At 53.1% G+C, this 57,671-nt stretch carries 53 protein-coding genes, 1 tRNA gene and 1 pseudogene (2 of these 55 only partly in view); 50 read left to right on the top strand and 5 right to left on the bottom strand.

Going from position 1 to position 57,671, the window contains the following annotated elements:
- Nucleotides 1–824: the 3' portion of a diaminopimelate dehydrogenase gene (locus tag C7E10_RS02170; protein ID WP_105325740.1), read on the top strand. 163 nt of this gene lie to the left of the window's left edge; only the last 824 of its 987 coding nucleotides appear in the window; its start codon lies beyond the left edge, outside the window; its stop codon occupies nucleotides 822–824.
- Nucleotides 825–944: 120 nt separating this feature from the next.
- Here the strand turns inward: C7E10_RS02170 and C7E10_RS02165 are convergent.
- Both C7E10_RS02165 and C7E10_RS02160 read right to left on the bottom strand, forming a co-directional pair.
- Nucleotides 945–1,021, bottom strand: a tRNA-Pro gene (locus tag C7E10_RS02165).
- Nucleotides 1,022–1,053: 32 nt separating this feature from the next.
- On the bottom strand, nucleotides 1,054–2,703 hold the full coding sequence (locus tag C7E10_RS02160) for a DUF4127 family protein (protein WP_105325739.1): 1,650 nt from the start codon (nucleotides 2,701–2,703) through the stop codon (nucleotides 1,054–1,056).
- Nucleotides 2,704–2,887: 184 nt separating this feature from the next.
- Between C7E10_RS02160 and rsmD the strand changes: the two genes are divergently transcribed.
- From rsmD to C7E10_RS02145, 3 genes are read left to right on the top strand one after another with little or no spacing between them, the layout of a single operon-like run.
- Complete coding sequence (rsmD, locus tag C7E10_RS02155) at nucleotides 2,888–3,451, top strand: 16S rRNA (guanine(966)-N(2))-methyltransferase RsmD (RefSeq protein WP_255419929.1); 564 nt, start codon at nucleotides 2,888–2,890, stop codon at nucleotides 3,449–3,451.
- Nucleotides 3,452–3,505: 54 nt separating this feature from the next.
- The gene (gene coaD, locus C7E10_RS02150; protein WP_105325737.1) at nucleotides 3,506–3,991 is read left to right on the top strand and encodes a pantetheine-phosphate adenylyltransferase; all 486 of its coding nucleotides are present in this window, start codon (nucleotides 3,506–3,508) and stop codon (nucleotides 3,989–3,991) included.
- Between the two features lie 39 nt (nucleotides 3,992–4,030).
- On the top strand, nucleotides 4,031–4,582 hold the full coding sequence (locus C7E10_RS02145) for a F0F1 ATP synthase subunit B family protein (RefSeq protein WP_105325763.1): 552 nt from the start codon (nucleotides 4,031–4,033) through the stop codon (nucleotides 4,580–4,582).
- A gap of 61 nt (nucleotides 4,583–4,643) precedes the next feature.
- Here the strand turns inward: C7E10_RS02145 and C7E10_RS02140 are convergent, their stop codons facing one another.
- On the bottom strand, nucleotides 4,644–5,858 hold the full coding sequence (locus tag C7E10_RS02140; protein ID WP_105325736.1) for a tRNA(Met) cytidine acetate ligase: 1,215 nt from the start codon (nucleotides 5,856–5,858) through the stop codon (nucleotides 4,644–4,646).
- A 248-nt stretch (nucleotides 5,859–6,106) separates the two neighbouring features.
- Between C7E10_RS02140 and C7E10_RS02135 the strand changes: the two genes are divergently transcribed.
- The 38 genes from C7E10_RS02135 to C7E10_RS01945 all read left to right on the top strand — a co-directional run bounded on the left by C7E10_RS02135 (nucleotide 6,107) and on the right by C7E10_RS01945 (nucleotide 42,493).
- Complete coding sequence (locus C7E10_RS02135) at nucleotides 6,107–7,300, top strand: acetate/propionate family kinase (protein WP_105325735.1); 1,194 nt, start codon at nucleotides 6,107–6,109, stop codon at nucleotides 7,298–7,300.
- Between the two features lie 66 nt (nucleotides 7,301–7,366).
- Nucleotides 7,367–7,870: a YceD family protein gene (locus C7E10_RS02130; protein WP_105325734.1), complete on the top strand. Its 504-nt coding sequence runs from the start codon at nucleotides 7,367–7,369 to the stop codon at nucleotides 7,868–7,870.
- A 24-nt stretch (nucleotides 7,871–7,894) separates the two neighbouring features.
- A complete protein-coding gene (rpmF, locus tag C7E10_RS02125) occupies nucleotides 7,895–8,074 on the top strand; it encodes a 50S ribosomal protein L32 (protein ID WP_105325733.1) in 180 nt (59 codons plus the stop codon).
- Nucleotides 8,075–8,421: 347 nt separating this feature from the next.
- Nucleotides 8,422–9,012 (top strand): transcription factor FapR, encoded by a 591-nt coding sequence (gene fapR, locus C7E10_RS02120; RefSeq protein WP_105325732.1) that lies wholly within the window; start codon nucleotides 8,422–8,424, stop codon nucleotides 9,010–9,012.
- Nucleotides 8,996–10,012 carry a phosphate acyltransferase PlsX gene (plsX, locus tag C7E10_RS02115; RefSeq protein WP_105325731.1) on the top strand — a complete coding sequence of 339 codons (1,017 nt, stop codon included), beginning with the start codon at nucleotides 8,996–8,998 and terminating at the stop codon, nucleotides 10,010–10,012. Before fapR ends, plsX begins: the two co-directional genes overlap by 17 nt.
- Nucleotides 10,013–10,014: 2 nt before the next feature.
- Complete coding sequence (locus C7E10_RS02110) at nucleotides 10,015–11,028, top strand: beta-ketoacyl-ACP synthase III (protein WP_105325730.1); 1,014 nt, start codon at nucleotides 10,015–10,017, stop codon at nucleotides 11,026–11,028.
- The gene (gene fabD / locus C7E10_RS02105) at nucleotides 11,025–11,972 is read left to right on the top strand and encodes an ACP S-malonyltransferase (protein WP_105325729.1); all 948 of its coding nucleotides are present in this window, start codon (nucleotides 11,025–11,027) and stop codon (nucleotides 11,970–11,972) included. The genes C7E10_RS02110 and fabD overlap by 4 nt, the downstream gene beginning before the upstream one ends.
- Before the next feature lies 1 nt (nucleotide 11,973).
- Nucleotides 11,974–12,717 (top strand): 3-oxoacyl-[acyl-carrier-protein] reductase, encoded by a 744-nt coding sequence (gene fabG / locus C7E10_RS02100; RefSeq protein ID WP_105325728.1) that lies wholly within the window; start codon nucleotides 11,974–11,976, stop codon nucleotides 12,715–12,717.
- Nucleotides 12,718–12,757: 40 nt separating this feature from the next.
- A complete protein-coding gene (gene acpP, locus C7E10_RS02095; protein WP_105325727.1) occupies nucleotides 12,758–13,003 on the top strand; it encodes an acyl carrier protein in 246 nt (81 codons plus the stop codon).
- An 83-nt stretch (nucleotides 13,004–13,086) separates the two neighbouring features.
- Complete coding sequence (locus C7E10_RS02090) at nucleotides 13,087–14,040, top strand: NAD(P)H-dependent flavin oxidoreductase (RefSeq protein WP_105325726.1); 954 nt, start codon at nucleotides 13,087–13,089, stop codon at nucleotides 14,038–14,040.
- A 12-nt stretch (nucleotides 14,041–14,052) separates the two neighbouring features.
- Nucleotides 14,053–15,300, top strand: a complete 1,248-nt coding sequence (gene fabF, locus C7E10_RS02085) for a beta-ketoacyl-ACP synthase II (protein ID WP_105325725.1) — start codon at nucleotides 14,053–14,055, stop codon at nucleotides 15,298–15,300.
- 11 nt (nucleotides 15,301–15,311) lie between these two features.
- Nucleotides 15,312–16,010, top strand: coding sequence for a ribonuclease III (rnc, locus tag C7E10_RS02080; RefSeq protein ID WP_105325724.1), 699 nt, complete (start codon nucleotides 15,312–15,314; stop codon nucleotides 16,008–16,010).
- Nucleotides 16,011–16,068: 58 nt separating this feature from the next.
- The gene (locus C7E10_RS02075; RefSeq protein WP_105325723.1) at nucleotides 16,069–17,067 is read left to right on the top strand and encodes an elongator complex protein 3; all 999 of its coding nucleotides are present in this window, start codon (nucleotides 16,069–16,071) and stop codon (nucleotides 17,065–17,067) included.
- Nucleotides 17,048–18,253, top strand: coding sequence for an alanyl-tRNA editing protein (locus C7E10_RS02070; protein ID WP_105325722.1), 1,206 nt, complete (start codon nucleotides 17,048–17,050; stop codon nucleotides 18,251–18,253). The genes C7E10_RS02075 and C7E10_RS02070 overlap by 20 nt, the downstream gene beginning before the upstream one ends.
- Nucleotides 18,254–18,419: 166 nt before the next feature.
- Nucleotides 18,420–19,169 (top strand): 30S ribosomal protein S2, encoded by a 750-nt coding sequence (gene rpsB / locus C7E10_RS02065; RefSeq protein ID WP_105325721.1) that lies wholly within the window; start codon nucleotides 18,420–18,422, stop codon nucleotides 19,167–19,169.
- Between the two features lie 33 nt (nucleotides 19,170–19,202).
- Nucleotides 19,203–20,084: a translation elongation factor Ts gene (gene tsf, locus C7E10_RS02060; RefSeq protein WP_105325720.1), complete on the top strand. Its 882-nt coding sequence runs from the start codon at nucleotides 19,203–19,205 to the stop codon at nucleotides 20,082–20,084.
- Nucleotides 20,085–20,197: 113 nt separating this feature from the next.
- Complete coding sequence (gene pyrH, locus C7E10_RS02055; protein WP_105325719.1) at nucleotides 20,198–20,923, top strand: UMP kinase; 726 nt, start codon at nucleotides 20,198–20,200, stop codon at nucleotides 20,921–20,923.
- Entirely contained in the window at nucleotides 20,923–21,486 is a 564-nt protein-coding gene (gene frr, locus C7E10_RS02050; protein WP_105325718.1) for a ribosome recycling factor, read from the top strand. Before pyrH ends, frr begins: the two co-directional genes overlap by 1 nt.
- Before the next feature lie 231 nt (nucleotides 21,487–21,717).
- Nucleotides 21,718–21,891, top strand: coding sequence for a 4Fe-4S ferredoxin (locus C7E10_RS02040; protein WP_105325716.1), 174 nt, complete (start codon nucleotides 21,718–21,720; stop codon nucleotides 21,889–21,891).
- Between the two features lie 66 nt (nucleotides 21,892–21,957).
- Nucleotides 21,958–22,749 carry an undecaprenyl pyrophosphate synthase gene (locus C7E10_RS02035; RefSeq protein WP_105325715.1) on the top strand — a complete coding sequence of 264 codons (792 nt, stop codon included), beginning with the start codon at nucleotides 21,958–21,960 and terminating at the stop codon, nucleotides 22,747–22,749.
- Between the two features lie 9 nt (nucleotides 22,750–22,758).
- Complete coding sequence (locus C7E10_RS02030; RefSeq protein WP_105325714.1) at nucleotides 22,759–23,589, top strand: phosphatidate cytidylyltransferase; 831 nt, start codon at nucleotides 22,759–22,761, stop codon at nucleotides 23,587–23,589.
- Nucleotides 23,590–23,601: 12 nt separating this feature from the next.
- Entirely contained in the window at nucleotides 23,602–24,774 is a 1,173-nt protein-coding gene (locus C7E10_RS02025; protein ID WP_105325713.1) for a 1-deoxy-D-xylulose-5-phosphate reductoisomerase, read from the top strand.
- Nucleotides 24,768–25,784: an RIP metalloprotease RseP gene (gene rseP, locus C7E10_RS02020; protein WP_105325712.1), complete on the top strand. Its 1,017-nt coding sequence runs from the start codon at nucleotides 24,768–24,770 to the stop codon at nucleotides 25,782–25,784. The genes C7E10_RS02025 and rseP overlap by 7 nt, the downstream gene beginning before the upstream one ends.
- Before the next feature lie 13 nt (nucleotides 25,785–25,797).
- Nucleotides 25,798–26,865 carry a flavodoxin-dependent (E)-4-hydroxy-3-methylbut-2-enyl-diphosphate synthase gene (gene ispG, locus C7E10_RS02015; protein WP_105325711.1) on the top strand — a complete coding sequence of 356 codons (1,068 nt, stop codon included), beginning with the start codon at nucleotides 25,798–25,800 and terminating at the stop codon, nucleotides 26,863–26,865.
- 5 nt (nucleotides 26,866–26,870) lie between these two features.
- Complete coding sequence (locus C7E10_RS02010) at nucleotides 26,871–28,586, top strand: proline--tRNA ligase (protein ID WP_105325710.1); 1,716 nt, start codon at nucleotides 26,871–26,873, stop codon at nucleotides 28,584–28,586.
- A gap of 40 nt (nucleotides 28,587–28,626) precedes the next feature.
- Nucleotides 28,627–29,307: an MgtC/SapB family protein gene (locus C7E10_RS02005; RefSeq protein ID WP_231086261.1), complete on the top strand. Its 681-nt coding sequence runs from the start codon at nucleotides 28,627–28,629 to the stop codon at nucleotides 29,305–29,307.
- A 9-nt stretch (nucleotides 29,308–29,316) separates the two neighbouring features.
- Nucleotides 29,317–32,937, top strand: a complete 3,621-nt coding sequence (locus C7E10_RS02000; protein WP_105325709.1) for a PolC-type DNA polymerase III — start codon at nucleotides 29,317–29,319, stop codon at nucleotides 32,935–32,937.
- 174 nt (nucleotides 32,938–33,111) lie between these two features.
- Nucleotides 33,112–33,573 carry a ribosome maturation factor RimP gene (locus tag C7E10_RS01995; protein ID WP_105325708.1) on the top strand — a complete coding sequence of 154 codons (462 nt, stop codon included), beginning with the start codon at nucleotides 33,112–33,114 and terminating at the stop codon, nucleotides 33,571–33,573.
- Nucleotides 33,574–33,596: 23 nt separating this feature from the next.
- Nucleotides 33,597–34,673 (top strand): transcription termination factor NusA, encoded by a 1,077-nt coding sequence (gene nusA, locus C7E10_RS01990; RefSeq protein ID WP_105325707.1) that lies wholly within the window; start codon nucleotides 33,597–33,599, stop codon nucleotides 34,671–34,673.
- Nucleotides 34,674–34,675: 2 nt separating this feature from the next.
- Nucleotides 34,676–34,948: an RNase P modulator RnpM gene (gene rnpM / locus C7E10_RS01985; RefSeq protein ID WP_105325706.1), complete on the top strand. Its 273-nt coding sequence runs from the start codon at nucleotides 34,676–34,678 to the stop codon at nucleotides 34,946–34,948.
- Entirely contained in the window at nucleotides 34,935–35,228 is a 294-nt protein-coding gene (locus C7E10_RS01980; protein WP_105325705.1) for a L7Ae/L30e/S12e/Gadd45 family ribosomal protein, read from the top strand. Before rnpM ends, C7E10_RS01980 begins: the two co-directional genes overlap by 14 nt.
- A gap of 18 nt (nucleotides 35,229–35,246) precedes the next feature.
- Nucleotides 35,247–37,856, top strand: coding sequence for a translation initiation factor IF-2 (gene infB, locus C7E10_RS01975; protein WP_105325704.1), 2,610 nt, complete (start codon nucleotides 35,247–35,249; stop codon nucleotides 37,854–37,856).
- A 9-nt stretch (nucleotides 37,857–37,865) separates the two neighbouring features.
- Nucleotides 37,866–38,225 carry a 30S ribosome-binding factor RbfA gene (rbfA, locus tag C7E10_RS01970; RefSeq protein ID WP_105325703.1) on the top strand — a complete coding sequence of 120 codons (360 nt, stop codon included), beginning with the start codon at nucleotides 37,866–37,868 and terminating at the stop codon, nucleotides 38,223–38,225.
- A complete protein-coding gene (locus tag C7E10_RS01965) occupies nucleotides 38,218–39,174 on the top strand; it encodes a DHH family phosphoesterase (protein ID WP_105325702.1) in 957 nt (318 codons plus the stop codon). The genes rbfA and C7E10_RS01965 overlap by 8 nt, the downstream gene beginning before the upstream one ends.
- Nucleotides 39,174–40,061, top strand: a complete 888-nt coding sequence (truB, locus tag C7E10_RS01960) for a tRNA pseudouridine(55) synthase TruB (RefSeq protein WP_105325701.1) — start codon at nucleotides 39,174–39,176, stop codon at nucleotides 40,059–40,061. Before C7E10_RS01965 ends, truB begins: the two co-directional genes overlap by 1 nt.
- A gap of 2 nt (nucleotides 40,062–40,063) precedes the next feature.
- Nucleotides 40,064–40,984: a bifunctional riboflavin kinase/FAD synthetase gene (locus C7E10_RS01955; RefSeq protein ID WP_105325700.1), complete on the top strand. Its 921-nt coding sequence runs from the start codon at nucleotides 40,064–40,066 to the stop codon at nucleotides 40,982–40,984.
- 189 nt (nucleotides 40,985–41,173) lie between these two features.
- Nucleotides 41,174–41,440, top strand: coding sequence for a 30S ribosomal protein S15 (gene rpsO / locus C7E10_RS01950; RefSeq protein ID WP_105325699.1), 267 nt, complete (start codon nucleotides 41,174–41,176; stop codon nucleotides 41,438–41,440).
- A 243-nt stretch (nucleotides 41,441–41,683) separates the two neighbouring features.
- A complete protein-coding gene (locus C7E10_RS01945; protein ID WP_105325698.1) occupies nucleotides 41,684–42,493 on the top strand; it encodes a hypothetical protein in 810 nt (269 codons plus the stop codon).
- A gap of 700 nt (nucleotides 42,494–43,193) precedes the next feature.
- On the opposite strand, the gene C7E10_RS01940 is transcribed toward C7E10_RS01945, so the two are convergent.
- Nucleotides 43,194–43,940, bottom strand: a complete 747-nt coding sequence (locus C7E10_RS01940) for a LytR/AlgR family response regulator transcription factor (RefSeq protein ID WP_160101778.1) — start codon at nucleotides 43,938–43,940, stop codon at nucleotides 43,194–43,196.
- Between the two features lie 453 nt (nucleotides 43,941–44,393).
- Nucleotides 44,394–45,455, bottom strand: a pseudogene (locus C7E10_RS01935) (IS30 family transposase); the annotation flags it as partial.
- Nucleotides 45,456–45,856: 401 nt separating this feature from the next.
- Between C7E10_RS01935 and C7E10_RS01930 the strand changes: the two are divergent.
- The 8 genes from C7E10_RS01930 to rnr all read left to right on the top strand — a co-directional run.
- The gene (locus C7E10_RS01930; RefSeq protein ID WP_146109033.1) at nucleotides 45,857–50,896 is read left to right on the top strand and encodes an autotransporter outer membrane beta-barrel domain-containing protein; all 5,040 of its coding nucleotides are present in this window, start codon (nucleotides 45,857–45,859) and stop codon (nucleotides 50,894–50,896) included.
- A gap of 238 nt (nucleotides 50,897–51,134) precedes the next feature.
- Nucleotides 51,135–51,779 carry a GTP pyrophosphokinase gene (locus tag C7E10_RS01925; RefSeq protein WP_199614484.1) on the top strand — a complete coding sequence of 215 codons (645 nt, stop codon included), beginning with the start codon at nucleotides 51,135–51,137 and terminating at the stop codon, nucleotides 51,777–51,779.
- Nucleotides 51,776–52,459, top strand: coding sequence for a response regulator transcription factor (locus tag C7E10_RS01920; RefSeq protein ID WP_105325695.1), 684 nt, complete (start codon nucleotides 51,776–51,778; stop codon nucleotides 52,457–52,459). The genes C7E10_RS01925 and C7E10_RS01920 overlap by 4 nt, the downstream gene beginning before the upstream one ends.
- Nucleotides 52,460–52,471: 12 nt before the next feature.
- Entirely contained in the window at nucleotides 52,472–53,746 is a 1,275-nt protein-coding gene (locus C7E10_RS01915; protein ID WP_105325694.1) for a sensor histidine kinase, read from the top strand.
- A 105-nt stretch (nucleotides 53,747–53,851) separates the two neighbouring features.
- On the top strand, nucleotides 53,852–54,076 hold the full coding sequence (gene secG / locus C7E10_RS01910) for a preprotein translocase subunit SecG (RefSeq protein WP_231086256.1): 225 nt from the start codon (nucleotides 53,852–53,854) through the stop codon (nucleotides 54,074–54,076).
- 102 nt (nucleotides 54,077–54,178) lie between these two features.
- Nucleotides 54,179–54,940 carry an alpha/beta hydrolase gene (locus C7E10_RS01905; RefSeq protein WP_231086255.1) on the top strand — a complete coding sequence of 254 codons (762 nt, stop codon included), beginning with the start codon at nucleotides 54,179–54,181 and terminating at the stop codon, nucleotides 54,938–54,940.
- The gene (locus C7E10_RS01900; protein ID WP_105325693.1) at nucleotides 54,912–55,328 is read left to right on the top strand and encodes a PaaI family thioesterase; all 417 of its coding nucleotides are present in this window, start codon (nucleotides 54,912–54,914) and stop codon (nucleotides 55,326–55,328) included. The genes C7E10_RS01905 and C7E10_RS01900 overlap by 29 nt, the downstream gene beginning before the upstream one ends.
- A protein-coding gene (rnr, locus tag C7E10_RS01895; RefSeq protein ID WP_105325692.1) for a ribonuclease R crosses the window boundary here: on the top strand, nucleotides 55,321–57,671 show its 5' portion. It continues 100 nt past the right edge of the window; only the first 2,351 of its 2,451 coding nucleotides appear in the window; it begins with the start codon at nucleotides 55,321–55,323; the stop codon falls past the right edge of the window. The genes C7E10_RS01900 and rnr overlap by 8 nt, the downstream gene beginning before the upstream one ends.

The raw sequence follows: 57,671 nt of genomic DNA, 5'->3' as shown, positions 1-57,671 counted from the left end.
ACATTGCCCAATGGACGGACAAAATCGACGTGCTGGTCCTGGCCGGTGGTTCTGCTACCGATCTGCCTGTACAAACTCCTAAATACGCTTCCTTGTTTAATGTCATCGATACCTTTGACACCCATGCCCATATTCCTCAGCATTTTGCTGCAGTAGATGCAGCTGCCAAGGCTGCCGGCAAGGTGGCTATGATTTCTGTAGGCTGGGATCCGGGCCTGTTTTCCCTGGCACGGTTGTATGGCAACGTACTGCTGCCGGACGGCAAGGATTATACCTTCTGGGGCAAGGGCGTATCCCAAGGCCACTCTGATGCCATTCGCCGGATTAAAGGGGTAAAGAACGGCAAACAATACACCATTCCTGTGGAGGCAGCCCTGGAAGCGGTAAGAGCCGGCAAGAATCCGGAACTGACCACCCGGCAGAAACATACCCGGGAATGCTTCGTGGTGCTGGAAGAAGGCGCTGATGCTGCCAAGGTGGAAGAGGAAATCAAAACCATGCCCAACTACTTCTCCGATTACGATACTACGGTACACTTCATCTCGGAAGAAGAATTCAACAAAAATCACCAGGGCTTTGCCCATGGCGGTTTCGTATTCCGTTCCGGCAAAACTGGCGTGAACAAGGAAAACAACCACGTGATCGAATACCGGCTGACCTTGGATTCCAACCCGGAATTCACCGCTCATGCAGTGATTGCCTATGTAAGAGCCCTGGCACGGCTGGCCAAGGAAGGGGCAACGGGCTGCAAGACTGTATTCGATATTGCTCCTGCTTATTTGAGCCCTCTCAGCGGCGAAGAACTGCGGGCCAAGATGCTGTAAAGCAACGAAAAAGAAAATCCGGCTTTCCTTTGGGAGAGCCGGATTTTTTTCGTTGCTTTATAGGAGATTCAGGGCAAACAAAAAAGACAGCAACCGAAGTTACTGTCTTATTTTTTAAGATGGTCGGGGCGACAGGATTCGAACCTGCGGCCTCCTAGTCCCGAACCAGGCGCGCTACCAAACTGCGCTACGCCCCGACAACACATTAATAGATTATAAAGGCTATTCCTTAATTTGTCAATTGGTATTTGCCAAAATCTTGATAAATTTTTAAGCGGATTTCAAAGGGCCTCTCCCAGGGGAGGCCTACGGTAAAGTCCGCGTTTTGCAGGTAGTAGGCGTCGGTTCCGTCCTGGTAGTAGGGATATTTCCGGCAGTACCACAGCAGCAGCTTGTTGTAGATGCCCAGTTCCCGGGCAATGTAGAACAGGGTCTGCCGGGCGTAGGGGTCGGCGTCCTGGGGATTTACTCCGTTAAGGTCCTGGAGCTCGGCCATGTGGGGGCGAATCAGCTTCTGGTAGGCCCAGTCGTCCAGGAACCGGGCGTAGTTGAAGCGGAAGTTGGCGCTGTACAGGCCGGGCAGCTGGTCCTTGGGCAGGCGCTTTGCCTGGCCGGTGACAATGGTGCCCTGGGCTGCGGCGGTGCCAATGGAATTGGAAGCCGTATTCCAGCCGGAATAGGACAGCAGCTGGGGCAGGGGCGTGCCATTGGCCGCCAGGTGGGGCAGGATGCAGTCCCCGGCTGCAAAGCGGGTGGACAGGTCCACCAGGGCTACGGGTTTTTGGGTCATGAGCAGTTTGATATTCTCAGCAATTTGGGTGTAGTTTTCCTTCTTTTCGCTGCCGCAGTGGATGAACAGCACAAAATCCGCCTGGTCCAGGGAATCCGTTTCCACGCCGCCTGCCAGCTGAATCTTGTCCGAAGCAATCTGGCCCAGGGTCTGGGGCACAAAGTGGAGGGTGTAGTCCCGCATTTCGGGGGTGCCGTACATTACCTTGATTTTGGGCTGCCAGTGATTGCTGCGGGTGTAGATCCGAGAAATGGCCAGGGCCCCCAGCTCATCGGCTCCCTGGGAGGTATAGATGGGGGGATGTTCGTCGTATTCCTTGAGGTAGGCTGTAGCGTTGTGCCGGTTATGGTTGGGCAGGCCGTAGGGCTGGGCGTCGTCCTGACCGATGACCAGGTCCGTGAGGTTTTCTTCTGTAACGAACTGGATCAGTTCCTGGTTCAGCCGGTCGTTGTTCTGGTACAGGGTAATGTATTTCCACTTCAAATCCATGGGAATCAGGGCCTTGACTTCTTCGTACAGGGCATGGTCATAGGGCAGGCCCTGGAGCTTTTTGTCCATGTTGATGGTCCAGGTCATGAGATGCCACTGGTACCACCGGTCAGGGAGCACATGGTCGCTGATCAGCAGCCGGGGGATGATGCTGTACAGGTAGTACTGCTTGTCCGGATAGGTTTCTTTTAAATCGGACAGGTAGGTGAACAGTTCCCCGGCCTTTTCTTCATCTACCTGGTGAATCCGGGAGTGGAGAAGACCGCCGAACAGGATCAGGTCCGTGGAAATGATAGCTCCCTGCTGCTGGGGCAGCTGGGCTTCCAGCCAGGTTTTCAGGGCAGGAATATTGGCCGGCTTTTCGTACCAGTCCATGATATTGTCCGGAGGTGCGGTAACGGAAATCCCTGCCAGGGCACCCAGTTCCACGGTAAAGTCCCGGCAGGGCGGCCGGTTGTCAATGGGCAGCAGGGCCCAATGGGCTGTAGCTGGTACGGGCGGCGGTGTATAGTTCTCCCCCCGGGGCGCAAGGCGGCCGTGGAGCAGAAGGCCGGCTGCGGTGCAAAGCACTGCCAGGGCAAGCAGGGGTTTTCGTTTCACGGGGAAGGCTCCTTTTCTTATAGAATGGTATCATTATATCGTAAGTGCCAGAAAATGACTACACTTCCCCGGGAAAACGGGGGGAGGGGTGCAAAAAATTCCGCACAATTTGTGTACACCCAGGTTTTTTCTTGCACCAGGAACGGGTACAGTTTATAATTGATTTGATATCTCACGAAAGGAAGTGGCGCAGATGCGCATTATTACCGGCAAGGCCAGGGGCCTGAAACTGGTTACTCCCAAAAATTATCTGGTACGCCCCACTTCCGATAGGGTAAAGGAAGCCCTGTTTAGCATTATCCAGTCCCGGCTTCCTGGAGCAGTGGTGCTGGATGCCTTTGCGGGAACCGGCAATCTGGGCCTGGAAGCCTGGAGCCGGGGTGCAGCCAGTGTGGTGTATTTTGACAAGAGCCGGGAGAGCCTGAAACTGGTGAAGGCCAATGTGGAAAAGGCCCGGGCCCAGGAGGCGGTGCGGCTGATTCATACGGACGCCGTCAATGGCCTGGCTATATTGGAGCAGGAACACCAGCAGTTTGACCTGATTTTTTCGGACCCGCCCTACAACAAGGGCCTTAACGAGCTGGTGTACAAGGCACTGCTAAAGCGTCCGGTGCTGAAACCCGGCGGCCTTTTGGTGTTGGAACATTCCCTGGAAGAGGATCCAGCCCAATATGTGGAGGAAGGGACAGAAATCCGAACAGAAAAGTACGGAGACACGAAAATATCTTTAATTAGGTGGAAATCGTAAGCTGTTTTTGTTATAATGAGATTTAGCAAATCTTGCTGCTATTGGAGGTTTAACGTGCGGAAAGCCGTTTGTCCGGGTAGTTTTGACCCGGTTACCATGGGCCATTTGGATATTTTTGAACGAGCCAGCAAAATGTTTGACGAGCTGATTGTCAGCGTATTCGTCAACCCCGCCAAGGACAAAGCCATGTTTTCCATGGAAGAGCGGGTAGCCATGATCGAGAAAGCGACCGCCCACATCCCGAATATCCGGGTTACCAGTTTTTCAGGGCTTTTGAACGAGTTCTGCGAACAGGAAGGGGCCAAGTTTATTGTACGTGGCTTGCGGGCATTCACTGATTTTGAGTACGAATTCCAGCGCGCCCTGCTGATGAAGGAAATCGATAAGAATTTGGAAACGGTCTTTATTATGACCAACGCGAAATATTCGTATCTCAGTTCTTCAGGGGTGCGGGAAATGGTGTATTTCGGCGGCAACATCACCGGTTTTGTACCGGAATGTATTCAAAATGAAGTCATGCAGCGCGGAAAAGCTCGCTAATGATTTTCTCTATTACATTAAGGGAAGGGATAGATGGTCATGGAATTAGACAAAATCTTGGACGAAATGGAAAGTATTCTGCAAGAGGGATTTCGGATTCCCTTAACCAGCAGATTGATTGTCAACGAAAATGAACTTACCATGGTAATGGATAAGCTGCGGGCTGCTGTACCTCAGGAAATCAAGAGAGCCCACGACCTGCTGGAAGAACAAAAGAGCATTATCGAAAAATCCCGTACGGAAGCGGACCACATTGTGGAACAGGCTCATGCCGAAGGCAACCGGATTGTGGATTTGGCCAAGGCTGAAGCTGACCGCCTGGTACGCCAGGAAGAAGTGGTAAAAGCTGCGGAAAACAAGGCCAACCAGATTCTGGCTGAAGGCCAGCAGTATGACCACGATATGCGGGCTGCTGCGGAAGCTTATGCCAATAAGCTGCATAGTGAATCCATGCAGTATGCGGTAGATGTCTTCAGCTACCTGGAAGAAAACCTGAACAAGACCCTGAAAGCTGTTCAGGAAAATGGAGATGCCCTGAAGGCCTCCTATCCGGAAGATCATCGGATTGAATCCGGTACTGACAGAAAATAATAGGTAAAACAAAGGACTGAGGAAAATCCCCAGTCCTTATTTTTATGGGTAAAATTGGCAGCTACAGGCGCACTGGCGGCAGGCGGTAGTCCAGGTCCGTGATCGTGCCTGTTTGCAGCAGCTGGTACAGGTTGGCGGCCCTAAGGTCCAGGGCAAGCTGGGCGGCAAAGGCGGCGGAAGGGGCCTTTGCCAGGGTGTTTTTGTTTACCTGGAGCACCAGGGGCAGCTGGGCCTTCTGCTTGAGCTGGCGAAGCAGCTCCTGGCCCCTGGGGCTAAAGCCCAATACCCGCAGGTAGGTGGGAGCAGCGTTGGCGCCCTGGCTAAAAGTACAGTCTGGCTGGGAGAGCAGCAGCTGCCACAGCAGCCGGCGAATCCGGGAAGGGGAGTAGCGCCGGGTGGCGCACGCTTCTACCAGGGCAGTAAAGGAGCCGGCCCGGCGGTGCTTGTACACCAGGTCTTCCAGGCCCTCGCTGGTAAGGCAGGCCGTGCGGATGGCCGCTGGGGAGGAGCATTCCAGGGTGTAGGAGAGCAGCAGGGACAGGCGGTCTTCCGGCAGACCGCAAAGCCCCTGGGCTAACCAGGTCCTGATCCAGGGCAGTTCGGCCTCGGGAAATTGCTGGGCGGCCCTTGGGGTTAACCCGTCACGTTTCAGCGCTTTGCGCAGGGCGGAGGCGCTGGCCAGGGTATCCTCCAGGGTGGTGCTGCCGTAGGCGCTGCCCTGGCGCAGGACGGGCAGGGGCTGAAGCTGGGGTGCCAGGCTGCCAATTGCCCGCAGGTATTCCAGGGCCAAAAGGTTGTTGGAGCCCTGGAGCAGGGCGGGGTAGCGGGGATTCAGCCTACCGTAGACCTGCTCCGCCGCCTTGGCATAGGATAGTCCCTGGGAAAGGGCAGCTTCCCACTGTACCTTGGCCGGCTGTTCCTTGGCCAGGCGCTCCAAGAGGGCCAAATTCGGAGTCTCACAGCCAAAGGACAGGTGGGTGACTACGCCTGTAGCCTGAAGGCAGGCAACGGCACCCCGGGCAAATTCCCGGGCGCTTTGGAGGCTGTAGACCACTGGCAGCTCCAGCACCAGGTCCACGCCGCCCAAAAGGGCCAGCCGGGTCCGTTTCCATTTGTCCCAAATAGGAGCCTCACCCCGCTGGGTCAGGCTGCCGCTGCTAACGGCGATGACAGGTGCGTCAGGAAATTTTTGCCGGACCTGGGAAAGCTGGTATTGATGCCCCTTGTGGAAGGGGTTATATTCTGCGATAATGCCGATGACGGCAGCTGGGTTCATAGGGGCCTCCTTAAAGAAAAGTTTGGGCCCGGGGCGAAAATCACTTTTTGCCCCTGCCTTGTATTCCTTTCTATTGTAGCGGCAGGAGGGGCGGCACGCAAGGGCGGAGGCCGGGGAAAAGAGACTGAATTCAGCCCGGAAACAATTCTTTTCTAGACATTCTGGGCTAACTTTGCTAAAATAGTTAGGTATTATAGAAAATGCGTAATACTGCTTGAAAACTCAGTAGTTGATCAGGAGGCAAGGGAATGAAGATTTTTGTTGTTAACTGCGGCAGCTCTTCCATCAAATATCAGCTGATTGATATGAATGATGAATCTGTCATTGCTAAAGGTTTGGTTGAACGTATCGGTATTGAAGGCTCTGTTTTGACGCATACGCCTGCCGGTAAGGACAAAGTAAGACTGGAAAGCGAGATCCCCGATCATGTAGACGGTATCAAAAAAGTACTGGCTGCTCTGGTTGATCCCAACCATGGCGTTATCAAATCCATGGACGAAATCGATGCTGTGGGCCACAGAGTGGTACATGGCGGCGAAATCTTCAGCGAATCCGTTGTCATTAACGACGAAGTACTGGCCAAGATTGAAGGCCTGAGCGATATGGCACCTCTGCATCAGCCGCCTAACGTAGCTGGTATCCGTGCCTGCCAAAAACTGATGCCCAACACCCCGCAAGTGGCTGTATTTGATACGGCTTTCCATCAAACCATGCCTCCTGTGGCTTATATGTTCGGCGTTAAATACGAAGAATACGAAAAGTACGGCATCCGTAAATACGGTTTCCATGGTACTTCCCACAGATTCGTAGCTGCTCGGGCTGCTGAAATGCTGGGCAAGGACATTGCCGATACCAAAATCATCACCTGCCATCTGGGCAACGGCTCCAGCATCACCGCTGTAGACGGCGGCAAATCCGTGGATACTTCCATGGGCTTCACTCCGCTGGACGGCGTTCTGATGGGTACCCGTACTGGTTCCATCGATCCTGCTGTAGTGCCCATTCTGATGAGCAAAAAAGGCCTGGATGCTGCTGCCATGGACAAATACATGAACAAGGAATGCGGCGTTTTGGGTGTATCCGGCGTTTCCAGCGACTTCCGTGACCTTGAAGATGCTGCTGCCAAAGGCAACGATAAGGCCCAACTGGCCCTGGATATGTTCTGCTATCAGGTAAAACGCTACATCGGCGCTTATGCTGCTGCTATGGGCGGCGTTGATGCCATCGTCTTCACTGCTGGTGTAGGCGAAAACGACATCACCACCCGTGCCAAAGTATGCGCTGGCCTGGAATTCCTGGGCGTGAAGATTGATGCTGACCGCAACAATGTACGCGGCAAAGACACCGAAATCAGCGCTGCTGATTCCAAGGTAAAGGTATTTCTGATCCCCACCAACGAAGAATTGGTTATCGCTCGGGATACCAATAGACTCTGCAAATAAGAAAATGTTTTCGGGCTTTTGCTTGACAAAGGGTGAAAGCCTAGATATAATGTAACGGTTGATAATATGATCAAAATCAATGTAGCAGAAATCAAAAAGAAACTCGTAGGGTCTGAATCTTTTCAGTATACCCTGACCGGCAAAGAGTTAAATATCCTGCCGGAAGATGCGGAACTGCAAGGTCCCATTACCATAGAAGGTACCCTGGCCAACGGCGGCGATGTGCTGCTGCTGACGGCCACGGAGAACTTCACGGTGCGGGGAACCTGTGCCCGCTGCCTGAAGGATGTGGTACTGGACCTCACCGCCAAGGTGGACGAACGGTACTATCCGGAAGGAACCCCGGGGCTGGAAGAGGATGCCTTTACCTATAAGTTTGATGTGGTTGATGTTACAGATGCTTTAAGGGAGTCCCTGCTGCTGGCCATACCTGCCAGAATGCTGTGCAAACCGGACTGCAAAGGGATTTGCCCTGTCTGTGGAGCGGATCGCAACGTGACGGAATGTCATTGTGATACTCGGTCCATCGATCCCAGGCTGCAGGCTCTTGAGGCATTGTTAGAGAAATAGGTTGAGTTTAGGAGGTGTACGATAATGGCAGTACCAAAGAGAAAAATGTCGAAAGCTCGCCGCGATTCCCGTCGCGCTAATTGGAAACTGGCTGCTCCTGGCTTGGTTGAATGCCCTCAATGCCATGAGCTGAAGCGCCCTCACCATGTTTGCCCTGAATGTGGCTATTACGATGGTAAGGAAGTAGTGAAAGAAGCTGAATAAGGAATCCTGCGGGAGACCTGAAAAAATGAACGTCGCTCTATGGGGCGGCGTTCTTTTTTTTGCAGTGAATGCCGCTGCGTGCTTTCTAAAGGGATAAGGTTTCTTCTTTCGAAGTTTTGCATTATAATAGATGCTGGAGATATTTGGCTTAGGCAAAATATCCCTGGCTGTCTGCCGGAATTTCTTCTGGCGGGCCTAACCTTTCTGACAAGTGGGGAGGGATGCTGCAAAATCTATGAAGAAGCTGTAAATTATTGTAGGTTTTTTGTGCGAGCTATTGTATTTTGCCCGTTCTTTGGTATAATAGGCTCTAGTGTTATGACTAGGTACTAAAAGTAGGTGATAGAATGGGTTCTGCAGCACAGAAGAAGGCACGCCAACAGAGGCTTCAGCAGCTTTTGGACAAGAATCCTTTCTTGACCGACGAGCATCTGGCCGAAACCTTTCAAGTCAGTATCCAAACCATCCGACTGGATCGGTTGGCCCTGGGGATTCCCGAACTTCGGGAACGGACCCGTCACATGGCGGAAAACGCCCAGGAAAAATTGCAGGCCATCACCAGTGCCGATATTGTAGGCGAACTGATTGACCTGGACATCGGTCACAGCGGTATTTCCATGATGACCGTGGACAAAGAGATGGTTCTGGAGAAAACAGGCGTAGCAAGAGGGCAATACATGTTTGCCCAGGCCAATTCCCTGGCCTTGGCAGTAATTGACGCACCGGCAGCGTTGACCGGTGTGGCAAATGTGAAATACAAGATTCCTGTGTATACGGGTGCCATTCTGGTGGCCCGGGCCGAAGTGGTTCGGAAGCAGGAAGATAAATATACGATTTGGGTGAAAATCAGAAACAACCATAAGGAAGTGTTCCGGGCTAAATTTCTGATTGTTGCCATTCCGGAAAAGAGGAACCAAGAAGATGAAAATCGCAGTTGATGTAATGGGTACTGACTATGGCCCTCAGGAAATTATCAAGGGTGTACTTCAGGCTGTCAACGAATATGGCTGCGAGGTAGTACTGGTAGGAGATGAAGAAACCATCCGCCAGGCACTGATGCAGGAGCATCAGGAAAAGAATCCTAAGATTACCATTCATCACGCCAGCCAAGTTATCGAGATGAAAGATCATCCCGGCATCAGCGTGAAGAAAAAGAAGGACGCTTCCATTGTGGTGGCAACCCGCCTCCTGAAGGAAGGGGAATGTGACGCACTGGTTTCCTCCGGCAGTACCGGGGCTGCAGTGGCTTCTGCCCTGTTTGGCCTGGGCCGGATCAAAGGCATTGACCGTCCGGCCATTGCTACGGTGATTCCCAGCATTACCGGGGCTACGGTTCTGGTTGACTCCGGCGCCATGGTGGACGCCAAGCCGGAAAACCTGGTGAAAAGTGCTGTAATGGGTTCTGTGTACGCAGAACTGCAGCTGGGCCTTCCCAATCCCCGGGTAGGGCTGCTAAACATTGGGGAAGAGGAGACCAAGGGCAACGAGCAGTGCCTGGCCACCTACCCTTTGATGAAAGCGGACCCGCATATCAATTTTATTGGCAATGTAGAAGGACGGGACATCAACAAGGGTTCCGTAGACGTAGTGGTTTGTGACGGGTTTGTGGGCAACGTGGTATTAAAGACCATGGAAGGCCTGGGCTCTGCCATTGTGGATATTTTCAAGAATACCCTGAAGCGCAGCAGCGTGCTGGCCAAGCTGGGAGCCCTGATGATGAAACCGGCGCTTTACAGCATGATGAAGCAGATGGATGCTTCGGAATACGGCGGTGCTCTGCTCCTGGGTGTCCGTGCCCCCTTTATCATCTGCCACGGCAGCTCCAAGGCCAAGGCCATCAAAAATGCAGTGCGGGTGGCCATGGAACTGACGGAGAAAGATGTGGTAGGGCATATTCGTCAGACCATTATGCAGGACGAAGAAAGTGGTGAACTGTAAATATGAGCAATAAACCCAGTGTTGGCTTTTTAGGCATGGGCTATTATGTGCCTGAAAAAGTACTGACCAACTTTGATTTGGAAAAAATGGTGGACACCAGCAACGACTGGATTGTGGAGAGAACGGGTATCCGGGAGCGGCATATTGCAGCACCGGAACAGGCGACCTCTGATTTGGCCCTGATTGCTGCCCAGCGGGCGCTGGAAGATGCCGGCGTTGCGGCAGAGGAGCTGGACCTGATTGTGGTAGGCACCGAATCTCCGGATATGAAATTCCCTTCAGTGGCCTGCATTTTGCAGGACAAGCTTCACGCCACCCATGCGGCTGCCTTTGACCTGGCGGCCGGCTGCTCCGGTTTTGTGTATGCCTGCGGCATCGCCAGCCAGACCATCGCCTCCGGGCTGTACAAGAAGGTCCTGGTGGTAGGGGCAGAAACCCTGTCTCGGATTCTCAACTGGGAAGACCGCAACACCTGCATCATCTTTGGTGATGGGGCCGGTGCGGCAGTACTGGGCCAGGTGGAAGACGGCTACGGGATTTTGTCCGTGGACCTGGGCGCCAACGGGGCTGGGGGAGATTTTCTGAACATGCCTGCTGGCGGTTCCCGGAAACCTGCCAGCTACGAAACGGTGGCCAACAAGGAACACTCCATCCATATGGTGGGGTCCGAGGTCTTTAAGTTTGCCGTAAAGGTCATGGGGCACAGTACCCTGAAGGCCCTGGAAAAGGCCGGCATGACCAAGGGGGATATCGATTTGCTGGTACCCCATCAGGCCAATGTGCGGATCATTGCTTCCGCTGCCAAACGGCTGCACCTGCCTGAAGAAAAAATTATGGTTGATTTGGATAAATACGCCAACACCTCCGGTGCCTCCATTCCCATTGCACTGTGTGAAGCACGGGATCAGGGACGCATCCATAAGGGCGACAATGTAGTGATGGTGGGCTTTGGGGCCGGCTTGACCTACGGTTCGCTGGTGGTAAAATGGCAAAAGGACGAGGAGGCTAAAGGATGAGTAAGATTGCTTTTGTATTCCCGGGTCAGGGTTCCCAGACCGTGGGCATGATGAAGGAACTGTACGACAATTACGCCTGCGTCAAGGACGTTTTCAAGGAAGCGGACGAAGCCCTGGGCTTTTCCATGACGGACCTGTGCTTTAAGGGCCCGGAAGAACAGCTGCGGCTGACCTACAACACCCAGCCGGCCATTCTGACTTGCAGTGTGGCTGCCCTGAAGGTGCTGGAAGAACACGAAGTATTCCCGGACGTGGCTGCCGGCCACAGCTTGGGTGAATATTCCGCTCTGGTGGCTGCTGGTTCCCTGAAATTTGCCGATGCCGTACGGGTTGTACGCAAGAGAGGCCAATTCATGCAGGAAGCTGTTCCTGTGGGCCAAGGCGCCATGGCTGCCATTATTGCCCTGGATACGGAAAAGATTAAGGAAATCTGCAAGGAAGTACAGGACCGTACGGGTCTTGCTGTACAGCCTGTAAACTTCAACTGCCCGGGCCAGGTAGTTATCGCCGGTGCCACGGATGCAGTGCGGGAAGCCTCGGAAGCCCTGAAGGCAGCTGGTGCCAAGCGCGCCATTGTCCTGCCGGTCAGCGCACCTTTCCACAGCACCCTGATGCAGCCTGCTGCCGACCGTTTGGCAGAAGTGCTGGACCAGGTGAAAATTGCCGACGCCAAGATTCCGGTGATTGCCAACGTAACGGCCCAGCCGGAACAAAAAGGCGACGAAATCCGCAAAATCCTGGTTAAGCAGGCTGCCAGCCCGGTACTGTGGGAAGACAGCGTACGCTACATGATCCAGGCTGGGGTTACCACCTTTATCGAAGTGGGCCCGGGCAAAGTCCTGACGGGCTTTGTGAAGAAAATTGATCGCTCCTTTAGCGGCCAGAACGTAGAAGACCTGGCTAGTTTGGAAAAAACTCTTGCTTATTTAAAGGAGGTCAGATAAAATGAATTTAGCTGGCAAAGTAGCTTTGGTAACAGGCGGCTCCCGGGGCATTGGCCGTGCCATCGCCCTGACCCTGGCAGAACATGGCGCAGATGTGGCCATCAACTATGCTGGGAACACCGCTGCTGCTGAAGAAGTAGCCGCTGCCATTGAAAAGCTGGGCCGCAAGGCGCTGCTGGTACAAGGCAGTGTTGCCGATACCAACGGGGTTGCGGATATCGTTGGCCGTGTGGTAAAGGAACTGGGCAGACTGGACATCCTGGTGAACAACGCAGGGATTACCCGGGACGGCCTTCTCATGAGAATGAAGGAAGCCGACTGGGACGATGTGATGAACACCAACCTGAAGGGTGTGTTCAACTGTTCCAAAGCAGTACTGAGAACCATGATGAAGCAAAAAGGCGGCCGTATTGTAAATATGGCTTCTGTAGTTGGGGAAATGGGCAATGCAGGGCAGGCAAACTATGCTTCTGCCAAAGCCGGTGTTATCGGTTTTACCAAGTCCCTGGCCAAGGAAGTGGCCTCCCGGAATATCACCGTGAATGCGGTGGCTCCCGGCTTTATCGCAACCGATATGACCAGCGTGCTCACTGATGAGCAAAAAGCTGAAATGGCTTGCACCATCCCTCTGGGACGGGCAGGAGAGCCTCAAGATGTTGCCAACGCAGTTTTATTTCTAGTATCTGATGAAGCTGCTTATATAACCGGCCAGGTTTTAAACGTGGACGGTGGCATGGTAATGTAGTATGATTATGTGTTAGAGAGCTGGAAGGAGGTGAATAGGAATGAGCGAACAAAGTACTTTTGAAAAAGTAAAGGCTATTACGGTTGATCAGCTGAGCGTAGCTCCTGAAGACGTAAAGATGGATTCTACTTTTATTGATGACTTGGGAGCTGATTCTCTGGACATTGTGGAATTGATCATGGCTTTTGAGGAAGAATTCAACACTGAAATCCCTGATGAAGTTGCTGAAAAAATCCGCACTGTAAGAGACGCAGTAGAACTGTTGGATAAAGAAGACAAAAAATAATATCCCATTATTTTCGGAAGGTCCCTTACGGGACTTTCCGAGCTTTATCCATGATCTTTTTGATCTGAAATGGGGGATTGTTGTTGAAAGTGCCAGTGCTGAAGATTGGTGAAAAAGTAGCAACTATGCCTATCGTTCAAGGCGGTATGGCTATCCGCTTGTCCACGGCGCGGTTGGCGGCTTCGGTGGCCAATGAGGGCGGTGTGGGACTGATCGCTGCTTCTGGTCTGCCCTTTGATGAGCTGCGTAAAGAAATCCGTCTTGCCAGAAAGTTATCCAATGGCAAGGGAATGATTGGTATCAATGCAATGGTTGCCGCCCGTGAATTTAAAGGGCTGATAACGACTGCAGCCCAGGAAAAAGTCGACTTGATTGTGGCTGGGGCTGGTTTTTCCAGAGATATGTTTTCTGTCGGCAAGGAATATGATGTTCCTATTGTGCCGATAGTTTCTTATGCCAAATTAGCGAAAATAGCAGAGCGTCTGGGCGCTTCCGCTGTAGTGGTGGAAGGAACGGAGGCCGGTGGCCATCTGGGAACTCAGCGTTCGATTAAAGATATTTTGCCGGAAATCCTTTCGGTAGTGAAGATTCCCGTCATTGCAGCCGGTGGTGCTGTGGATGGCTATGATGTGGCAGAATTGCTGCAAATGGGAGCCAGCGGGGTTCAGATGGGCAGCCGGTTTGCTGCCAGTGAAGAATCCAATAGTGCGCCCATGCTGAAACAATTTTATTTGAAAATGACCAAAGATGATGTGGTTCAGATAGATAGCCCGGTGGGATTTAAAGGCAGAGCCTTATTGAATCCGTTCTCCAAGGCGGTATTGGAAGGTCATCCAACCAAGCCATTTAGCTGTGACAGCTGTCTGAAACATTGCTCCCGGAGTTTCTGCATTATTAAGGCTCTGACCCGGGCGCAGCAGGGAGATCTGGAAACAGGCCTGGTGTTTACCGGTGCAAATATGTGGAAAATTAAGGAAATTCTTCCCGTCCACGAGATCTTCAGAAGATTACGGGAAGAACTGAACAATTCTAAATAAGAGGTGATCCTTTTGAAACGTAGAGTGGTTGTGACCGGTGTTAGCGCCATTACTCCCATTGGTATTGGTAAGGATGAATTCTGGAATAACCTGATTGCAGGCAAATCCGGGATCGGCCTGATCACGCAATTTGATACCACTGACTTTTCCTGCAAAATTGCCGGGGAAGTTAAGGGCTTTGATTTCTCCGAATACGGCGACCGCAAGGAAGGCAAGAGAATGGACCGGGTTACCCAGTTCGCTGTTGCCTGCGGCAAAATGGCTGTAAAGGATGCTGACCTGGACCTGAGCAAGGAAGACGCTGTCCGGGTAGGTGTCTGCGTTGGCACGGGTATTGGCGGTATCCATACTTTCCTGGATGCAGCCAACAAATATGTAACCAAGGGCCCCAGCAAGATCAGCCCGTTCTTTATTCCTATGGAAATCCCCAATATGCCGGCTGCCCAGATTGCCATTGACCTGGGTGTCAAGGGCCCCAACACGGCCATTGTAACGGCCTGTGCTACGGGTTCCAACTGCATTGGTGATGCCCTGCGCATTATCCAATACGGCGATGCCGACATTATGCTGGCCGGCGGTACGGAAGCTGCTATTTCTCCCATTGCCGTGGCTGGTTTCGACAATATGAAAGCGCTGTCCCGGAACAATGAACATCCGGAAAAAGCCTCCTGCCCCTTCGACAAGAAGAGAGACGGTTTCGTTATGGGTGAAGGCGCCGGCATTATTGTTCTGGAAGAACTGGAACATGCCAAGAAGCGCGGTGCCCATATCTACGCCGAACTGGTGGGCTATGGCTACAACTGCGATGCTTACCATATTACCGCTCCGGATCCCAGCGGCGAAATGCCTGCTGAATGCATGCTGGCTGCCATCAAAGATGCGGGCCTCACTCCGGATGATGTGGACTACGTCAACGCCCACGGTACTTCCACCCATCGGAACGACCTGAACGAAACCCTGTGCTGCAAGAAAATCTTCGGCGACCGGGCCAAAGACGTTCCCATGAGCTCCAACAAATCCATGACCGGTCACCTGCTGGGTGCTGCCGGCGGTGTGGAAGCTGTGGCTTCTGTACTGACCATTGAAAACGGCATTCTTCCTCCCACCATCAACTATGAAGATGTGGATACGGAAGAAGGCCTGGATCTGGACTACGTGCCCAATACGGCCCGTAAAGCAGAAGTCAATGTGGTACTGTCCAACAACTTTGGTTTTGGCGGTCACAATGCCTGCATCTGCTTCCGCAAATACCAGGACTAAGGGTTCCTGTGATGGAAGAAAAACGGCGTAAGGAGCTTGAGGAGTTCTGTCAGGGTTTGGGTATGACCATGCAGGACCTGGGCTTACTCAATACGGCTTTGACCCATACCTCCTATGCGTATGAGGCCAAGGTAAAACCCCGGCCAGAGCATAACCAGCGTCTGGAATTCCTGGGGGATTCCGTTCTCAGTCTGGTGGTCAGCACCCATCTGTACCGCCACTATCCCCAGCTGGATGAAGGGGAGCTTTCCAAATTCCGGGCCTTTCTGGTCTGTGAGGAAACTCTGGCACAGCTGGCTACGGAAATGCAGCTGGGTAAGCACCTGCTGCTGGGCAAAGGGGAACTGAACCTGGATGGGGAGGAAAATCCTTCCATTCTGGCAGACGCCTTTGAATCAGTACTGGGTGCCTATTATCTGGACCAGGGTTTTGCCCAGGCCACAGAGCTGTTAAACCGTCTGCTGATCCAGCGGATTCCCGAACTGACGGCCAACGGAATTGACCGGGACTACAAGACCCGGTTCCAGGAAGTGGTTCAGGAACATGGACCGGTGGATATTGTGTACGAACAGGTTTCCGCCGATGGTCCCAGCCATAACCGCACGTTTGTCATGCGGGTGCTGGTGAACCAGGTAGAGCGGGGACGGGGCCGCGGCCGGACCAAAAAGGAAGCCGAGCAGCGGGCTGCCCACGAAGCATTAAAAAAATAGGCTGAAGGTGTTCCAATTTCGGTTGGAGCACCTTTTCTTTTAGGAAGAAGGCGTTAACATGATACTGCCCGTATTCATTCCCCACCTGGGCTGTCCCCACCAATGTGTGTTTTGCAACCAGAGGACCATCAGCGGGGAAACGGAAAGCGGCCTGGGGGGGGCCCAACGGCAGCTGGCGGAGCTCAGTACCTGGGTGCGGCCCAGCCTGGAAAACCAGCTGGCCTTTTACGGGGGTTCCTTTACGGCCCTTGACCTGAAGCTGCAGCAGGCCCTTTTGGAGCTGGCCGAAACATATCGGGCCCAGGGTCTTTTTGGCAGCCTCAGGCTTTCCACCCGGCCGGACGCTATTGATAACCAGGAACTGGCTTTGCTAAAAACCCATGGGGTCACAGTGGTGGAATTGGGGGCCCAGTCCCTGGACGACCGGGTGCTGGCCCTAACGGAACGGGGGCACAGCGCCAGGGACGTATGGGAAGCCTCCCGGCTTATCCAGGCAGCGGGCTTTACCCTGGGGCTTCAGCTGATGACGGGGCTGCCGGGGCAGGACCGGGAAAGTCTGCTCCAGACCCGGGACCAGGTGCTGGCGATTCACCCGGAACTGGTACGGATTTATCCGGTGCTGGTAATCCAGGGCACGCCTCTGGCTGCGGCGTACCGGCAGGGCAGCTATCAGCCCCAGAGTCTGGAGGACGCAGTGGAGGAGAGCACCCTGCTTTACGACGCCTTTACTGGGGCCGGCATTCAGGTAATCCGCTTGGGCCTTCAGCCGGACAGGGAACTGTGCGCTCCCGGGCATATTCTGGCAGGGCCCTTCCACCCGGCCTTTGGGGAACTGGTGAAGTCCTACTCCATTCGTCTGAAAATTCTCCGGCAGATTGCATCTCTGCCCCCAGGAAACTATAATATGGTTATTACCTGTCCCAAAGGGCTGGAATCCATGGTCAGGGGCCAGCACCGGTCCAATCTCCGGTATTTTCAGGAGGAGCTGGGCCTGCCAGTAACTCTGGAGACAGGAGAAAAATTAGAGGTGAGGTTCTATGACCGAGAAACTGTATGAAACGGATTCCCTGTTAAAAGCATGTGATGCGGTGGTCATCTCCTGTGAACCCAAGGACGACCATTACGAAGTGGTCCTGGACAAAACGGTGATTTTCCCCGAAGGCGGCGGTCAGCTGTCCGATCAGGGCACGATTAAGGGTGTTCCGGTTTACTACGCCTCTGATGCAGCTGGGGAAGTGCGGCATTATACCCACAGCCCGCTGGAAGCTGGACAGAAGGTCCATGTGGTTCTCAACTGGGACCTGCGGCTTGACCGGATGCAGCAGCATTGCGGCGAGCATATGCTGTCCTATGCTTTTTGGAAAACCTGCGGGGCCAACAATGTGGGCTTCCATATGAACGAAGAAAGTGTTTTCATCGACCTGGACCAGGAAATTGACGAGGAAAAGGCCGCCAAGGCGGAACTTTTTGCCAACCAGGGCATTTGGGAAAATGATCCTATAACGGTCCATTATTTGCAGCATACGGAACTGGATCAATACCCCCTGCGGAAAAAGAACGAAAAGCTCCGGGGCACCATCCGGCTGGTGGACATCAAAAACGGGGATATCTGCACCTGCTGCGGCACCCATCCGCCCTATACGGGAATGGTAGGCGTTATCAAGATTATCCGCTTTGCCAAGCATAAGGGGGGCTCCCGGATCGAATTCCTCTGCGGCAAGCGGGCACTTGCGGCTATGCACCAGAGAAATTGCATTCTGGAAGAAACCAGCAATTTTCTGTCGGTGAAGACGGAGGAAGTGCTGCCGGCGGTGCAAAAGCTGCATCAGGAAATTGTTGACCTGAAGGGGGCCCTGCGCAGCAAAAACCAGGAGCTGCTGGAGCTGCAGCTGCCGGCCCTGCTTGCAAAGGCACCGGTATTTGGGGCTGGCACCAGGCTGCTGTTTATGACCCTGGAAGGCTCCAGTGCCGACGGGAAGAATGCCCTGAAGAAGTTGTCCTCCCTGGAAAATGTCCTGTGCTGCATTTTGGTAAAGGACGGCGCCCGGGTGATGTACCAGTTTGCCGTGAGCCCGGGTGGCTCCGGGGACTGCAAGGCTTATTGCCAAATGGCCAACCAGCTGTTTGGAGGCCGGGGCGGGGGCAAGGCCCAATCTGCCCAGGGCGGGGGCGAAGCCGGCGAGGACTGGCTGGACAAGGCGGAAACCCTGAAGCAGGAAATTTTGCAGGCAGTGCAGGCCTAATGAAGGCCGAAAACACTCTTGCAACTTTTGGAACACTTATGGTATAATCTAGAGCGGTTGTGAATTCACAGCCCCATTAAACACACACGCAGCGTCAGAACGCGGCTGTCCTCGGAAGGGGTTAAGCGAAAAATGAGCTGCGGAGGAAAAACAGGAGGAAAGAAAAATGGCAATTGTATCCATGAAACAACTTTTAGAAGCAGGTGTGCATTTTGGTCATCAGACCAGACGTTGGAACCCTAAGATGGCTCCCTACATCTTCACCGAAAGAAACGGCATCTACATCATCGACCTGCAAAAGACCGTTAAGAAGGTAGAAGAATGCTACAACTTCCTGCGTGAACTGGCTGCCAATGGCGGTACCGTTCTGTTCGTAGGTACCAAGAAACAAGCCCAAGGCGCTATCAAAGAAGAAGCTGAACGTGCTGGCCAATTCTATGTAAACGAAAGATGGCTGGGCGGCATGCTGACCAACTTCAAGACCATCCAAACCCGTATCAAACGGCTGCATGATCTGGAAAAAATGGAAGAAGAAGGCACCTTCGACGTTCTGCCGAAGAAAGAAGTTATCGTTCTGCGCCATGAAATGGAAAAATTGGAAAAATACCTGGGCGGTATCAAGAACATGAAGAAGCTCCCCAGCGCTCTGTTCGTTATCGATCCCCGCAAAGAACATAACGCTATTCTGGAAGCCCGTAAACTGCACATTCCTATCGTAGCTACCGTTGACACCAACTGCGATCCGGATGAAGTTGACTACCTGATGCCTGCCAACGACGACGCTATCCGTGCCGTACGCCTGCTGACCAGCAAAATGGCTGATGCCGTTCTGGAAGGCAAAGCCAGCGCTGTGGATGAAGAAGCCGTTGCTGCTGAAGAAGAAAACGCTGCTGAAGAAGCTGCTCAAGAAAACTAAGATAAATACATCCATTATACAGGAGGAATACTGATGGCAATTACCGCAAGCTTAGTAAAAGAACTGCGTGAACGTACCGGTGCCGGCATGATGGACTGCAAAAAAGCCCTGACCGCTACCGATGGTGATATGGACAAGGCAATCGACTACCTGAGAGAAAAAGGTCTGTCCAAGGCTGCCAAGAAAGCCAGCCGCGTAGCTGCTGAAGGCATTGTTGACGCTTACGTTGACGAAGCTAACAAAATCGCTGTCCTGCTGGAAGTCAACTGCGAAACTGACTTCGTGGCCAACACCGATGACTATAAAAACCTGGTTCTGTCCGTGGCCAAACACATCGCTGCCAACAAACCGGCTGATGTGGCTGAACTGGCAAACCAAACCTTCCTGGGCACTGACAAGAAAGTCAGCGACGTAATCACCGAAGCCATTGCCAAAATCGGCGAAAAAATCGACATCCGTCGTTTCACCGTTTACGAATATGGCAATGACACCGTTGGCCATTACATCCATGGCGGCGGCAAAATCGGCGTTCTGGTTGAACTGGAAGGCGGCGACGCTGAAGTTGCCAAGGACGTGGCTATGCACATTGCTGCAGCCAACCCTGCTTACCTGGATCGTACCCAAGTTCCTGAAGCTGAACTGGATCACGAAAAGGAAGTTCTGTCCGAACAAGCTAAAAACGAAGGCAAGCCTGAAAAAATCATTGAAAAAATGGTTCTGGGCCGCATTCAGAAGTACTACAAGGAAGTTTGCCTGGTTGACCAGGAATTCATCAAGGATCCGGATAAATCCATTGCCGGCCTGCTGAAGGAACACAATGCCAAAGCCAAGAGATTCGTTCGTTATCAATTGGGCGAAGGCATTGAAAAGAAACAGGAAGATTTCGCTTCTGAAGTAATGAGCTTCGTAAAATAACGACCTATAAGAGAACACTTAATGGTGTTCTCTTATTTATTAAGCTTGCATGAAGCGGCAAATTCAAATATAATAGCAAATAGACAACGGAGTTCTGTAGGAGGTAACGTTCAGTGTCGGCAAATAGAAAGTTCAAGCGCGTAATTTTGAAACTCAGTGGTGAAGCCCTGGCAGGCCCTAAAGGCTACGGGATTGATCCTGTTACGGTTGACAACATTGCAGCACAGATTCAGGCTGTACGGGAAAGCGGATTGGATGTGGCAGTCGTTAACGGCGGCGGCAACATCTGGAGAGGTCTCTCCGGCGCTTCTGAAGGCATGGATCGGGCAACGGCCGACTATATGGGCATGCTGGCTACGGTCATCAATTCCCTGGCACTCCAGGATGCTCTGGAAAACCGCGGGGTTGCTACCCGGGTGCAGACGGCCATTGAAATGAGAGCCATTGCAGAACCGTACATCCGGCGCAAAGCCGTTCGTCATTTGGAAAAGAACCGGGTCGTCATTTTTGCGGCAGGCACCGGGAACCCTTATTTCTCCACCGATACTACAGCTGCCCTGCGGGCTGCTGAAATCGAAGCAGACGCCATTTTGATGGCCAAGAAGGGTGTGGATGGTGTCTATGACAGCGATCCTGCCAAAAATCCCAATGCCAAAAAATTTGACCATCTGGAATACATTGAAGTGATTCAGAAAAATTTGGGTGTCATGGATTCTACCGCTATCAGCCTGTGCATGGATAACCACATTCCCATCGTTGTGTTCAACATCGACAAGGAAGGCAATATCCTGAAAGCAGCTGCCGGCGAAGAAATCGGAACCCTGGTAGGAGGATTTTGATGGCAACGATTGAGGAACTGCAAAAAGAGACCGAAGGAAAAATGGACAGAGCCATTCAAGCTCTGCTGACTGAGCTGGCCGCTATTCGTACTGGCCGTGCTACTCCTTCTTTGCTGGATCAGGTAAGGGTGGATTATTATGGAACGGCAACCCCTGTGAACCAGGTAGCCAACGTTTCCGTGCCCGAACCCAGAATGATTGAAATCAAACCCTGGGACAGAGGCCTGCTGAAAGATATTGAAAAGGCCATTATGACCTCTGATTTGGGTCTGAACCCCAGCAACGATGGTACTGTAATTCGCCTGAACCTGCCCATTCTGACGGAAGAACGCCGGAAGGATCTGGTGAAGGTAGTCAATAAAAAAGGGGAAGCCAGCCGGGTTGAAATCCGCAACATCCGCCGCGACTTCAATGACGCCATCAAGAAACAGGTAAAGGCCAAAACCATTACCGAAGATGACGCCAAGGACGCAACGGAAACTTCCCAAAAACTTACGGACAAGTACATCAAGAAAATTGATGATATTTTGGCCAAAAAAGAGAAAGAAGTTATGTCGGTGTGATGGAACTCTCCAAGGAAGTCCCGGATCTTCTGGCCCGTCCTCTCCCGTATGCTCTGGAGGTTTTGGAGCAGCAGGGCTGGCAGGTACAGGTGGTGCGGGCAGAGCCCTATTTTCACCGTGCTTCGCAAGTCTGGCAGGATGATCACGCTTATGTGTTGAAGCAGTGCATACTGTCTGACCATACATTACAATTAATTGTTGGTTGCAAATTTGAAGGGAGGTGTACTCAAGATGGCACACAAGATTAACCAAGACGATTGCATCGGTTGCGGTTCCTGCGCAGGAACTTGCCCCGTTGGTGCAATTTCTGAAGACAACGGCAAGTATAAAGTTGATGAAGCTAGCTGCATCGACTGCGATGCTTGCACCGGCGCTTGCCCGGTAGGCGCTATTTCTGCTGAATAAGCTGATAGCGGATTGCGCAGCCCGCGTTATGCAGGCTGCGCAAATTTTTTTATAGGGGGAAACGGTATGCTGAAAAAATTCTTCGGAAAAACGAATACTCTGCCGGAACTGCCCGACTACGGGTCTGTAGACCTGTCCAAGCTGGACGGAAAAAGAATCCCCCGGCATGTAGCCATCATCATGGATGGCAATGGCAGATGGGCCAAAGCCCAAGGCCAGCCCCGTACCTTCGGCCATGCGGCAGGGGCCAAGACCCTGCGCAAAATTGTAAAATTTGCCGATAAGCTGGGCATTGAGATTTTAAGTGTGTATGCCTTTTCCACGGAAAATTGGAAACGGCCGGTTACGGAGGTTCGCTTCATTATGGAGCTGCTCAGCCGGTATCTGACCATTGAACTGGAGGAGTTCCATCGCTACAACGTGCGGATTCGTTTTATGGGAAGCCGTGAAGGCTTGCCGCCGGTGGTGCTGGAAAAAATGGATCATGCCCTGGAAGTGACCAAGAACAATACGGGCATCATCTTGAATATTGCAATCAATTACGGCGGGCAGCGGGAAATCGTCAGCGCTGTGCGGGAAATTGCCGCACTGGTAAAAGACGGTACCCTCCAGCCGGATGATATAAATGAAAAAACGGTTGAAGACTATTTGAACACCCATGGCCTGCCTGCTCCGGACCTTTTAATCCGGACGGGGGGAGATCTGCGGGTCAGCAATTTTATGCTGTGGCAGATTGCCTATGCTGAACTTTGGACGACTCCTGCCTATTGGCCGGATTTTTCCGAGGAGATGCTGGTAGAGGCAGTGGGCAGCTTTCAAAAAAGGGACCGCCGATTTGGCGGCTTAACCAAGGCATAAGAGGCGAACATGGGACAAAGAATACGAACTGCGATTGTGGCCATTCCCATTGCTTTGTTTTTGATTAAAATGGGTGGTTTGTTTTTTGCGGCCGGGGTGCTGCTGCTGGGCCTGGTGGGCTGGCGGGAATTTGCCCGGATGCTCCAGGCGGCTGGCTTTAAGGTCTATGCCCTGACGGGCTGCCTGGGTACGGCTCTCCTGATACTGGCGGCCGGCCTGGGAATTAAAGCATTGCTGCTGCCCCTGGTGACCCTGTTTTCCCTTTTGGTAATGCTGGAAGGTCTTTATTTCTATGAGGAAGGCCATTGGCCGGAGAAGGTAGGACTTACCTGCATGTCCCTGGTCTATTTGGGCCTTCCTTTTGCCCATTTTATCCTGCTGAGGGAAATTACAGGACCGGTGCATACCATTCCTGTGTGGGGCGCCATGAGCCTGGGAGAAGCCCTTTTGTGGGTGGTGATGTTTGCCACCTGGGCCAGCGATACCTTTGCCTATTTTGGAGGACGGCTTTGGGGCAAGACAAAATTGGCTCCCAAAATCAGTCCCAAGAAGACCCGGGAAGGGGCCCTGTGCGGCTTTATCGGCTGCGTGGCTACGGTGCTGCTCATGGGCTGCCTGTGGCTGGGGTATGGGCTGCTGCCCATGCTGGTACTGGGCGTCGGCATCGGGATTTTCGCTCCTTTGGGAGACCTGGTGGAATCCATCTTGAAACGCTCCTGCGGCATCAAGGATTCTGGGAACTTCTTTCCCGGACACGGGGGCGTGCTGGACCGGTGCGACAGCCTGATTTTCTCCGTTCCCTTGGCCTACTATTTTATTACCCAGCTGCTGCTAGGGTAAAAGGAGTCGCCTATGAAGAATATTGCAATTTTAGGGTCCACGGGTTCTATTGGAACCCAGACCCTGGAGGTAGTGGCAGCCAATCCTGAGCGCCTGAAAGTAGTGGCTCTGGCTGCCCATAGTAACGTGATTTTAACGGCCGAACAGATTCGCCTGTTCCAGCCGGCCCTGGCCTGCCTGACGGATCCGGAAGCGGCGGCTCAGCTGGCCAAGCTGGACGTGGGCAAAACGGAAATCCTCTCAGGTCAGGAGGGGCTCATGGCCGTGGCTACCTACAGCGGTGCCGATACGGTGCTGGGGGCCATGGTGGGCTACGCAGGGCTGAAACCGACCCTTGCCGCCATCGCTGCCGGCAAGAACATTGCCCTGGCCAACAAGGAAACCCTGGTGGCGGCTGGCAGCCTGGTAATGGCTGCGGTAAAGCAGCAGGGGGTAGGGCTTACCCCGGTGGACAGTGAGCACAGCGCCATTTTCCAATCCCTTCAGGGGAACCAGCATAAGGATATCAAACGGATTCTCCTGACGGCTTCCGGCGGACCCTTCCGGGGGAAAAGCCGGAAAGAACTGGAACAGGTCACGGTCAGCCAGTGTCTGAACCATCCTACCTGGAGTATGGGCACCAAGGTGACCATTGATTCCTCCACCCTGGCCAACAAGGGCCTGGAAGTGATTGAAGCCCATTGGCTGTTTGATACGGCTTACGACAAAATTGTGCCGGTCATCCATCCCCAAAGCATTGTCCATTCTCTGGTGGAATACTGCGACGGGGCTGTGATTGCCCAACTGGGAGCAGCGGACATGAAGCTGCCCATCCAATATGCTCTGAGTTATCCGGACCGGTGGCCCGTGGCCTTTGACCAGCTTGACCTGGTGAAGGCCGGGAACCTGACCTTTGAAGCGCCGGATACGACGGTGTTTCGGGCTCTGCCTCTTGCCATTTCGGCAGGGAAGGCCGGGGGCATCCTGCCCTGCGCCTTTAACGCTGCCAACGAGGTGGCAGTAGCTGCTTTCCTGAAGGGGCAGATTTCCTTCCTGGAAATCGCCGACCTGATTGAACAGGTGCTGGAAAAGACTCCCCAGCAGTCGGTTCAGTCCTATGAAACCATTGTGGAAGCGGACCGGAAAGCCCGGGAAACCGCCGAAGCCTGGGTGGCCCGGAAAGGCCGGGAGGGAATCCCTTGCTGACAGTTTTGGCAGCCATTGTGCTGTTTGGTGTACTAATTACCGTGCATGAACTGGGCCACTTTTTGGCAGCCAAGGCCACGGGCATGCTGGTGACGGAGTTTTCCGTGGGCTTTGGCCCGCTGCTTTACCAGCGTCAGGTGGGGGAGACCCTGTATTCTCTGCGGATCATTCCTTTCGGGGGCTATAACCGGATTGCCGGTATGGAGCCTGGGGAGGAAGACTTGCCCCGGGGCTTTGGCAGCCGTCCCCTGTGGGCCCGGATGATTACCATCTTGGCAGGACCCTTTATGAATTTTCTGCTGCCAGTGGTGATTTTCTTTGGCATGTATGCCCTCTCCGGCATTGATATTCCCGTGGACCAGCCCATTGTGGGCTCCACCATGGCCGGGTATCCTGCTGAGCAGGCCGGCGTCGTGCCTGGGGACCGCATTGTGTCCATTAATGGCGTCAAGCTTACCCAGTGGAAGGAAATCAGTGAGCAGGTGCAGGCCAGCGGGCCGGTGCCCAGCAAGCTGGTGGTGGAACGGGGCGGCAAGGTACAGAACCTGACCCTGAAGCCCCAATACGAAAGCGAAACCAACCGGTATCTGATTGGTATTACCCCCAAACTGAACCATAAGGACCTGGGCCTTGTACAAAGTGCTTCTACGGCGGTGAAGGCAGTGAGCCGGATTACCGTGGGAATGCTGCAGGGCATCAAGCTGATGGTCACCCGCAAGGTATCGGCAGAGCTTTCCGGACCTATTGGGGTAGCCCAAATGGCTGGGGACGTAGCTGCCCAGGGCGCCATTCCTTATTTGGGCTTTATGGCGTTTCTCAGCATCAATCTGGCGGTTTTAAACCTGCTGCCCATTCCTGCCCTGGACGGAGGACAATTCCTGGTCCTTGTGGTGGAAGGCCTGCGGGGCAAGCCGCTGGCACCCCGGGCCAAGGGTATTATTCAGATGATTGGTGTAGGCTGCATCCTGTTTTTGACCATTTACGCAACGCTCCACGATTTGATTCACTAAAGGAGGTCGTACTGTGCTAAAACGCAGAAATGCCCGTGTGGTGCAGATTGGCAGCGTTTCTATCGGCGGCAGTTACCCGGTGGCTGTCCAGTCCATGACCAACACGAAAACCGAAGATATAGAAGCCACTGTAAAGCAGATTTACCAGCTGACGGCGGCAGGCTGTGAAATTATCCGCTGTGCCGTTCCCACTCTGGAAGCGGCCAAGGCATTAAAGACCATCAAGGCAAAAATCCATATTCCCCTGGTGGCAGATATCCATTTTGATTACAGACTGGCCCTGGAGGCCATCAATTCCGGGGTGGACGCCCTGCGGCTCAACCCGGGAAATATTGGGGGCCGGGACCGGGTAGAAGCGGTGGTGAAGGCCGCCAAGGAGCACCGGGTACCCATTCGGATTGGGGTGAATGCAGGCTCCCTGCCCAAGGACCTGCTGGCCAAATACGGTCATCCTACTGCCCAAGGGTTGGTGGAAGCGGCCTGGCGGCATATCCGGATTTTGGAGGAAATGGACTTCCGGGATATTGTGATTTCCCTGAAAGCCCACGATGTGCCCCTGACCCTGGAAGCCTATCGGCTGATGGCGCAGGAGTGCGATTATCCCCTGCATGTGGGAATTACTGAGGCAGGCACCCTCCACACCGGGCTCATCAAGTCCGCAGTGGGGATTGGCACCCTCTTGGCCGAAGGCATTGGGGATACCATCAGGGTATCCCTTACCGGGGACCCGCTGCCGGAAATTGACGCCGGTTTTGAAATCCTAAAGTCCCTGGGCCTTCGGGAGTACGGTCCCACCCTGATTTCCTGTCCCACCTGCGGGCGGACCAGTGTGTGCCTGGACAACATGGCCTCCCAGGTGGAAGCAAAACTCCGGGACATCAAGGAACCCATTTCCGTAGCCGTTATGGGCTGCGTGGTCAACGGCCCGGGAGAAGCCCGGGAAGCTGACGTGGGCATTGCCGGAGGCAAGAATGAGGGACTGATCTTCCGCAAGGGAGAAATTATTCGTAAAGTTCCGGAAGACCAACTGGTCGACCAATTAATGCTGGAAATCCAAAAAATATTGGCAGAAAGGAAGTAAATAGAATGCGCGTTTCCCAATTGTATGCACCCACTTTAAGAGAGGTTCCTGCGGAGGCGGTTATCGAGAGCCACAAATTGATGCTCCGGGCCGGTTATCTGCGCAAGGCTGCCGGCGGTTTGTATACCTACCTGCCCCTGGCCTGGAGAAGCATCAAAAAGATTGAAACCATTATCCGGGAGGAAATGGACGGAAAGGGTGCCCAGGAAATTATGATGCCCATTCTGCAGCCTGCTGAAATCTGGGAAGAAAGCGGCCGCTGGTCCGTCTACGGCGAAGAAATGTTCCGGATCAAAGACCGTCATGGCCGTCAATTCTGCCTGGGACCTACCCACGAAGAACTGATTACTACGCTGGTGCGGGACGACCTGCGTTCCTACCGCCAGCTGCCGGTGAACCTGTACCAGATCCAAAGCAAATTCCGGGATGAAAAGAGACCCCGTTTTGGCCTGATGCGCAGCCGGGAATTTATCATGAAAGATGCCTATTCCTTTGATGCCGATCCGGCTGGGCTGGATGTGGCTTATCAGAAAATGTACGATGCCTACAGCGCCATCTTTACCCGCTGCGGGCTGGAATACCGGCCGGTGGAAGCAGACAGCGGTGCCATCGGCGGCAATGCCACCCACGAATTTATGGGCCTGGCAGAAAGTGGTGAAGCCGGCATTGTGTACTGCGATACCTGCGATTATGCTGCGGACGTGGAAAAGGCAGAATGTGCTGCCCTGGAAGCTCCTGCAGAAGAAGCGCTGCCCCTGGAAACCCGGGAAACCCCTGGCTGCAACACCATTGAAGCTGTGTGCGAATTCTTAAAGGCGCCCATTCTTAAAAGCGTCAAGGCAGTGGCCTTTACCTCTGAACAGGGCAAGCTGATCCTGTGCTTTGTCCGGGGTGACAAAACTGTCAACGAAACCAAGGTGGCCAATGCGGTCGGCGTACCGGAAGTGGAAATGGCTCCCGATGATATGATTCGGGCAGCCGGCACTGTGCCTGGCTATATGGGCCCCATTGGCCTGGATACCAATAAATGCACCATCATCATCGACCAAACGGTGATGAATATGCACAACATCTGCTGCGGCGCCAACCAGAAGGACCTCCACTATGTAAACGCAGAACCCAGCCGGGATTTTGTGTATACCCTGGTAACGGATATCAGCACCGCGGTAGCAGGGGATAAATGCCCCCACTGCGGCGGCCACTTGCTGGAAGCCCGGGGCATTGAAGTGGGCCAGGTCTTCAAGCTGAACACCAAATACAGCGCCGCCCTGCACGCCACCTATCTGGATGCGGACGGCAAGGAACAACCCATGTACATGGGTTGCTACGGTATCGGCGTAGGCCGGACCCTGGCTGCTGTTATCGAACAGCACCACGACAAGGACGGCATCATTATGCCCAAAGCCATTGCTCCTTATCAGGTAATTGTGCTGCCGGTGAATACCCAAGATGCGGAATCCAACGGCAAGGCCGAAGAAGTGTATGCTGCCCTGAATGCTGCCGGCATTGAAACCCTGATTGATGACCGGGACGAACGGGCTGGGGTAAAATTCAAGGATGCCGACCTGATTGGGATTCCCCTGCGTATTGTAGTAGGTCCCAAGACCTTAAAGAGAAATGCACTGGAAGCCAAGCTGCGTGCTACGGGCGAAATGACGGATATCTCCCTGGAAGGAAATTACGTAGAGGCCATCAAGGCTCTCTTGGCAAAGGCTTTATAAGAAGCAGTTAGGCAGTAAAACGGCGTTAGGAGGGATTGTCATGTTGTGGGATGAACAAGTGCTGAGACTGATGCTGCGGATTCTGGTGGCCGCCATTTTGGGCGGGCTCATCGGTCTGGAGCGGAGTGCAGGGGACCGGCCGGCAGGGCTGCGTACCCACATTCTGGTGGCTACCGGTTCGGCCCTTCTGATGATTGTCTCCATTTACGGCGCCGATGGCTATACCCAGTACCGGGATCCTTCCCGGATTGCCTCCCAGGTGGTCAGCGGCATCGGGTTTCTGGGTGCCGGCACTATTCTCCATGAGGGCCTGACGGTGAAGGGGCTCACCACGGCAGCCAGCCTGTGGATTGTTTCAGCCATTGGTCTGGCGGTGGGCTGCGGGATGCTGTATCTCAGCATTCTGGTGACCCTTTTGACCCTGGTCACCCTGATTATGATCCGGGGCCTGGAGAAAAAGGTAATTCCTGCCGGGAAGTCCCTGAAATGCCGACTCCAGGTAACCCTGGACAAGCATCCGGAAAGCATGATGGAGGTCATGGACTACCTGCAGCAGCGGAATGTGAAGACCCGGATTTTGGGCATCAAAAACGATCCGGCCAAAAGCGTGATTCAGGTGAACCTGTCGGTGAAAATCGGCAAGCATCTGGACGCCGGAGCCCTCCTGGAAGGACTGAAAAAGCGTCCTGAAGTGGAGAGTGTCACGATGGTAGAAAAGTAAGAGGTTGGCATGCAATCTGAATGTTATAAAATCATACCTGATCCAAAGGTTTTTTTGAGCTTCCTTTCTTCCCTGGAGCTATCTCCGGAACAGCTGGCCTGTGTCCAGCGAATTTCCGCTGCCACGGTGGAAGTATACGAGCAGCGGAACCTGTGGGAGATTGCTTACGAAGGAAAATGCACCCCTCTGGAAGAACAGGAACTGGCGGAAGTTGGCCATAAGGTGGCGGACGCCTGTTCCGTGGGCCAGGTGGTCTTTGTGAAATGCGACCAGAACCCGGTGCTGCCTCCCTGTCAGGAGGACCGGGATCTGGCCCAGGACCAGGAACCGCCCACCTGGTGGCCGGAAGAACCGGACGCAGGCTGGCCGGAAGAGGCTCCCTGCGAACCTGAACCTGAGGTAAATGCTTTTGACCCCAACCAGGAAATTTTTGCTAGTGAAGATTACCAAGCCGCTCTCCGGGCAATCCAGGGGGGCGGCTCTTCCAGCCGGGAAGATGGGGTGGTGCTGGGCCGCAAAATCAAAAAGGCGGCCCGCCCCATGGCGGAGGTGCTGGAGGAAGAAAACAACGTGGTGGTGGAAGGCCAGCTCATGGGCTTTAATGAACGGGAGCTGAAAACCGATGCCATCATACTGAGCATTTTGGTGGCCGATGAGACCGATGGTCTGACCTGCAAAATGCGCTTTGCGGATCCTGGCGGCAAAAATGACCTGAAAAAGAACCAGAAGGAATGTGCAGACCTGAAGGCCAAACTGCCGGTGGGCTGCCGGGTGAAAATCCAGGGAGATGTGGCACCGGACAAATACGAGAACTTCGAAATCGTTATGCTCCGGGTCAAGAACATCATGATGGAGCCTGCGCAAAAGCGGGAAGACAAGGCGGAAGTCAAGCGGGTGGAACTCCACTGCCATACGAAAATGAGCAAGATGGACGGCCTGACCCCCATTGAAGAACTGGTAAAGACTGCCATCCGCTGGGGGCACAAGGCCCTGGCCATTACGGACCACGGGGTGGTCCAGGCCTTTCCCTTTGCCTACGATGCGGCCGCAGGGTCGGACCTGAAGCTGATTTTCGGGCTGGAAGGCTATCTGTGCCATCACCTGAAAGATAAGAAGAATTACCATATTATCCTGCTGGCCAAAAATGCAGAGGGGCTGCGGAACCTGTACCGGCTGGTTTCCCTGTCCCATTTGCAGTACTTTGGCGGCCGGCCCAAACGGCCCCGGATGACCAAGGGCCTTTTGGACCAATACCGGGAAGGGCTGATTATTGGCTCCGCCTGCGCTGCCGGGGAAGTGTACCGGGCGGTGCTGGCCGGGGCGGACCATCAGGAACTGTTAGACATTGCGTCCTACTATGATTACCTGGAAATTCAGCCCACGGGCAACAATAATTACCTGATCCGGGACGAACGGTTCCCGGAAATTACCACGGTGGAAGATTTGCAGGCCATCAACAAGAAGATTCTGGCCCTGGCTGACGAACTGGGGAAACTGACGGTGGCTACCTGCGACGTCCACTTCCTGAATCCGGAAGATGCCCTGGCCCGGAGAATCCTCCAGGCCGGCATAGGGTATCCCGATGAGGAGCAGCCGCCGCTATACCTGCGGACCACCGATGAAATGCTGGAAGAATTCTCCTACCTGGGCAAGGAACGGGCCTACGAGGTGGTGGTGACCAACTCCAACAAGATCAGTGAACAGGTGGAAACCTTTAAGCCGGTTCCCGACCGGGACCAACTGTATTCTCCCACCATTCCTGGGGCCAAGGAAAAAGTGGAATCCATGTCCTACGCCAAGGCCCACGAGCTGTACGGCCCCAACCTGCCCAAGATTGTAGAGGACCGGCTGAATCTGGAATTGTCTTCCATTATCGGCAACGGCTTCTCCGTGCTGTACTACATTGCCCATCTGCTGGTAAAGAAATCCAACGACGATGGGTACATGGTAGGCTCCCGGGGCAGTGTTGGTTCCTCCTTTGTGGCCACCATGCTGGACATTACGGAAGTAAATCCCCTGGTGCCCCATTACCGCTGTCCCCACTGCTTCCATACGGAGTTCTTTGAGGACGGTTCCGTGGGTTCCGGCTTTGACCTGCCGGAAAAGGCCTGCCCGGAATGCGGCACCATGATGATCCGGGACGGACACAATATTCCTTTTGCCGTATTCTTGGGTTTCCACGGGGACAAGGTGCCCGATATCGATCTGAACTTCTCCGGGGAATACCAGCCCCGGGCCCATAAATATACGGAAGAACTGTTTGGCCGGGATAACGTATTCCGGGCTGGTACCTTGGGTACCATTGCGGACAAGACGGCCTACGGCTACATCAAAAAGTATTACGAAAGCCGGGGAGAGCCCAAACGGAACGCCTTTGTGGAAGGGCTGATTCCCAAACTGGCTGGGGTCAAGCGGACCACCGGCCAGCATCCGGGCGGCATCATGGTTATCCCCCGGGACCTGGATGTGCACTATATTACGCCCGTCCAGTACCCGGCAGATGACGAAAACTGCGGCACCATTACCACCCACTACGATTACCACTCCATCAACGACCGGTTGGTGAAGCTGGATATTCTGGGTCACGATGATCCCACCATGATCAAGATGCTGGATACCCTGATGGGGCAGGACGGCTACTGCAAGTCCATTCCCATTGGCGATCCGGAGACCATGGAACTGTACCTGAGCACCAAGTCCCTGGGGGTAACTCCGGAGGCCATTGGCAGTGAAGTAGGGACCCTGGGGGTTCCGGAATGCGGCACCCATTTTGTGCGGCAGATGATTGCGGACGTAAAGCCCAAGAACTTCTCCGACCTATTGCGTATTTCCGGGTATTCCCATGGTACCGGCGTGTGGCTGGAAAATGCCCAGGACCTGATTAAGGAAGGTCACCCCACGGACGAAACCATTTCCACCCGTGACGATATCATGACCTACCTGATCAACAAAGGGGTGGAGCCCAGCATTGCCTTCAGCATTATGGAAACCTGCCGGAAAGGGAAGGCCCACAAGAACGGCTTTTCCGACAAGCAGGCGGAAGCTTTGCAGAAGGCCAATATTCCGGACTTCTACATCCGGTCCTGCCGGACGGTGCAGTACCTGTTCCCTAAGGCCCATGCCGTGGCCTACGTATTGTCGGCCTACCGGATTGCCTACTGCAAGGTGCACCATCCCAAGGAATTCTACGCCGCTTATTTTTCCATCCGGGCGCCCAAGTTTGACTATGCCCAGGTCCATAAAGGCGAAGAATACATGAAGAAATTCATCAAGGACGTGTACGCCCAGGGCAACAAGGCCAAGGTCAACGACAAGGATACGGCCACGTATATGGAAATGTGCGTAGAGATGCTGGAACGGGGCTTTGTGTTTGAGGATGTGGACCTGTACCGGTCCGACGCCCATAAATTTATTGTTACGGAAAAGGGCCTTTTGCCGCCCCTGGGCTCCATTGGGGGCATCGGCGGGGTAGCGGCCGAAGACATTGTGGAGGCCCGCAAGAAGGGCGAGTTCATCTCCCAGGAAGACCTGAAGAACCGGGCCAAAATCAGCAAATCCAATGTGGAAGTGCTGGCGGACCTGGGGATTTTGGAAGGAATGCCGGCTACGGACCAGATTGAACTGTTCTGATCCGGGCCGGAAGTTTCCATCCGATTTAGGCCAAAGTGTAAAATACTTATCGCCTTGTGTTGATAAAACCGTGTTCCAGTGTTATAATGGTTTAAGAAAACTGAGGCAGACTTTAGAGAGTGGGTATTTATACCCGCTCTTTCGTTTACTAGGAAAGAAGCAGGTGTCTTACGAATGGACAAGAAAAAGATCACAGAGCAGGTTACCGAACTGGTGCTGCCCATTGTGGAAGCAGCCGGTCTGGAACTGGTGGATGTAGAATACGTGCGGGAACGGGATTGGTTCCTGCGGGTCTTCATCGACAAGGAGGGCGGCATCGACATTGATGACTGCTCGGCGGTCAGCAATGCCCTGGCCAAACTTCTTGATGAAAAGGACTTCATCAAGGATCAGTACTATCTGGAGGTTTCTTCCCCCGGCATTGACCGGCCCCTGAAAAAGGATAAGGAACTGGAAGCCCACTATGGCACCAAGGTGGACCTGGCCTTCTACGTACCCTTTAACGGGTCCAAGCAGCTGACCGTTGTCCTGACGGGTCACGATGCAGACAATTTGCAGGTGACGGATGCCAAAAACAAACCTATGACCATCGAACGGAAGCTTGTGGCTTCGGTTCGGCCCCATATTGATTTTTAACGAGTTTAAGGAGGAGTCAAGAAGTGAATGCGGATTTCGTAAAAGCCATTGCAGAACTGGCAAAGGAGAAGGGGATTGCTCCCGATATCCTTTACAGTGCAGTGGAGGAAGCCATGATCAGCGCCTATAAGAAAAATTTTGGTTCTGCGCAAAATGTACGGGTTTCCCTGAACAAGGAAACGGGTGAGATTCATGTGTATGCCCGGAAAAATATCGTAGATGAGGTTACGGATCCGGCAACGGAGCTGGACCTGGAAACGGCTCAGAAAATTGACCACAAGTACCAGGCCGGCGATATTATGGAAGAAGAAGTGACTCCCAAGAATTTTGGCCGGATTGCTGCCCAAAATGCCAAGCAGGTGATTGTGCAGCGGATTCGGGAAGCAGAACGGGGCATGGTCTATGAACGGTATTCCGACCGGGAAAACGACATTGTAACCGGTACCATCCAGCGGATTGAAGGCCACAACGTGTTCGTAAACCTGGGAACGGCAGAAGGTCTGCTGCTGCCCAACGAACAGATTCCTGGGGAAACCTATGATTATCATGATCGTCTGAAATGCTATGTGGTGGAAGTCAAGAAAACCACCAAAGGCCCTCAGATTATTCTGTCCCGGACCCATCCCGGCCTGTTGAAGAGACTGTTCGAACTGGAGGTTTCTGAAATCCAGGATGGTACTGTCATCATCGACAGTGTTGCCCGGGAACCGGGGATGCGTTCCAAAATTGCCGTGCACAGCACCAATCCCAGCGTGGATCCGGTGGGTGCCTGCGTAGGTCCCAAGGGCCTGCGGGTACGCAATATTGTGGACGAGCTCCGGGGCGAAAAGATTGATATTGTAAAATACAGCGAAAATCCGGAAGAATACGTGGCCAATGCCCTGTCTCCTTCCAAGGTGGTGGAAGCCATTGCCGATCCCGCAGAAAAAATCTGCCGGGTTATCGTACCGGATGACAAGCTGAGCCTGGCCATTGGCAAGGAAGGACAGAACGCCCGTCTGGCTGCCAAGCTGACCGGCTGGAAAATCGATATCAAGAGTGAAACCCAAGCTGCCCAACTGCGGGCAGAAAAGAAAGCTGCTGAAGAAGCAGGAGAATGAGCATGAAAATGAAGAAGATTCCGCAGCGGACCTGTATCGGCTGCGGACAGGTGAAAGATAAAAAAGAACTGATCCGGATCGTCCGCTCCCCGGAGGGAGCGGTGAGCCTGGACCGTTCTGGGAAAAAGCCGGGCAGGGGCGCCTATGTGTGCCCTGAGGCTGCCTGCATTACCAAGGCCATCCAGAGCAAAAGTCTGGAAAAGGCTTTGCAGGTGAAAATCAGCCCGGAAATGAAAGATACCTTGTTGGTGGAGCTGTCACATGAAAAGCACTGAGCAGATTTGCTTCGCCTTGGGATTGGCACAGAAGGCTGGGAAACTGGTATCCGGCGATCAGGGCATCTCGGACGGCCTGAAAAAGGGGAAGGTCCGTTATGTGCTGATTGCCGCTGATACCTCCCCCCGTTCCAGGGAAAAACTGGAATTTGGATGCCAAAGCAGCCACGTCCCCTATGGAAATGGGCCGGATATGGCCACCTTGGGGGCTGCAATTGGTAAGTCTCCCCGGGCCGCTGTGGCCATTCTGGACAGCCACTTTTTGAAACTGATGTTATAGCAGCATGGAGGTGTGCGGATGGCAAAATATAGAATATACGAGATTGCTAAAGAACTGAACACGGATAGTAAAAAAGTCATGAACTTCTTATCGGAGCATAAGATTACCGTGAAAAGTCAATTGAGCTCCGTAGAAGAGGATGTACATTCATTGATCATTAATAATTTGAAAGACCACGCTGCCAAAACGGCAGCCCCGAAACCCGCAGAAAAGAGTGCAGCTCCGGTAAAACCGGCTGCTGTAAGACCCGCCCAGAACCCGAGACCGGCCGCTCCCGCCGCTGAAGTCAAGCGGGATGCGTCCACCGTGGACCGGGGAAACCGTCAGGACCACCATAACAACAACCGTCCTGCCGGCTCCCAAAACCGCAGTGACGGAAACCGGGGCGGTTTCCGCAACAATGACCGGAATAACGACCGCTCCCACAGCGATCGTACGGGTGCACCCCGCCAGCATACGGCTGGGGGCAATCGGGATAACCGTCCGGGCCAAAATAATGGCTCCCGTCCCAGCAATGGTTCCCGTTTTAACGACCGTCAGGGCAGCAATGGCCATACTGGCGGCAATAACCGGGGCTTCCAAAAGAACGACCGGGAGGGCGGTTACAACAAGAACGGCAATAACCAGCACCGGAAACCGGGCAATGGTCCCAAGGATCATGCAGCTAAACCGGCAGCTCCGGTGGGAATGAACAGTGCCCATGCCGGCAAGGAAATGGGCAAACGGAATTCCAACTTCCATCAACACGAGAAAAAGGATAAGATTAAGGGTTCGTACGCGACCCGGGAAAACCGGCCTACGCGCAGCGCCGATCATATGATGCATAACCATAAACATAAAAACAACAACAATAATAATGCGCCGAAGAAAGCCGCTGAAGTGGTAAGACCTACCAGTATTGAAGTAGGGGAAAGCATCAGCGTGAAAGAATTTGCCGCCCAATTGGGCCGCGAAGCCAGCGAAATTATCAAGAAGCTGTTTATGCTGGGCAAGATGGTAACCATCAACCAGGAAATCGACCATGAAACGGCTGAACTGGTTGCCCTGGACTACAATTGCGAAGTAAAGGAACCGCCGCCTGAGGCCGATCCTACGGAAGTGCCCGAAGTGGAGGACGATCCGGCTCTGCGGGTACCCAGACCGCCTGTTGTAACGGTTATGGGCCACGTTGACCACGGCAAGACTTCCCTTTTGGATGCCATCCGGAAAACCAACGTAACGGCACGGGAAGCCGGCGGTATTACCCAGCACATCGGTGCTTACCGGGTAATCTGCCAGGGCCGTCCTATTGTCTTCCTGGATACGCCGGGCCACGAAGCCTTTACAGCTATGCGTGCCAGAGGCGCCCAGGTAACGGATATTGCCGTTCTGGTAGTGGCTGCCGACGATGGTGTGATGCCCCAGACCCTGGAAGCCATCAACCACGCCAAAGCTGCCAAGGTGCCCATTATTGTGGCCATCAACAAAATCGATAAAGAAGGGGCTAACCCGGAATTCGTTATGCAGCAGCTGTCCGAGCACGGGCTGATTCCTGAAGCCTGGGGCGGCGACACCATTATGGTTCCCGTTTCTGCCCGTCAGAAGACCGGTATTTCCGATATTCTGGAAATGATTCTGCTGGTAGCTGATATGCTGGAACTGAAGGCCAACCCCAAACTGCCGGCTCACGGTACTGTGATCGAAGCCAAACTGGATAAGGGCAGAGGCCCTGTAGCCACTGTGCTGATTGACCGGGGCACCCTGCATATTGGGGACTGCATCCTGGCCGGCACTACCTACGGCAAGGTCCGGGCCATGGTCAACGACCGGGGCGAAAAGGTAAAGAAAGCACTGCCTTCCACCCCTGTAGAAGTACTGGGCCTTAATGATGTGCCTGCCGCCGGTGATATCATGGATGCCACTGATGAGCATACTGCCAGAAGCGTTGCAGAAAAACGTCTGGCCAAAATGAAGATGGAAGAACAAAAGCAGGCCAAAGTATCCCTGGACGATATCTTCAACCGGATTCAGGAAGGGGAACTGAAGGAACTGAACATTGTAGTCAAGGCAGACGTACAGGGCACCATCCAGGCTTTGGAACACGCCCTGGGCAACATCAAGAACAGCGAAGTGAAGGTGGTTGTGGTGCACTCCGGCGTGGGTGCCATCAACGAATCCGACGTTATGCTGGCTTCTGCTGCCAACGCCCTGATTATCGGCTTCAACGTCCGTCCGGATGCCAACGCCCGGAAGGCCGCCGATACCGAAAAGGTGGATATCCGCACCTACCGCGTCATCTACGATGCCGTCAACGATGTGGAAGCTGCCATCAAGGGTATGCTGGCACCGAAATTCAAAGAAAAGATTATCGGCCATGTGGAAATCCGTCAGGTAATCCCCATCAACAAGGTTCTGATTGCCGGTGCCTATGTAAAGGACGGCAAGATTACCCGCAGTTCCAAGGTTCGCCTGGTTCGGGATGGCATTGTCATCCACGAAGGGGAACTGGACTCCCTGCGCCGGTTCAAAGATGATGTGAAAGAAGTGGCAGCCAACTTCGAATGCGGGCTGACTCTGGCCGACTACCGGGATATCAAAGTAGGCGATCAGCTGGAAGTTTACGTAATGGAAGAAGTTGCCCCTGAATAAGGAGAAACTATGACCAAACTGCGTGCAGAAAAATTGCAGGCTTTGATTCAGCATGAACTAAGCAATATGCTGATTCATGATGTAAAAGATCCCCGAGTGAAGTTTGTGACCATCACCGGGGTGGAAGTAAGCAACGATTTAAGCTATGCCAAGGTGTATGTGAGCCTGTACGGCAGCCAGGAACAGCAGGAGCAGGCCTGGACGGGCCTGCAGCGTGCTGTGGGCTTTTTCCGCAGTGAAATTGCCAAACGCATTGACCTTAGGGTGGCACCCCAGATCAGCTTCCATAAGGACACGTCCATGGAATACAGTGCCCATATTGAATCCCTGATTCGGGACCTGAAAAAGGAAGAAGGCAAGCATGAGTAAAGAAGTGGATTATCGCGGTGCCTGGCAGCTGATGATGGGGGCGAATACCCTGGCATTGGTCAGTCATGTGGGCCCTGACGGTGATACGCTGGGGTCGGCACTGGGGCTCTGTCACGCTCTCCGGGAAGCCGGCAAAAAGGTGATTCTTCTGGTGGACGACCAGCTGCCCCGGCTGTACCATTTCCTGCCGGGCCTAACGGACTATCAGCACCCGAAGGCGGAGGAAAAGCTTGCCTGTGACCTGACGGTAGTGGTGGATGCCAGCTCCAAGGACAGAATGGGTGCTGCAGAGCAGTGCCTTTCCGCACCTATCTTGAATATTGACCATCATATTTCCAATACCCATTATGCAGATACCCTGCTCCTGGATACCCAGGCCGCAGCCACCGGGGAAATCATGTACCGGATGCTCCAGGCCAATCAGGTACCCATTTCGGAAAAGACGGCAGTGTGCCTGTATACGGCCATTGTTACCGACTGCGGGTATTTCAAATATGCCAATACCACTCCCAGCTGTATGCGTGCAGCAGCGGACCTGGTGGAAATCGGCGTGGACCCCAACGAGATTTCTGACCTTTTGGAAATGAAATCCCGGGAGTCCGTGGAACTGTTGGGCAAGGTACTGCCCGGCATGACCTTCTACGCCGATAACCGGATTGCCACCCTGGAAGTGCCCCACGAGCTGTACAACAAGAACGTTTCCACGGAAAGCTTCATCTACTATCCCCGTTACATTGATGGGGTAGAGGTGGCCGTGATGTTTAAGGCTGTGGAAAAGAATCAGGTACGGGTCAGCATGCGCTCCAAGCATGTGGACGTCAGCAAGGTAGCCCTGCTGTTTAACGGCGGCGGCCATGCTAAAGCCGCAGGCTGCACCGTGGGTGCCAGCCTGGAAGACGCCAAAAAGCAGGTGGTGGAAGCGCTGGAAAAGGCGCTGGAGGAATTGTAATGGATGGGATTTTCAACGTACTCAAACCCCCGGGGATGACCAGCCACGATGTGGTGGGCGCGATGCGGAAAATCCTCAACATGAAGAAAATTGGCCATGGGGGAACCCTGGATCCCTCGGCGGCTGGGGTGCTGCCGGTATTTACTGGCCAGGCTACCCGGTTTTTGGAATACGCCAGCCATGAGGAAAAGACCTATCGGGCCGAAATGACCTTCGGGTTTCAGACGGATACGGGGGATACGGAAGGCAAAATCATTGCCGAAAGTCCTGTACTGCGCCTAACGGAAGAAGAAATCGACCGGGCCCTGGAATCCTTTTTGGGGGACGGCTTTCAGATTCCGCCCATGTATTCGGCCATTAGTGTAAAAGGGACCAAGCTGTACAAGCTGGCCCGGCAGGGCATCGAAATCAAACGGGAGCCCCGGCCCATTACCATCCGGCAGCTGCGTCGGGTGGCCTACACCGGCCGGACCCTGGTGTTTGACGTGACTTGCTCCAAGGGAACCTTTATCCGGACCTTGACGGAAGACCTGGCGGATAAGCTGGGGATGAAGGGAACCATGAGTTTCCTCCTCCGCCGGCAGGCCGGGGTATTTACCCTGGAAGACGCCCATACCCTGGAAGAAATTGCAGAAGCTCCGGCTCGGTACTGCCTGGATGTGGACTGCGTGCTGGCTCAGTTTCCCCGGGTAGAGGTCAACGCCCTGCAAGGGCGGCGGATTGCCCAGGGAGTGGCTACTACGGTGCCCCATGCAAAACCCTACGAAGGGCAGCTGGTACAGGTGTTTACCGGGGAGGGCCTTTTGGTGGGCCTGGCCAAGGTCAAGGACCAAAGGCTGTACGCCCATAAAATTATCCGCATTCCGGAAGTACAGGACAGGGAATAGTTATGAAGCTGATTGAGAATCTTAGCGAACTGAAAAAAATGACGCCGGTTCCTTCGGCAGCGGCCCTGGGCACCTTTGACGGGGTCCATTTGGGCCACCAGGAAGTCATAGCGGCCACCGGCCGTTATGCCAAGGCCTATGGGCTAAAGCTGATGGTTTTTACCTTCAGTACCCATCCCATGGCCAGCCTGATGCCGGAATTGGAACCCCAGCGGCTTTTGGACAACCGTTCGAAAATCCAGATTATGCAGAGCCTGGGTGTGGATATCCTGGTAAACCTGCCTTTTACCCCTGAGCTGGCCCAAATCAGCGCAGAAGACTTTTTGCAGCTGCTGACGGCCGCCGGGGTCAAGGCCGTGGGCATTGGGGACAATTTCAGCTTTGGGGCCGGCGGCAAGGGTAATGCCCAATACCTGCGGGCTCAGCACGAAAAGTATGGGCTTACCGTGCTTGCCCGGCCGCTCCTGACCCTGGACGGGCAGATTGTCAGCAGCACCAATATCCGCCGGGCCATTAACCGGGGCGACCTGGACCTGGCCAATAAGATGCTGGGACGGCCCTACGAAATCCGGGGCAAGGTTATCCACGGTGAGGGCAGGGGGCGGCTGCTGGGCTATCCTACGGCCAACGTCCAGCTCCTGGGCCGGAACATCGCCATGCCTAAGAGCGGCGTGTACGCCGGGCAGGTAGTGGTGGAAAAGAACCTCTACGGCTCCATGATCAATGTGGGGGATAATCCCACCTTTACCGATGCAGATTTCCGGCTGGAAGCCTACCTGTTTGCCTTTTCCGGCGATTTGTATGGGCAGGAAATCCGGGTACGGCTGCTGCATCGGATTCGGGAAGAACTTAAATTTGACTCCTTGGAAGCGCTGCTCAAGCAAATCCAGGAAGATGAAAAAACAGTCCGGAACTTCCTCTAAGGAACCGGGCTGTTTTGTTTTTACAAGAAAAATCTTGGCAAATGACCGGATTTGCCTGGTCATTTGGACCAATCTATGATATACTTTCTCAGTGCCTAAAGGGCCAAGAAACTAAACCTTAGCGTTGCTGTGCGACACTCCGACGCCGGCTACAGCTATGGCTTTTCCATGACTAAGGAGGAAAAAACTATGTTAACACCTGCAAGAAAGAAAGAACTGATCGAAACCTACCGCATCAACGAAGCTGATACCGGATCTCCGGAAGTTCAGATTGCCATCCTGACTGAACGGATCACCTATTTGACTGAACATCTGAAGGCCAACAAGAAGGACCATCATTCTCGCCGTGGTCTGCTGAAAATGGTTGGTCAACGTCGTGGCCTGCTGAACTACCTGATGAAGAAAAACATCGAAAGATACAGAAGCATCGTTGAAAGACTGGGCCTGCGTAAATAATCGCAGCTCTGGACTGGCAATACGCTTAGGCAAAGGGATTTTCCGCTTTTGGCGGGAAATCCCTTTTTCGATTATGGGCAAGAATGCGTTTGGGGGCTGCCGGGCCCGCAAGACCGCAAGAGTTTCTTCAGCTTCAGCGGCTTGCAGGACTTTTCTGTTTTCCCATGCTTTAATTGTCCTTTGCTTTATTTTTTATTAGAATTCAGATATGAACAAGTCTGAATTTCCAGCGGAGGTAGGAGAATGGATAAAGAGAAAGCGTATTTCGTCCTGGTTTCGGAGAAGCCTTCCGTGCACGGGAAACCCGGAGCTATTGTGGAACAGACCTTAAAGCTGGCGGCTAGCGGCCTTGCCAGTCTTGTCACCCGCACGGCCCGGCAGAGAAAAACAGGAAGAAGTTATCATGAAGCAAAGCTGGCGAACATTGGGGAAGAGAAGGCAGAGCTGCTTCTTTCTCTCACAGACCGGGTAAAACAGAAAAAAGAAAGGATTGCGGGAACTGGTTCCTATAGGCTGATACGGTATGAGGAGGCCGCGGGAGCTGCGGTTGTTGTTGGGCAGCAGACGGGCGTTTATGTGGATTTCCCCGGCACTGGGAAAGTGGATTTGACGGAAATGTACCAGCGGGTTCTTCCCTTTGACGATATCTGGGCTTTTGGCAGGTGCCAACAGCTTCCTAAGCGGAACGGGAAGAAACGGATGCACCAATTTGCGGCAAAGTGGGTCAAGTTGCTCCTTCAGAGGGAAAAGGACCCGGAAAAATTTTGGCTTCAGTTTGACAAACTGGGCGATGCCTGCTCGAAGCTTGGCTTCCGTATGGACTCGGGGACTGGATTTGTCAAACGCTATCCAGAATGTGCAGCCATGAGAAGTGAGGCTTTTGCGAAAGTGCTTCCCACGGTCATTGATATCGAACTCCTGGGGTCCGCCATCTATTCCCTGTGGCGGTATAAAACCCATTGGGAGTCCTTTGATGGCAGCGTTTCTTGGTCAGAAAACAGTCAACAGTGTTTTCTCCTGCTTTTTCAGCGTTTGGAAGAACTGACGAAATAGGCAGGGAAACAGACCTGAAGTGGCTGCACAGCGTCTTGCACTGGGCGCTGCTGTTCAATGTATTTTGGAGGAATATTGGCGCAGCAAAAAGGGGGTGTGAAATAATGAAACTTCTATCGTCGCCTTCGGCGACACTTCCTACACGCTTTACGGTCGCATCCAAATGTCAATGCAGTTCCCCGAGGACATTTGGTATTATGCGACCTATGTGATAGCCGTCCGTGAGCCGAACCCGCAGGGTGAAGGGGAACGGAACACGGCGAACCACTCAGGAAGCATTCTATGCCGATACTGGTCAAGTTCTAGAGGGTAATAGAAGTAGAAATTTATCTACATGCCATAGATTCCTTTCCTATACCCGTTTTGCACATGACTCGCATAGGCCTAAGACCAGCCCCTGAGCGGTTCGCTGCTAGCTGCGCAGCTGCGTCCTCCGGACTTGCTTTGCAGGCAGCTATCGCATGGGCCTTATTGACCAAACATCCATAGGAAAACTTGTGGATGTTTGGATGCGGCCGCAAAGCGTTGTAGGGGCTGGCAGTCCGTAGGACTGACTGAGGAAGTTTATTAGATACTGTTATAAAAAACAGAAAACGGCTTGCGAACTTTTTTGAGTTCGCAAGCCGTTTTTTTCGGGGATAAGTATTATTTCACACCACCTTTTCATTGCAGGGACAGCACAAGCTGGTCCCTATTCTCATTAGGGGCGGAGCAGGGCTTCAATTTTGTCAGCGATTTCTTTATAACGGTTTTTGGAGATATCCAATTCCACCTTGTTTTTCAAAACGGCCTTATACCGCTTAAAAGTTTCAATCTGATGCACGTTGACCAGGAAGCTCTTATGGATTCTGACAAACTGGTGCCGGCACAGCCAGCGCTCCATGGATTTCATGGTTGCGCTTTTAGGGTAGGACTTTTTTCTGGTATGCACCAGAACCTGGGGGCCCTTAGCCTCTACATATAAAATTTTATCAATGCCCAAATCAAAGCGGCTTTCTTCACAGACCATGGGAAACCGGTAGTGCTGGTCATACAGAGTATTTCGCATCAGGTTGTCCATCAGCTTATACAGAACCTCTGGAATAACGGGTTTGGGCAGAAAATATTGCTGATTGGGCAGGGTTTTCTTGCCAGAGAAACAATTTTTGTCTTTGGATGTAAACATAATGGGGACAGTTTTGTCCAGCTCACGTAAAACGCGGCCGGCTTCCAGGTTATCGCGAAAGACATTTGCCGGATCCAGGATGATCAGTTCGTAACGTGTATTGCTTGTACACTTGACTAGGAGAGACCGCAAATCGGCAAACACAGAAATTTCTGGAATGTCGAAAGGGCTGGGCATGGCCTGGATACAGGCGATAATGTTTTCAGTACTGAGAGAATCTTCGTCGCAAATAGCTATGCGAAACATAGGATGTGCCTCCAATCTGGATAATTTCGTATACAAAATACAATGTATACGGTTGATGAACATCGATAGTATAGCATATCAACGGTAAATAATGCAACTAAAAAATAGATTATTTTGAATTGCAAAAATAAACATAATTATTTACTGCTAAAAGTGGAACCAAACTTGGGATAATTATTGATAAGAATCGTAAAAAACATAACATAAACGTATTTAAAATACTACAAGAACAAGAATATGTTACAAACTATTCACGGTGAATTGGCACTGTTGCTGAATGAAAAACAGCTTTCAAATAAACTTGGTAAATTGCAAGTTGAATTTGAACAACTATAATCAAGAAACACACTCAATAGCATAAACTTCATCGAGGAATGCATCAAATAGCTCTGACGGCGTATGGTAGCCCAAAACACGACGTGGGCGCTGGTTCAGCGTATCTGCCATGTTCAGGATATCCTCATCAGAGAACCGCTCTACGGNACACTCAATAGCATAAACTTCATCGAGGAATGCATCAAATAGCTCTGACGGCGTATGGTAGCCCAAAACACGACGTGGGCGCTGGTTCAGCGTATCTGCCATGTTCAGGATATCCTCATCAGAGAACCGCTCTACGGACATGCCCTTTGGGATGAAATCCCTCAGCAAGCCATTGTGGCGTTCGTTTTGAGCCCGTTCCCACGAGCTGTACGAATGTGTAAAGTACATCTTGGTGCCGAGACTCTCGAACTGTGACAAGTTCTCAAACTCAGGACCGTTATCGGCCGTCATCGTCTTAAAAATCTGGCTGAAGCGCTCTGCGCCATATAGCTCCTGCAACTGTGCAAGAGCGGATTCAACGCCGGCACAGGTACGTCCAGGAATGCGGATGGCGATGTAGTTGCGCGTAACCTTTTCAACAGCAGTGAAGACTACTGCCTCACGGCCTGCACGCTGACCAACGACCGTGTCCACTTCCCAGTGGCCAATTTCGGTACCTTCATTGACGACGGCAGGACGTTCCTCAATGGAGCGACCCTTCATACGCTTGTTCTTACGTACCCATTTCCGACGGTGTTTATGCTTTAAGGCTCGCGGGACTTCGAAGAGCGACAGCGGAAGCTTATTAGCCCAAAGCATGTTGTAAAGCGTCTTGGTACAGGGAATCTGTTCCGGCGTAAATAGCTTGTTCCGCCTAGCATAGCCAACGCAGGCATCCAGTGACCAACGTTCCTGGCGGACTTGTTCTACCATCCATTGGATGAACGATTCGCAGTCGTCATGATCGATTTTGCAAGTCTTCCTGGAGTTCTTGCGATTCTTTGCGTATGCCTTCTGACCGCGCTTTGCCATATACTGTGGGGCACGACCGTGCTTGCTTTTTCGTTCCGGCGTTCCACGCCGAAGCTCATAGAAAACAGTCGTATGAGCACATCCTACTGCAGCAGCAATGTTGCGAAGGGAAAGCCCTTGACGATGCAGAGCTTGAATCATACCACGTTCTTCCAAAGAAAGATGGCGGCCGGGGATACGTACGTCCTCCATTGTGTTAGAATGGATGTGATCCATCGTGATTGCTCCTTTGTTGATGATTTCTCGCAAAACCATTTTAGCATGAGGCTTCACTATGGATTTTTATTTTTTGATTAACTGTTCAAGTTCATTTTACAACTGACCTTCAAATAAACTTGTTTTCTTCTGAAATAACGTTTGTATCCATTTATACAGTTGGCTGCGGCTAATAGTTGTGAAACTATTTTTATAAACGATTTCTTAGACTTTATAAACAAACAACGCTATAATATATTCGTAGAGATGTTTGAATAATAATAACATAAAACTTAATGTACTTAAAGGCCTTTGCCTGTTTGACGAAAGGGGGAAGCTGGCGGCTGCGGGAGGCGCTGGCACAAGTTATGGGGAAACACAAGCATCAGAAGGAAACCAGGAATGGACAACAGAAGCAATTATTGACAGTATTGGTGCTCACCAGCATTTTGGGACTGGGGGCGTATGTCCCCAGGGCTCAGGCGGAACCAATCACCATTAGCGGGGAAGATGTGAAGGCTGAGGAAGGGAACGAGTATGGGAGCGGCTTGAACACGGAAGAATCTATCAATTTATCAAATGGAGCCATTGGCAACAAGGATACCGGAACCGCTTCCGGTAACACCTTGCAGGTTACAGGAGGGACGGTAACGTCAGAAAATCCCGGTTCCAATATTTTTGGGGGCGTGATCATTCATGAGGACAATACTACAACCTCCACAGAAGATCAGGTAAATGGCAACACGGTGACCCTTGGCAGCACCACCCTGGGTTCTGGTGCCACAGAGTACGATGGGGTATCCATTTTTGGCGGCTATTTATATGACTATACAAAAGAGTATTTGGGCTCGGAGGAAGAGAATGAGAACCATTTAGTATCCACTGAGCAGTTTGACGTGTCCGGCAATACAGTGACGCTGGAAAAGGTCACTGTGCATGACGGAACTCCTGTTGCTGTGTATGGCGGAGCTGCCAATGTAAAGGGATATAGTGATTATTATGGCGTTTATCGTGATGAGGCAGGCAATTATACCGACTGGTCATATCTGTCTCCTCTAGATGTGACGGCCACAGCTGATGCCAGCAATAACCGCGTATACATTGGCACCAGTGCAGAGGCAGAGGCCAGCGGTACGCAGCCAGACTCCGAAAATCAGGGAACCTACACCGCGGTGATAGGGGGCTACTCCGGCAAAGGCACTACCTCGAACAACCAGGTGGTGGTCCGGAACAGCACGCTTACCCTGCTGGCTGCCGGCGGCTACACGGCAAAATTGGATGCCAATGAAAACCAGGTGACGCTGTCCGATATTACGGTGAGTGCCAAGACTGCAGACTACTATGATGACGAACTGGATCTGGTGGGCGGTTTCAGCCTGCATAATGGAGCTTGCTATAATACGTTGACCTTGACCCGGGTCAACGAAATAGAAAGTGACAGACATGTTGATGTGGCAGGGGGTTTGACAGGAGGAACGCTTTCCACCCAGGAAGAGGGGGATGCTTCCTATAATACGGTCTATATCACTGACAGCAGACTTGCCACGGCAGCAGGCGGCATTGCTGGCGATATGGAGGATGGACTGCTGGATTATTCACGTACCAGCTCCTTCCATATTTTTGACTTCCAACACAGTTTCCTTCCAGCCAGTGCCATTGGCAACAAGGTGTATATTAGAGAAACCTCATCCGGTGCTACCACTATCAGCGGAGGGGTTTACGGAGGCGCAGCCCACAAATATGCCAGCCAGAACGAAGTGCAGTTCCTCAGCGGGTATGCAGCTAAGGTGGGCGGTGGTTACGCTTATTATGACGCAAACGATAATACGGTTACCCTGGGAAAGGAAGATTATTCCACCCAGCCTGTCCTGGGCAATTCCCTACTGGGAGGCTTTTCTGAATATGGCAGTGCCGTGGGAAATAAGGTGACCGCTTATGGCGCGACCTTGGGAAACGAGGCAAGTCAGGATACATATGTTGATTTACTGGGCCTAAATGTATATGACCTTCCTGTAGGTGTATTGGCTGGGGGCTATAATCATCGCCATGTGTCGGAATCTGGTTTGGCAAGCGCTGCAGATTCCAATGAAGTGCAGATTTACCAAAGCACCATCAAGAACGGGATTACGGATATCTATGGCGGTTTGGGTACTACCAGTGCCAAGGACAACAAGGTAACTCTGGACAATACGGCAGTGACCCTGGGAAATTCCAGCATGTTTGGAGAGGCTGAAACTGGATCAGGGGGCTGGATCCTTGGCGGGGTAGCAAATGAAGGACCGGCCTCTGGAAACCAGGTGAGTATCAGCGGCCAGAAGACGGAGCTGCAAAATGCAGCGGCAATTGGCGGTGGACTTGCTTGGGCCTCGGGCGATGATTCAAACGATGCGGGCTGTGCAGACCAGAACCAGGTTTCCATTACGGGTGCCAAAGTAAGCTATACGACACAGGATTCGAATGAGGACGGAACTACGATTTTTGGCGGATTAGGGTTAGTCAGTGCTTCAAACAATTCTCTAGAATTGAATCAGGCAGCTGCTGACGGTGCTTATATGATTTGTGGTGGGTTAAGTGAAAAGGGAACGGTTGCAGCTAATGCTGTGAAACTAAATCAGAGTACGGTTTCAGGTCTTCGTTATTTATGGGGTGGTTATTCTCCCTATGGCCGTGTTTCTGAGAATAAGGTAACTTTTACTGCTTCTACCATTTCTGGCAATGCCTCGTATATCGTTGGTGCATATGGCGTAGCTCCGTATAAAAATACAATGTCTATTGAAGACACCAAAATAGATAATCTGGCCGAAGTGCGTGGAGTTTATGGTACGGTTTATGAGGGAGACGATGATGCAGTTTATACAACTCTTACCCGTGAGAACCAGCTGAAGATTACCGGAAATAGTGAAATCACTTTTCTCCCAGTAAGCGGCACCAGTCTAATAGGGGCCGACGCAACGGGACTTGCCCAGGGCAACAGCCTTACGGTGGAAAATAGCAAGGTGTATAACCTGAGCGTATTGGAAGGGGTAAAAGCTGAGCAGAATGCTTCCGAGAACCAGCTGCAGTTGACGAATGCGGAAGTAAGTGGGTTAAGCTGCCTGATTGGCGTGCAGGCTATGGGCGAGGATACGGTAAGTGGGAAAGCAGTCGGTAATACTGCAGCTATTACAGGTGGTTCCCTTAGCTTCACCGATGGGGTCCTGGACTCTGATGGTGGTTATCCAAGCAAACCTACGCTGGCAGCAGCCTATGCAGGTGCTTCAGCCTATAAAAACAGCCTTGCACTTACGAATGTCAAGGTAAACGGAGCCCAGGAAATCTATGCAGGGGCTGGTGCCAACCAAGCTCTAGAGAATATCCTGAAGCTTCAGGATGCCACGATTTCCGGGGCTTCGGTTATCGCAGGCGGGAAATCCAACGGTACAACCTATTATCGGACGTACGATACGTTTTATCAGTTAAAACTTCTAAGCAATCCCGGCGCTTATGCCAACCAAGTGGCCATCAGCGGCGGCAACGTCACGGCAGACGCCATTTATGGCGGGTATTTGACCACCATTGCCACGTCAGACGACCTGCTGAAGGATTCCTCTTGTCCGATGTATGACAACCAGGTAACGCTTGGCAGCGGGGTGACTGCAGGAAACGTCTATGGCGCCTATAGCCCGCTGCGCAGTTACGCACAACGCAATACGGTGACCGTTGAGGGCGGCACAATCCAGAAGAATCTGGTGGGCGGTCAAACCACAGGAGGAATTGCTTCTGGCAACATCCTGAATATCAAGGGCGGTACTATTGGTACCACGATTGCTGCGGACGAAGAAGAGAACCCCCTTATGAGCGGGAACCTGATTGCTGCCGGGGTGAACGAGGAGGGCCCGGCTACAGACAACACGGTGAACATTACCGGCGGCCTACTGGGCTCCATGATGAGCCTCTACGGCGGCTATAGCACCACCGAGAGCACCGGCAACACCCTGAATCTTTCCACCAAGGGCAATACAGTTAAGAACCTGGGTTATTTCCAGAACCTGAATTTCTACGTGCCGGCGGATGCCAAGGCCGGGGATACCATGCTGGAAGTGACGGATACTGCGGATGTCCATGGGGCAGCCATTAACGCCGGGGTGGAGGATACCACCCAGCTGAATCCGGGTGAAGTGATCAACCTGATCCACGACGCCAACAACGAAATCAACACCACAGGTACCAGCTACGCCATGATGGACGGTAAGGATATCGTCACCGACGCAGCCTTCCTCCAGCGCAAGGTCTACATTAAGCCCCAGGACGCCAATACCATCGTTCTCTACGTGCCCATCGACAGCCAACCCATCCTGCACCCGGATACGGAGGTTATCGCCGACGGCCAAGCCAATGCTGCCAGCACGGTAGCCAACGGCTCCGACGCAGCCGTCACCGATGGCCTCCAGGCAGCTCTAACCGCCTGGGCCGAAAGCCATGAGGCGGCCCGGCTCCGGGATGATGACCATAACGTTATGGATATGCTGGGCACTCCCTATATTTCTTCCCCTGCCGGCATGAGCCTGAGACAGGGACCCGTTATGGCAGCTGCTTCTCCTCTTGACGCCGCAGATGCCAAGAACGCGAATGTGACCCTTAGTGCAGAAGAAATTGCCCAAAGGAAAGAACGGGAAGTGGAGGCCAAGTTTACCCCCTATGTCATGCTGGGCGGCCACAACCTCCGCTATAACAGCAGTTCCACGGTGGATACCAATGGGTTCAATGGTGAATTGGGCTTCGTAAAGCGGGTTTTTAAGAAAGACTACGCCGACACCATTATGCCTTTCATCGAATACGGTACCGGAAACTATACCAGCTATAAGAACGGCACCCGGGGCGACGGCAGTCAGCGGTATGTAGGCGCTGGTATCCTGCTCCGCAGAGACCAGGTCAACGGCGTCCACTACGAAGGCCTGGTACGGGCCGGCCGCCTAAACGGTGACTATGCTGGACGCATTGCCGGCTACCGTACCACCTATAACTCTGGGGCTGGTTATATTGCTGCCCACGCCGGTCTGGGGCGGATTTACCGTCAGGCTACCAACGACTATAATGTCTACGGCAAATTCTTCTATTCCCATTTGGGCGGTGACAGCGTGACTCTGCACAGCAGTTTGGGCAGCGCTGACTACGATTTGGATGGGGTGGATTCCATCTGGACCCGTTTGGGCTTTAGATGGACCAAACACCTGGACGAAGCTACCACCACCTTCTATGCAGGCCTTGGCTGGGATTACGAATTTGACGGCAAAGCCACGGCACGGTACAGAGACTACACCACCCCCGACGCCAGCATGAAAGGCTCCAGCGAATTCCTGGAGCTCGGCTGGCAGAGCAAAGTGACCAAAGAGAATCCCTGGGGCGCCGACGTACGCGTTACGGGCTGGCACGGGGTAAAGCAGGGCTTCACATATGGAGTAACGATTACAAGACGTATGTAAATGTGAACTAAGGTGAAAAAAGCATTTCTCCAGATCAGACAGGTTCTGGAGAAATGCTTTTTTGTGTGAAATCTGGGGAATGGGTGGGGACCTGAACGTTAGTGTTGAAGAAACCAAACGCCCCTTGACGCTTCCTCTTCCCACACACGGATTTTTCATTTTTCCTTCATGGCAAATATGTTACAATAGTAAAAGAATAGGTTACGGTTTGTACCCCTGAAGGAGGAAACGAAAGGTGATCACAGCAAGTGGAGATGCCTACGGGGACTGGCTTCCTGTCCTGGAAACGGTCCAGACGGACTTGGTCCACCAGATTGAAAAGTATAACCAAGTGGAAAAGCAGCGCAGCGGAGAGATGGCCTATGAGCACCTGATCTACCGGATCAAAAGCGTGGACAGTATGGAAGAAAAATGCCGGCGGAAAGGGCTGCCGGTGAATGCGCATTCTGCCCTGGTGGAGCTTCGGGATGCCATTGGGCTCCGGATTGTGTGCCGCTTTTTGCACGATATCAAGTTAAATATTGACTACATCAAGCAGATTCCTGGCTGCAAGGTGATCCAGGAAAAGGATTATATCCACAATGTAAAACCCAATGGATACCGGTCCTACCATATGATTCTGGAATTGGAGGAGCCGTTCCGGGATGTGGACGGCAACCAGCCTGGGAAGTTTTATGCGGAAATCCAGCTGCGCACCATTGCCATGGATTCCTGGGCCAGCCTGGAACACCAGATGAAATACAAGCATCACATTAAAAATGCAGCCCTGATTGGACAAGAACTGAAGCGCTGCGCGGATGAACTGGCGGCCTGCGACCTGGCCATGCAGACCATCCGGAACCTGCTTCAGGAAGAACCGGAAGGAGAGGAAGAAAACCAGTGAGCAAAATCTTATTGGCAGAAGACGAGAAGGCCATGTCCATGGCGGTCCAGGCCATTTTGACCCATCAGGGTCATGAGGTGGATTTGGCGGCCAACGGACAGGAAGCAGTGGACAAGGCCAGCAAAAATTTATACGATTGCATGGTTTTTGATATTATGATGCCGGTAAAAGATGGCATTACGGCCCTGGAGGAAATCCGGGCCACGGGGGATACCACCCCGGTAATTATGCTGACGGCCAAGGCGGAAGTGGACGACAAGATTCTGGGCCTGGATGCCGGGGCAGATGATTATCTGACGAAACCCTTTGCTATGGGCGAACTGCTGGCCCGGATCCGTTCTTTGACCCGCCGCCAGAGTGAATTCAATCCGGAAAAACTAACTGCTGGGTCCGTGACCCTAAACTGCGGGGAAGGGGAACTGTCCAGCCGCAGTGCGGTCCGGCTGTCACCCAAGGAAACCCAGCTGATGCGGTACCTGATGGTCCATGCGGGAAAGCCCTGTCCCACCCAGCAGCTGCTGGAGCACGTGTGGCAAGAAGAAAAGCAGGAAGATCCGGGGATTGTGTGGATCTACATTTCCTATCTGCGGGAAAAACTGAAGGCCATTGGGGGCAATTTGGAAATTGACGGAAGTCAGGGCGGCTCCTTTACCCTGAAACCCGTGTCCCAGGCCAGCTAAGGAGGTGCTGCAATGAATATGGTGCACCGGCTGCGGCGGAAATTCATTCTCATGGCGCTGATTGCCGTGGTGATTATCCTGACAGGAGCTCTGGGCCTCATCAACGTCATCAGCTATATGAAGATGGAATCAGAAGTGACCACCCTCCTGAACGTCATTGCCCAAAACGGCGGTATGATGCCGGCCCACCAGATTCCGCTGCCTTCGGAAAGCTGGAGCAGCTGGCTCAATGACCCGGAATGGTACAACAATACCCCGGAATTTGCCCACCAGACCCGATATTTCAGCGCCTTTGTGGATGAAACCAACGGCAAGGTCACCCAGCTGAACCTGACCAACATTTCTGCCTTTGACCAGCAGGAAGCCCTGGAAGTCATTGACAAGGTGCTGGAGAACCAACAAAAGCAGGGCGTGTTTAAAAAAGAACGGGCCAGCTATGCCTTTTTGGTTTCCCCCCAGCCTGGCGGGGACTATATGGTAGTAGTGATGGACTGCACCCGGGATGTGGCTGCGGTGGAAGCCTTTATGCGCTACTCGGTGCGCTTTGGGCTTATCTGCGTGCTGCTGTACATCTTGGTGCTGAGCTTTTTGTGCAATTTTGCCATTCAGCCCTTTGTGGAAAATATGGAGAACCAAAAGCGGTTTATCACCAATGCCGGGCATGAGCTAAAAACCCCCATTGCCATTATTTCTGCCAATGCAGAGGCCATGGAACTGCTCAACGGGAAAAGCCAGTGGACGGACAACATCCTGATGCAGGTCAAGCGGCTGACCCGGCTGATCAACGAGCTGATCATGCTGGCCAAAATGGGGGAAAAGAGCCAGTCCAGTTTGACCCTGAAAGATGTGGACGTGTCCGCCCTTTTTACAGATGCAGTGAAGGCCTTTTCGCCCCTGGTGGAAGGGGAAAAGAAAAAGCTGGTGCTGGATATCCCCCCGGATATTCGGGCCCTCTCAGAGGAAAAATATCTCTATGAGGTGTTCACCATTCTCATGGACAACGCGGCCAAGTACTGTGATGATGAGGGGACCATTTGGGCTGTGCTGACCCGAAACGGCAAGCATGGCTTTAAGGCCGCTGTTTCCAACAGTTACAAGGAAGGAGAAGGGGTGGACTACAACCATTTCTTCGAGCGGTTCTACCGGGGAGACGAGTCCCATAATTCCAAGAAGGCCGGCTACGGCATTGGGCTTTCCATGGCAGAAGAAGTGATGAATCTGTTGGGCGGCCAACTGAAGGTGACCTTTGACAAGGGCGTCATTACCTTCACGGTGCAATTCTCCTAACGAGAAGCTTTTTTAGGTAAAGCTTGGGTAAATGTGCCGGGAATGGTTGTCACTGGTGCTCCTTTATGTTACAATAATACAATCTAGAGTGTGGAGGGAATACCTGTGGCTTTAAATATTTTGATGGTACTGGATGTCATCGTCAGCGTTCTTATGATGATTTCTATTTTATTGCAGTCTGGGAAAAGTGCAGGTTTCAGCGGCCTGGGCGGCGGCGAATCCCTGTTTGGCGGCAAACCGACAGACATGGACGAAGCACTGTCCCGTTTTACAGTAGGTCTGGGTTTGGCTTTTGCCATTATCAATGTGGTCATTGCCCGTATCCAGTAATTTACGGCGACTGAATTTGTATATGAGAGCGCACTGTGGCATTGCCTTTTGCAGGTAATGCCCTTTTTGCGTACCAAAATAGGGAACGGGAGGTGTGGCGGCATGGTGATGCCCGGAGCAGAAAGCTACTACTGGGAAGGAAATAACCAGCGGGCCGTACTTTTGGTCCATGGGTTTACCGGAACCCCTGCGGAGCTGCGGGAACTGGGAGAGACCCTGCACCAGCACGGCTATACGGTGTATGGCCTGCGGCTGGCCGGCCATGGTACGGATCCCCGGGAGCTGACAAAAGTAACGTATCCGGAGTGGCTGGACCAGGTGCGGGAAGCAGTAGAAAAGCTGAAGCACCAATGCCGGGAGGTAACGGTCATTGGACTGTCCATGGGCGGGCTTTTGGCTGTGTACGCCGGTACCCTGCCCCAGGTGGACCGGCTGGTGCTGATTTCCACCCCTATTTATCTCTACGACTGGCGCATCCACTTTTTGTGGCTGGCGGACCGGCAGAAGGCCTGGGCGTTGCCCAAGCACCCTCGGGAAATTGATGCCCCGGAACGGTACAATGTGGCCTATTCCTGTATGCCCCTTTTTGGCATTCACCAGCTGGAATGGCTGCTGCTCCTGTGCAAGGGGCGCTGGCTCCGGAAGGTCCAGGTGCCGCTGCTCATTATCCAGTCCCGCACGGACCACACGGTGCGGCCGGAGAGTGCCCGCTACCTGTATGCACACGTTTCTTCCCGGAAGAAAAAGCTGCTGTGGGTGCCCAAGGCCCGGCACGTAATGACCCTCTACAAGGGCCGGGAAAAAATTTATCAAAGCATTTTGCATTTTTTGGAGGATAAAAAATATGAATCTCGCAGATCGTGATACCCTGTGTTTTGGCTGCGGCAAGGACAACCCCATTGGCCTGCATATGCATTTCAAGGTGGACGAGGAAGGCTGCTATGCCAGCTTTGTTCCCCAGCCGGTGCACCAAAGCTATGATGGCCGGATGCATGGAGGCCTTATTTCCACGCTGCTGGACGAAACCATGGGGAATTACCCTTATTTATATGAACATCGGGTGGCCTATACGGCACGGCTGGAGGTGCGCTTCCGTCAGCCGGTTCTGATTGGGGAAAAAATCTCCATCATCACCAAAGTCAAGAAGCGCAAGGGCATTCTGCTGGAAATGACGGGGCAGGTGGTCCGGGAGGACGGGACCATTGCCGCCGAGGCTGATGCCAAGCTGATGTATGAGGAGAAGCATGAATAGAAAAGAACTGGAAGAACAAATTACTGCGTATATGACCGCCAACCCTGCCCCCCTGTCGGCGGACGACCTGCAAGGTGCCATTGCCCTTTCGGACAAGGATCAGGACCTGTATGAGGAGGTCATGAAGGACCTGGAAGAAAACGGGGTAATTGTACGCACCCGTTTTGATACCTTCGGGCTGCCTCAGGCTATGGGCCTGGTTACGGGCCGCTGCCAGGTTACCAGCAAGGGCTTTGGCTTTGTGGTGCCCCTGGTGAAAAATGGGGACCCGGACCTGTTTGTTCCGGCCAATTCCCTGTCCGGGGCCATGGACGGCGATACGGTCATGGCCCGGGTGTCCAAAAGCAGCTTTGACGGACGCCTGGAAGGGAAGGTTATCCGGATTTTGAAGCGGGCCCACCACAAGCTGGTAGGAACCTTCTCCAAGTCCAAGGAATTTGCCTTTGTAATTCCGGACAACAAACGGATTTCCCGGGATATCTATGTGCGCCGGAGAGATTTTAACGGTGCCAAGGATAAGGAAAAAGTAGTGGTGGAAATTACTACCTGGCCGGATGAACGTCGGAATGCTGAGGGTAAGATTGTAGAAATCCTGGGCAAGCAGGGGGACATCGGGCTGGAAATCCTGTCCATTATCAAGGACAACGACCTGCCCACGGAATTCCCAGCCAAGGTCCAGGAAGCCGCCCAGCAGGTGGAAAAGAAAATCAAACCCAAGGAAATTGAAAACCGGAAGGACCGCCGAGACTGGAGCATCATCACCATTGACGGGGTAGATGCCAAGGACCTGGATGACGCTGTGTACGTGGAAAAACAGGGGGACAACTACTTCCTGGGGGTCTACATTGCCGACGTCAGCTATTACGTTCATCCCCATACGGCCCTGGACAACGAAGCCTACGAGCGGGGTACCAGCGTATACCTGGTGGACCGGGTACTGCCCATGCTGCCGGTGGAACTTTCCAATGGCATTTGCAGCCTGAACGAAGGGGAAGACCGGCTGACCATGAGCTGCGAAATGCTCCTGGACGGGAAAACCGGTAAGCTTCTGAGCTATGAGATTGCCCCTGCGGTCATCAATTCCCTGCACCGGATGAACTACGATGATGTCCGGGATATTCTGGTGGAACAGGATCCTGAACTGCGGAAAAAGTACCAGGATATCGTTCCCATGCTGGAAACCATGGCAGAACTCAGCAAAGTACTCAAGAAGCGCCGGGAAAAACGGGGCTCCATCAACTTTGAGCTGCCGGAACAAAAGGTGATCCTGGACGAAAAGAAGCACCCCATTGAAATCAAGCAGCGGATCCGCTCCATTGCGGAAATGATGATTGAGGAATTCATGCTGGCGGCCAACGAAACGGTGGCTGCCCATATGGCCAAAAAGAAACGGCCTTTTATCTACCGGGTGCACGATGTGCCGGACCGGGACAAGATTACGGACCTGGCCAAGCTGATGAGCGTCTTTGGGGTCACCCTGAAAATTGACGAAGACGATATCAAACCCAAGACCTTGGCCAAGGCTTTGGAAAAGGTGGCAGGCAAGCCGGAAGAACGGCTGATTTCTACGGTAGCTCTCCGGAGCATGAAACAGGCCGTGTACCAGCCGGAAAACATTGGGCACTTTGGCCTGGCTGCTACCTACTATACCCACTTTACTTCGCCCATCCGCCGTTATCCGGACTTGATGGTGCACCGGCTGCTGCGGGAGCAGCTGTCCGGCAAGCGTCTGTCCCGGGAAGAAGCGGAAGAAAGAACGGCCAAGCTGGCGCTGATTTCCACCCATTGCTCCACCCGGGAGCGGGCGGCCATTGAAGCGGAACGCCAGACGGTAGATCTTAAAATGGCGGAATATATGCTCCAGTTTGTGGACCAGGAATTTGAAGGAACCATTTCCGGGGTTTCCTCCTTTGGCTTCTTTGTGGAATTGGCCAATGGGGTGGAAGGACTGGTGCATATTTCCAGTCTGACCGATGATTACTATGAATATCTGGAAGGGCAGTATGCCCTGATTGGTGAGCATTTGGGCCATCGGTACCGTTTGGGGGATACTGTAAAGATTCAGGTGCTCCAGGTGAACGTGGCCGAACGGAAAATCGACTTTGTACTGGCCGGGATGCCGGAATACCAGCTGTCCCGGATGCGTCAGGACCTGACCCGGCAGAGCAAGAAGAAGGAAAAACGCCAGACCGGCGGTGCGCTGGATAAGAAGGACCTGATTGCCGGAGAGGCTCCCGCCGGAGACAAGAAGCACAAGAGAAAGAGAAGACGCAAGAAGAAGGGCGGCAATGCAGCCCAGGGTCAAAATACGTCCAATAGCCCCACCAGTACCAAGGCCCCGCT

This window comes from Acidaminococcus hominis, assembly GCF_900291475.1.
In the GTDB taxonomy this organism is placed as follows: domain Bacteria; phylum Bacillota; class Negativicutes; order Acidaminococcales; family Acidaminococcaceae; genus Acidaminococcus; species Acidaminococcus hominis.
The sequence above is the reverse complement of the archived record's forward strand: the minus strand, read 5'-3'. Positions and strand labels throughout refer to the sequence as shown.

Excerpts from the sequence above, each read along its gene's own strand:
- C7E10_RS02025 (WP_105325713.1), top strand. The coding sequence starts at position 23,602 with ATGAAGAATATTGCAATTTTAGGGTCCACGGGTTCTATTGGAACCCAG.
- truB (WP_105325701.1), top strand. The coding sequence starts at position 39,174 with ATGGATGGGATTTTCAACGTACTCAAACCCCCGGGGATGACCAGCCAC.
- C7E10_RS02145 (WP_105325763.1), top strand. The coding sequence starts at position 4,031 with ATGGAATTAGACAAAATCTTGGACGAAATGGAAAGTATTCTGCAAGAG.
- acpP (WP_105325727.1), top strand. The coding sequence starts at position 12,758 with ATGAGCGAACAAAGTACTTTTGAAAAAGTAAAGGCTATTACGGTTGAT.
- C7E10_RS01995 (WP_105325708.1), top strand. The coding sequence starts at position 33,112 with ATGGACAAGAAAAAGATCACAGAGCAGGTTACCGAACTGGTGCTGCCC.
- C7E10_RS02040 (WP_105325716.1), top strand. The coding sequence starts at position 21,718 with ATGGCACACAAGATTAACCAAGACGATTGCATCGGTTGCGGTTCCTGC.
- C7E10_RS01955 (WP_105325700.1), top strand. The coding sequence starts at position 40,064 with ATGAAGCTGATTGAGAATCTTAGCGAACTGAAAAAAATGACGCCGGTT.
- rnpM (WP_105325706.1), top strand. The coding sequence starts at position 34,676 with ATGAAAATGAAGAAGATTCCGCAGCGGACCTGTATCGGCTGCGGACAG.
- rbfA (WP_105325703.1), top strand. The coding sequence starts at position 37,866 with ATGACCAAACTGCGTGCAGAAAAATTGCAGGCTTTGATTCAGCATGAA.
- C7E10_RS02005 (WP_231086261.1), top strand. The coding sequence starts at position 28,627 with ATGTTGTGGGATGAACAAGTGCTGAGACTGATGCTGCGGATTCTGGTG.
- C7E10_RS01945 (WP_105325698.1), top strand. The coding sequence starts at position 41,684 with ATGGATAAAGAGAAAGCGTATTTCGTCCTGGTTTCGGAGAAGCCTTCC.
- C7E10_RS02135 (WP_105325735.1), top strand. The coding sequence starts at position 6,107 with ATGAAGATTTTTGTTGTTAACTGCGGCAGCTCTTCCATCAAATATCAG.
- C7E10_RS02110 (WP_105325730.1), top strand. The coding sequence starts at position 10,015 with ATGAGCAATAAACCCAGTGTTGGCTTTTTAGGCATGGGCTATTATGTG.
- tsf (WP_105325720.1), top strand. The coding sequence starts at position 19,203 with ATGGCAATTACCGCAAGCTTAGTAAAAGAACTGCGTGAACGTACCGGT.
- C7E10_RS02035 (WP_105325715.1), top strand. The coding sequence starts at position 21,958 with ATGCTGAAAAAATTCTTCGGAAAAACGAATACTCTGCCGGAACTGCCC.
- rpmF (WP_105325733.1), top strand. The coding sequence starts at position 7,895 with ATGGCAGTACCAAAGAGAAAAATGTCGAAAGCTCGCCGCGATTCCCGT.
- C7E10_RS01905 (WP_231086255.1), top strand. The coding sequence starts at position 54,179 with ATGGTGATGCCCGGAGCAGAAAGCTACTACTGGGAAGGAAATAACCAG.
- C7E10_RS02010 (WP_105325710.1), top strand. The coding sequence starts at position 26,871 with ATGCGCGTTTCCCAATTGTATGCACCCACTTTAAGAGAGGTTCCTGCG.
- C7E10_RS01915 (WP_105325694.1), top strand. The coding sequence starts at position 52,472 with ATGAATATGGTGCACCGGCTGCGGCGGAAATTCATTCTCATGGCGCTG.
- fapR (WP_105325732.1), top strand. The coding sequence starts at position 8,422 with ATGGGTTCTGCAGCACAGAAGAAGGCACGCCAACAGAGGCTTCAGCAG.
- fabG (WP_105325728.1), top strand. The coding sequence starts at position 11,974 with ATGAATTTAGCTGGCAAAGTAGCTTTGGTAACAGGCGGCTCCCGGGGC.
- fabD (WP_105325729.1), top strand. The coding sequence starts at position 11,025 with ATGAGTAAGATTGCTTTTGTATTCCCGGGTCAGGGTTCCCAGACCGTG.
- C7E10_RS02075 (WP_105325723.1), top strand. The coding sequence starts at position 16,069 with ATGATACTGCCCGTATTCATTCCCCACCTGGGCTGTCCCCACCAATGT.
- rpsO (WP_105325699.1), top strand. The coding sequence starts at position 41,174 with ATGTTAACACCTGCAAGAAAGAAAGAACTGATCGAAACCTACCGCATC.
- C7E10_RS02070 (WP_105325722.1), top strand. The coding sequence starts at position 17,048 with ATGACCGAGAAACTGTATGAAACGGATTCCCTGTTAAAAGCATGTGAT.
- C7E10_RS02140 (WP_105325736.1), bottom strand. The coding sequence starts at position 5,858 with ATGAACCCAGCTGCCGTCATCGGCATTATCGCAGAATATAACCCCTTC.
- C7E10_RS01980 (WP_105325705.1), top strand. The coding sequence starts at position 34,935 with ATGAAAAGCACTGAGCAGATTTGCTTCGCCTTGGGATTGGCACAGAAG.
- plsX (WP_105325731.1), top strand. The coding sequence starts at position 8,996 with ATGAAAATCGCAGTTGATGTAATGGGTACTGACTATGGCCCTCAGGAA.
- C7E10_RS02130 (WP_105325734.1), top strand. The coding sequence starts at position 7,367 with ATGATCAAAATCAATGTAGCAGAAATCAAAAAGAAACTCGTAGGGTCT.
- rpsB (WP_105325721.1), top strand. The coding sequence starts at position 18,420 with ATGGCAATTGTATCCATGAAACAACTTTTAGAAGCAGGTGTGCATTTT.
- C7E10_RS02030 (WP_105325714.1), top strand. The coding sequence starts at position 22,759 with ATGGGACAAAGAATACGAACTGCGATTGTGGCCATTCCCATTGCTTTG.
- infB (WP_105325704.1), top strand. The coding sequence starts at position 35,247 with ATGGCAAAATATAGAATATACGAGATTGCTAAAGAACTGAACACGGAT.
- C7E10_RS01965 (WP_105325702.1), top strand. The coding sequence starts at position 38,218 with ATGAGTAAAGAAGTGGATTATCGCGGTGCCTGGCAGCTGATGATGGGG.
- frr (WP_105325718.1), top strand. The coding sequence starts at position 20,923 with ATGGCAACGATTGAGGAACTGCAAAAAGAGACCGAAGGAAAAATGGAC.
- rnc (WP_105325724.1), top strand. The coding sequence starts at position 15,312 with ATGGAAGAAAAACGGCGTAAGGAGCTTGAGGAGTTCTGTCAGGGTTTG.
- C7E10_RS02000 (WP_105325709.1), top strand. The coding sequence starts at position 29,317 with ATGCAATCTGAATGTTATAAAATCATACCTGATCCAAAGGTTTTTTTG.